At 65.2% G+C, this 55525-nt stretch carries 53 protein-coding genes (1 of these 53 only partly in view); 29 read left to right on the plus strand and 24 right to left on the minus strand.

The window, feature by feature from the left end; all coding sequences use genetic code 11:
• The first annotated feature begins 178 nt into the window (after positions 1 to 178).
• On the plus strand, positions 179 to 631 hold the full coding sequence (locus BGO20_RS03955) for a DpnI domain-containing protein (RefSeq protein WP_291662509.1): 453 nt from the start codon (positions 179 to 181) through the stop codon (positions 629 to 631).
• Here the strand turns inward: BGO20_RS03955 and BGO20_RS03960 are convergent.
• From BGO20_RS03960 to BGO20_RS03975, 4 genes are all read right to left on the minus strand, one after another.
• Positions 614 to 1429, minus strand: a complete 816-nt coding sequence (locus BGO20_RS03960) for a hypothetical protein (RefSeq protein ID WP_291662508.1) — start codon at positions 1427 to 1429, stop codon at positions 614 to 616. The genes BGO20_RS03955 and BGO20_RS03960 overlap by 18 nt on opposite strands.
• A gap of 264 nt (positions 1430 to 1693) precedes the next feature.
• On the minus strand, positions 1694 to 2158 hold the full coding sequence (locus BGO20_RS03965; RefSeq protein ID WP_291662506.1) for a hypothetical protein: 465 nt from the start codon (positions 2156 to 2158) through the stop codon (positions 1694 to 1696).
• Entirely contained in the window at positions 2155 to 2373 is a 219-nt protein-coding gene (locus tag BGO20_RS03970; RefSeq protein WP_291662504.1) for a hypothetical protein, read from the minus strand. Before BGO20_RS03970 ends, BGO20_RS03965 begins: the two co-directional genes overlap by 4 nt.
• A gap of 81 nt (positions 2374 to 2454) precedes the next feature.
• Entirely contained in the window at positions 2455 to 2700 is a 246-nt protein-coding gene (locus tag BGO20_RS03975; RefSeq protein WP_291662503.1) for a hypothetical protein, read from the minus strand.
• 176 nt (positions 2701 to 2876) lie between these two features.
• Here BGO20_RS03975 and BGO20_RS03980 point away from each other — a divergent pair, with 176 nt between their 5' ends.
• The 6 genes from BGO20_RS03980 to BGO20_RS04005 all read left to right on the plus strand — a co-directional run bounded on the left by BGO20_RS03980 (position 2877) and on the right by BGO20_RS04005 (position 7906).
• Positions 2877 to 3293, plus strand: coding sequence for a DUF6984 family protein (locus BGO20_RS03980; RefSeq protein ID WP_291662502.1), 417 nt, complete (start codon positions 2877 to 2879; stop codon positions 3291 to 3293).
• A 184-nt stretch (positions 3294 to 3477) separates the two neighbouring features.
• Positions 3478 to 3822: a hypothetical protein gene (locus BGO20_RS03985; RefSeq protein ID WP_291662501.1), complete on the plus strand. Its 345-nt coding sequence runs from the start codon at positions 3478 to 3480 to the stop codon at positions 3820 to 3822.
• Positions 3819 to 5012, plus strand: coding sequence for an HlyD family secretion protein (locus BGO20_RS03990; protein ID WP_291662500.1), 1194 nt, complete (start codon positions 3819 to 3821; stop codon positions 5010 to 5012). The genes BGO20_RS03985 and BGO20_RS03990 overlap by 4 nt, the downstream gene beginning before the upstream one ends.
• Before the next feature lie 1068 nt (positions 5013 to 6080).
• Positions 6081 to 6599: a hypothetical protein gene (locus BGO20_RS03995; RefSeq protein ID WP_291662498.1), complete on the plus strand. Its 519-nt coding sequence runs from the start codon at positions 6081 to 6083 to the stop codon at positions 6597 to 6599.
• 229 nt (positions 6600 to 6828) lie between these two features.
• Positions 6829 to 7311, plus strand: a complete 483-nt coding sequence (locus BGO20_RS04000; protein WP_291662497.1) for a hypothetical protein — start codon at positions 6829 to 6831, stop codon at positions 7309 to 7311.
• Positions 7312 to 7318: 7 nt separating this feature from the next.
• The gene (locus BGO20_RS04005; protein WP_291662496.1) at positions 7319 to 7906 is read left to right on the plus strand and encodes a hypothetical protein; all 588 of its coding nucleotides are present in this window, start codon (positions 7319 to 7321) and stop codon (positions 7904 to 7906) included.
• A 58-nt stretch (positions 7907 to 7964) separates the two neighbouring features.
• Here the strand turns inward: BGO20_RS04005 and BGO20_RS04010 are convergent, their stop codons facing one another.
• The 7 genes from BGO20_RS04010 to BGO20_RS04035 form a co-directional block, all read right to left on the minus strand.
• A complete protein-coding gene (locus BGO20_RS04010) occupies positions 7965 to 8276 on the minus strand; it encodes a hypothetical protein (RefSeq protein WP_291662495.1) in 312 nt (103 codons plus the stop codon).
• 597 nt (positions 8277 to 8873) lie between these two features.
• On the minus strand, positions 8874 to 9374 hold the full coding sequence (locus tag BGO20_RS04015; RefSeq protein WP_291662493.1) for a hypothetical protein: 501 nt from the start codon (positions 9372 to 9374) through the stop codon (positions 8874 to 8876).
• Positions 9371 to 9619, minus strand: coding sequence for a DUF6074 family protein (locus tag BGO20_RS23605; protein ID WP_362888860.1), 249 nt, complete (start codon positions 9617 to 9619; stop codon positions 9371 to 9373). The genes BGO20_RS04015 and BGO20_RS23605 overlap by 4 nt, the downstream gene beginning before the upstream one ends.
• A 12-nt stretch (positions 9620 to 9631) precedes the next feature.
• Positions 9632 to 9973 (minus strand): hypothetical protein, encoded by a 342-nt coding sequence (locus BGO20_RS04020; RefSeq protein WP_291662492.1) that lies wholly within the window; start codon positions 9971 to 9973, stop codon positions 9632 to 9634.
• A 3-nt stretch (positions 9974 to 9976) separates the two neighbouring features.
• Positions 9977 to 10198, minus strand: coding sequence for a helix-turn-helix transcriptional regulator (locus tag BGO20_RS04025; RefSeq protein ID WP_291662490.1), 222 nt, complete (start codon positions 10196 to 10198; stop codon positions 9977 to 9979).
• Positions 10199 to 10251: 53 nt separating this feature from the next.
• The gene (locus tag BGO20_RS04030; RefSeq protein WP_291662489.1) at positions 10252 to 10971 is read right to left on the minus strand and encodes a hypothetical protein; all 720 of its coding nucleotides are present in this window, start codon (positions 10969 to 10971) and stop codon (positions 10252 to 10254) included.
• Positions 10968 to 12242, minus strand: a complete 1275-nt coding sequence (locus BGO20_RS04035) for a tyrosine-type recombinase/integrase (protein ID WP_291662488.1) — start codon at positions 12240 to 12242, stop codon at positions 10968 to 10970. Before BGO20_RS04035 ends, BGO20_RS04030 begins: the two co-directional genes overlap by 4 nt.
• A 490-nt stretch (positions 12243 to 12732) precedes the next feature.
• Between BGO20_RS04035 and BGO20_RS04040 the strand changes: the two genes are divergently transcribed.
• The 3 genes from BGO20_RS04040 to BGO20_RS04050 all read left to right on the plus strand — a co-directional run bounded on the left by BGO20_RS04040 (position 12733) and on the right by BGO20_RS04050 (position 15760).
• Positions 12733 to 13371 (plus strand): protein-L-isoaspartate O-methyltransferase family protein, encoded by a 639-nt coding sequence (locus BGO20_RS04040; protein WP_299856705.1) that lies wholly within the window; start codon positions 12733 to 12735, stop codon positions 13369 to 13371.
• Between the two features lie 161 nt (positions 13372 to 13532).
• Positions 13533 to 14951, plus strand: a complete 1419-nt coding sequence (locus BGO20_RS04045) for a TolC family outer membrane protein (protein ID WP_291662486.1) — start codon at positions 13533 to 13535, stop codon at positions 14949 to 14951.
• 218 nt (positions 14952 to 15169) lie between these two features.
• Positions 15170 to 15760, plus strand: coding sequence for a PopZ family protein (locus tag BGO20_RS04050; protein ID WP_465246002.1), 591 nt, complete (start codon positions 15170 to 15172; stop codon positions 15758 to 15760).
• On the opposite strand, the gene BGO20_RS04055 is transcribed toward BGO20_RS04050, so the two are convergent.
• Together BGO20_RS04055 and BGO20_RS04060 are read right to left on the minus strand one after the other, a co-directional pair.
• A complete protein-coding gene (locus BGO20_RS04055) occupies positions 15757 to 15999 on the minus strand; it encodes a hypothetical protein (protein ID WP_291662482.1) in 243 nt (80 codons plus the stop codon). The genes BGO20_RS04050 and BGO20_RS04055 overlap by 4 nt on opposite strands.
• A 10-nt stretch (positions 16000 to 16009) precedes the next feature.
• Positions 16010 to 16492 carry a pyridoxamine 5'-phosphate oxidase family protein gene (locus BGO20_RS04060; RefSeq protein ID WP_291662480.1) on the minus strand — a complete coding sequence of 161 codons (483 nt, stop codon included), beginning with the start codon at positions 16490 to 16492 and terminating at the stop codon, positions 16010 to 16012.
• A 172-nt stretch (positions 16493 to 16664) separates the two neighbouring features.
• On the opposite strand from BGO20_RS04060, the gene dps reads away from it, so the two are divergent.
• The 5 genes from dps (at position 16665) to BGO20_RS04085 (ending at position 22413) form a co-directional block, all read left to right on the plus strand.
• Positions 16665 to 17180, plus strand: coding sequence for a DNA starvation/stationary phase protection protein Dps (gene dps, locus BGO20_RS04065; protein WP_291662478.1), 516 nt, complete (start codon positions 16665 to 16667; stop codon positions 17178 to 17180).
• Positions 17181 to 17313: 133 nt separating this feature from the next.
• Positions 17314 to 20133 (plus strand): valine--tRNA ligase, encoded by a 2820-nt coding sequence (locus BGO20_RS04070; protein WP_291662476.1) that lies wholly within the window; start codon positions 17314 to 17316, stop codon positions 20131 to 20133.
• Between the two features lie 153 nt (positions 20134 to 20286).
• Positions 20287 to 20868 (plus strand): YqaA family protein, encoded by a 582-nt coding sequence (locus BGO20_RS04075; protein ID WP_291662473.1) that lies wholly within the window; start codon positions 20287 to 20289, stop codon positions 20866 to 20868.
• Between the two features lie 293 nt (positions 20869 to 21161).
• Positions 21162 to 21464: a hypothetical protein gene (locus BGO20_RS04080; RefSeq protein WP_299856712.1), complete on the plus strand. Its 303-nt coding sequence runs from the start codon at positions 21162 to 21164 to the stop codon at positions 21462 to 21464.
• Positions 21465 to 21480: 16 nt separating this feature from the next.
• Positions 21481 to 22413, plus strand: coding sequence for a tetratricopeptide repeat protein (locus BGO20_RS04085; protein WP_291662471.1), 933 nt, complete (start codon positions 21481 to 21483; stop codon positions 22411 to 22413).
• Between the two features lie 34 nt (positions 22414 to 22447).
• Here the strand turns inward: BGO20_RS04085 and xth are convergent, their stop codons facing one another.
• Positions 22448 to 23227, minus strand: a complete 780-nt coding sequence (xth, locus tag BGO20_RS04090) for an exodeoxyribonuclease III (protein WP_291662470.1) — start codon at positions 23225 to 23227, stop codon at positions 22448 to 22450.
• A gap of 136 nt (positions 23228 to 23363) precedes the next feature.
• The gene (locus tag BGO20_RS04095; RefSeq protein WP_299856717.1) at positions 23364 to 23825 is read right to left on the minus strand and encodes a BA14K family protein; all 462 of its coding nucleotides are present in this window, start codon (positions 23823 to 23825) and stop codon (positions 23364 to 23366) included.
• A gap of 247 nt (positions 23826 to 24072) precedes the next feature.
• Here BGO20_RS04095 and BGO20_RS04100 point away from each other — a divergent pair, with 247 nt between their 5' ends.
• Positions 24073 to 24648, plus strand: coding sequence for a TIGR00645 family protein (locus tag BGO20_RS04100; RefSeq protein WP_291662466.1), 576 nt, complete (start codon positions 24073 to 24075; stop codon positions 24646 to 24648).
• Between the two features lie 61 nt (positions 24649 to 24709).
• Here the strand turns inward: BGO20_RS04100 and trpE are convergent, their stop codons facing one another.
• Positions 24710 to 26224 carry an anthranilate synthase component I gene (gene trpE / locus BGO20_RS04105; protein ID WP_291662609.1) on the minus strand — a complete coding sequence of 505 codons (1515 nt, stop codon included), beginning with the start codon at positions 26222 to 26224 and terminating at the stop codon, positions 24710 to 24712.
• A gap of 2 nt (positions 26225 to 26226) precedes the next feature.
• Positions 26227 to 28140, minus strand: a complete 1914-nt coding sequence (locus BGO20_RS04110; RefSeq protein WP_291662465.1) for a peptidylprolyl isomerase — start codon at positions 28138 to 28140, stop codon at positions 26227 to 26229.
• A 190-nt stretch (positions 28141 to 28330) separates the two neighbouring features.
• Here BGO20_RS04110 and tpiA point away from each other — a divergent pair, with 190 nt between their 5' ends.
• The 3 genes from tpiA (at position 28331) to BGO20_RS04125 (ending at position 31461) form a co-directional block, all read left to right on the plus strand.
• On the plus strand, positions 28331 to 29095 hold the full coding sequence (tpiA, locus tag BGO20_RS04115; protein WP_291662464.1) for a triose-phosphate isomerase: 765 nt from the start codon (positions 28331 to 28333) through the stop codon (positions 29093 to 29095).
• 141 nt (positions 29096 to 29236) lie between these two features.
• On the plus strand, positions 29237 to 29677 hold the full coding sequence (gene secG, locus BGO20_RS04120) for a preprotein translocase subunit SecG (protein ID WP_291662462.1): 441 nt from the start codon (positions 29237 to 29239) through the stop codon (positions 29675 to 29677).
• 155 nt (positions 29678 to 29832) lie between these two features.
• Complete coding sequence (locus BGO20_RS04125) at positions 29833 to 31461, plus strand: CTP synthase (RefSeq protein ID WP_291662460.1); 1629 nt, start codon at positions 29833 to 29835, stop codon at positions 31459 to 31461.
• A 7-nt stretch (positions 31462 to 31468) separates the two neighbouring features.
• Here BGO20_RS04125 and BGO20_RS04130 read toward each other — a convergent pair whose 3' ends face one another.
• Positions 31469 to 31861, minus strand: a complete 393-nt coding sequence (locus BGO20_RS04130) for a GFA family protein (protein ID WP_465245993.1) — start codon at positions 31859 to 31861, stop codon at positions 31469 to 31471.
• Between the two features lie 45 nt (positions 31862 to 31906).
• Here BGO20_RS04130 and BGO20_RS04135 point away from each other — a divergent pair, with 45 nt between their 5' ends.
• The 4 genes from BGO20_RS04135 (at position 31907) to BGO20_RS04150 (ending at position 35117) form a co-directional block, all read left to right on the plus strand.
• Complete coding sequence (locus tag BGO20_RS04135; RefSeq protein ID WP_291662457.1) at positions 31907 to 32368, plus strand: DUF350 domain-containing protein; 462 nt, start codon at positions 31907 to 31909, stop codon at positions 32366 to 32368.
• A 9-nt stretch (positions 32369 to 32377) separates the two neighbouring features.
• The gene (locus tag BGO20_RS04140; protein ID WP_291662455.1) at positions 32378 to 32989 is read left to right on the plus strand and encodes a DUF1190 domain-containing protein; all 612 of its coding nucleotides are present in this window, start codon (positions 32378 to 32380) and stop codon (positions 32987 to 32989) included.
• 1 nt (position 32990) lies between these two features.
• Positions 32991 to 34160 (plus strand): glutathionylspermidine synthase family protein, encoded by a 1170-nt coding sequence (locus tag BGO20_RS04145; protein WP_291662453.1) that lies wholly within the window; start codon positions 32991 to 32993, stop codon positions 34158 to 34160.
• 75 nt (positions 34161 to 34235) lie between these two features.
• Positions 34236 to 35117, plus strand: coding sequence for a VOC family protein (locus BGO20_RS04150; protein ID WP_291662452.1), 882 nt, complete (start codon positions 34236 to 34238; stop codon positions 35115 to 35117).
• A gap of 22 nt (positions 35118 to 35139) precedes the next feature.
• Here BGO20_RS04150 and mdoH read toward each other — a convergent pair whose 3' ends face one another.
• Both mdoH and BGO20_RS04160 read right to left on the minus strand, forming a co-directional pair.
• Positions 35140 to 37281 (minus strand): glucans biosynthesis glucosyltransferase MdoH, encoded by a 2142-nt coding sequence (mdoH, locus tag BGO20_RS04155; protein ID WP_291662608.1) that lies wholly within the window; start codon positions 37279 to 37281, stop codon positions 35140 to 35142.
• 32 nt (positions 37282 to 37313) lie between these two features.
• On the minus strand, positions 37314 to 38873 hold the full coding sequence (locus BGO20_RS04160) for an OpgD/OpgG family glucan biosynthesis protein (RefSeq protein ID WP_291662450.1): 1560 nt from the start codon (positions 38871 to 38873) through the stop codon (positions 37314 to 37316).
• Positions 38874 to 39169: 296 nt separating this feature from the next.
• On the opposite strand from BGO20_RS04160, the gene glmU reads away from it, so the two are divergent.
• From glmU to BGO20_RS04180, 4 genes are all read left to right on the plus strand, one after another.
• Positions 39170 to 40537, plus strand: coding sequence for a bifunctional UDP-N-acetylglucosamine diphosphorylase/glucosamine-1-phosphate N-acetyltransferase GlmU (gene glmU, locus BGO20_RS04165; RefSeq protein ID WP_291662607.1), 1368 nt, complete (start codon positions 39170 to 39172; stop codon positions 40535 to 40537).
• A gap of 120 nt (positions 40538 to 40657) precedes the next feature.
• On the plus strand, positions 40658 to 42484 hold the full coding sequence (gene glmS, locus BGO20_RS04170) for a glutamine--fructose-6-phosphate transaminase (isomerizing) (protein WP_291662448.1): 1827 nt from the start codon (positions 40658 to 40660) through the stop codon (positions 42482 to 42484).
• A 140-nt stretch (positions 42485 to 42624) separates the two neighbouring features.
• Positions 42625 to 43782 (plus strand): hypothetical protein, encoded by a 1158-nt coding sequence (locus BGO20_RS04175; protein ID WP_291662447.1) that lies wholly within the window; start codon positions 42625 to 42627, stop codon positions 43780 to 43782.
• 118 nt (positions 43783 to 43900) lie between these two features.
• On the plus strand, positions 43901 to 44629 hold the full coding sequence (locus BGO20_RS04180) for a DUF502 domain-containing protein (protein WP_291662445.1): 729 nt from the start codon (positions 43901 to 43903) through the stop codon (positions 44627 to 44629).
• Here BGO20_RS04180 and BGO20_RS04185 read toward each other — a convergent pair.
• Positions 44619 to 45452, minus strand: coding sequence for an AraC family transcriptional regulator (locus BGO20_RS04185; RefSeq protein ID WP_291662444.1), 834 nt, complete (start codon positions 45450 to 45452; stop codon positions 44619 to 44621). The genes BGO20_RS04180 and BGO20_RS04185 overlap by 11 nt on opposite strands.
• A gap of 71 nt (positions 45453 to 45523) precedes the next feature.
• Positions 45524 to 47623 (minus strand): ATP-dependent DNA helicase RecG, encoded by a 2100-nt coding sequence (recG, locus tag BGO20_RS04190; RefSeq protein ID WP_291662443.1) that lies wholly within the window; start codon positions 47621 to 47623, stop codon positions 45524 to 45526.
• 156 nt (positions 47624 to 47779) lie between these two features.
• Here recG and BGO20_RS04195 point away from each other — a divergent pair, with 156 nt between their 5' ends.
• Both BGO20_RS04195 and mfd read left to right on the plus strand, forming a co-directional pair.
• Complete coding sequence (locus BGO20_RS04195; RefSeq protein WP_291662442.1) at positions 47780 to 48076, plus strand: FAD assembly factor SdhE; 297 nt, start codon at positions 47780 to 47782, stop codon at positions 48074 to 48076.
• Positions 48077 to 48162: 86 nt separating this feature from the next.
• Positions 48163 to 51711, plus strand: coding sequence for a transcription-repair coupling factor (gene mfd, locus BGO20_RS04200; protein WP_291662441.1), 3549 nt, complete (start codon positions 48163 to 48165; stop codon positions 51709 to 51711).
• A 33-nt stretch (positions 51712 to 51744) separates the two neighbouring features.
• Here mfd and BGO20_RS04205 read toward each other — a convergent pair whose 3' ends face one another.
• Together BGO20_RS04205 and rbbA are read right to left on the minus strand one after the other, a co-directional pair.
• Positions 51745 to 52878 carry an ABC transporter permease gene (locus tag BGO20_RS04205; protein WP_291662439.1) on the minus strand — a complete coding sequence of 378 codons (1134 nt, stop codon included), beginning with the start codon at positions 52876 to 52878 and terminating at the stop codon, positions 51745 to 51747.
• Between the two features lies 1 nt (position 52879).
• Positions 52880 to 55525, minus strand: partial view of a ribosome-associated ATPase/putative transporter RbbA gene (gene rbbA, locus BGO20_RS04210; protein WP_291662438.1) — the 3' portion only. 87 nt of this gene lie beyond the right edge of the window; only the last 2646 of its 2733 coding nucleotides appear in the window; its start codon lies off the right edge, out of view; its stop codon occupies positions 52880 to 52882.

The following is a 55525-nucleotide window of genomic DNA, read 5'->3' on the forward strand; positions in this document are numbered from 1 at the left end:
ACGAATACGGAGATCGATGGATTGAGGCGGAACAACGTCGAAGTAATTTCGATGGATGCACGCCGAAGCTCGTACCCGGCAGAACCCGGAAACGTTCGCATCTTGGCCGATTTTTTTTATTTCCCGTAGTGCGCTAGTGCCGGTGCAGGCGAATTCGCAAGCGATATGAGAGGGAGAATTGGCGACCGCTCGGCAAGTTCTAGGCAAATTCGGCGAGGATCAGGTCGTGCGGCAGTGTGCCTGTCCTCGATGCAAGCGGCCGCCCAAGACGCTCGTTCGTTTGCCGGCGAACTTCAAATGCGCGGACGTAATCTGCGACTTTTGTGGTTATCTGGGTCAGATTAAGGCGTCGGTAGTCAGCGACATCAATGCGCCGCCTAAGAGCATTCTAGGTGCCGCGTGGGAGCCGCAGAAGCAACGGATGGACGCGGGGATCTACTTCCCGCTTTTCCTTGTTCTGGCCGACAAGGGAATGGTTTCACACGCGATCTATTATCTAGCTGCCGACTTGCAGCGCCCAGACATGTTTCTGCCGAGGAAGCCGCTCTCTGAGAATGCGCGAAGGGCTGGCTGGCAGGGCTTCATTTACGACTTGAGCGCGGTCGGGACCGGCTTAGTTCGACTGCGTTGAAGCCGAGCCAACTTCGCTCCCGGGCTCCGTCATCCGAGGCATCTTTGCGACTAAGTCGTCCGCGATCAAGCAAGTCGCCATCGCTATTTCAATGAACTCGGCGGAGGAGAGAATGAGGTGCTCGCCAAGGGCGAACCGTCGCTCGTACGTGTCGCGCTTGATGAAGATTTGGACCTCGACGCGATCATCGCCGGTGTCGACTACGGCGCCCGGACCTACCTCAATTTCTTGCCCGGCCCGCTCGTAGAAGACCTTGAGCCGAGGATATCTCAGCAAAAGCTCTCCGTTCTTTTCTGTGGCGTCGGCGAAAGAAACGGTCCCGTTGCGATGTTCAAGGCGGTTTCGCGCTTTCTGCATGGACAGCAGCTCGTGTCGATAGGCCAGTGGTGCCGTCAGATGCTTGCTGACCTCGTCCACAAGCGCAACGAACGACATGCCTCCAGCTTTCTTTTGGGTTGCCGCGACGAATGGCCGGAACTGATCTCCTTGAATGCGCCTTTTCTGGAACAGGGCGACATAGAGATATGCTTCCTCGAACGAGGTCCGGAGCCCCTTGAGGATGTTGTGGAAGCCCTTCGATAGGAGCCATGTGCGGTACATATCAGCCCGATCGGCAGGGCTGATTGACGGCATGCCGAGTTGGACGAGGAACGTCTGCCCCGCCAGCGGCTTGGGGGTGTCGAGCTCGCGACCTTCCATCATCTCAAAGCAGCCCGCGATGACGTCAGCGGCAATAGTGGCGGCGGCTTTTGCAGGAAGCGCCGCATTCGCTCCGTTGATCAAAACCTGAGTGTCCATCGGCTCCCCCGTTCAAGTCAGCAGATTGTGGATCATCCTCGGTGGACGGCAAGCGTCGTTGACATTATTCCTAAGTGGGCTTGTTCTCCTCTGGTTCTCGAAACACAGCTTGGACAACGTGCGGGAGGCGATTGCCGGTCAGCGCGACAGGAGCTTCGTTGTCCAGAAGGTGAGATGGGCGATGCAGAGAAGCACGAGCCAGCCGGCGATCCGCCAAGTGGCGCCGCCCACCAAGCCGCGGAGCCTATCAGGTTCCGCGGGATGCTACCGGGTGATGCACGAACTGACGAACACCGACGCCCGGTCTGCCAATCCATAAACCTGCTTGCTCGCCGTCCAAGCCAGCACAGAGCGTCCCTTGTCCGGCTTGGAAAATAGAAACGTCTCGATCGTCATCGAGGGATACACGACCAAAACCTGAATAACGCCGTCCTGAGCCCGGCCGATGACACTAGCTCCGTCTTCGCGGGCAGAAAACGATGATCCGCTGGCGTCGGCGACTCTGATATCGAAATCGTCGCCACGACGCTTCAGCACGATCACGCCAGATGAAATGCCGTCGTCCTGCCAGCCTTGGCCATTCAGAAAGAAAGATTGTCCCTTCGAGGCTCCACAAGAATAGACGTCTCTCCAGCCGCCTTGAGCGTAGGCCCCGGAAGCCAGTGCTAGCGCGATGCCGCATCCCCCTGCCCAGGTCAGTCGTATTCTCATATGCGCCGCTGCCTTCATTGGATCGGGGAAAGCTGGGCCCGCGCTTCATTCGCCTTCGCCAGCATTGCCTCAAGCTTCGCGAACGTCTCAGGTGAATACACAAGATTCATGACCTGACCGCTTGCCATCTCGAAATAGATCGCCGTCCCGCCCTCCGGATCAGTCGTCAGCGCGATCCGCTTCACATCGGCCGCGTCGACATCAATCTCGGGCAGCTTGGCGGGCTCGGACATCGCGCCCCCGCCATACGCCTATGCGGCTGCGGGGAGCTGTAACAAAGCGGGCTTAGGATAAGGGCATGGAGGGCAGACAGCCTAGCGTTGCCCAGCCGATGGTCCATCGAGATGGCGACTGGAAAGGAAAACGGCGAATGCTCGGGGTATGTCAATATAGCCGAGCGCTTCCTGCCGGATATCGAAGTCGGCGATGGCCTCAATGAGCTGCTCAAATTCCCGCTCGCCATCTGCGCCGGGCGAGGGCAACAGGAGCTGAGCGGCCCGTAAGACCGCAGCCTTGCGCTGCGGATACGATCTGACAATCAAGGCGTCGGCGTTCGGCATGACAACACCTCACAACGCAACCTAACGTCCTGGGTTTATCACCGAACCGCTGCGATGCGAATTCAATGATCTGAGAAGAAGGTTAGAGGTCGGCTAAACTCCGATGCGCCAATGAGCGAAATGAAGTTGCGCCGCGCTTTCGTCCGATCTCGATCCATGGTGGACCTAGCGTGATAATGGTCATCATAGCCGACATGGCGCTCGATCCAAGTATCACGACAAGCGGACCCTGGCGTGCGTTAGAGCCGGGAGAGGCAGCGGTCCTCGATCATCTTCTTGCAACAGACTTTCCCGGGCGCGCTGAGCTTCAAGCGCAGGCCCGGTCAGCTTTGGTGTGCCGTATCGACCGTGAGGGCAGTTTGCGCTTTCAAACAGAGGAGCCACGAGCGCAGGTCCGGGGACGAGTTCCAGTTGAGGGGCGTTATCACGATGACCGGACTAGCGCCGAGCCTCACAGGCCTGCGGTCAACTTGCTGCTGCATGTGATCGAAGGCCGACTGCACGAGCTTGAGGTCTACAAGGACGATGGAAGCGATATCCTGATCGGTCCCTATGAAGTTCCGCTCGCAGAGATCGAAGTTTCTGCCAACTAAAGACCGCTGACGACCCATAGCGGACTTTGTCTGCTGCGATGACCCTGGATTTTGCAGTTTGTATACGAACGGTTGGTAGGTTGCCGCGCGCTCCTTCGAAAGGTATTGTGTGGTGTCGACAGGTCTAGGGCACGCAAGCCCATCGTGGTTCACCTCTCCTGGTGATACAGACACACTAGCTTGGGTGGCGCTGGCGCTCATCTGCCTCGCGCTCTACGGCATCGTAACGCTGTATGCGGCTTTCGACCGTTGGGCCGAACGCCGATCGCATGGCACCCCGCTGGCCAAGACGATCCCGACGCTGCTTTTGATAGCGCTGCTCTACGAAATATTTCCCCTTGAGCATTTCCACTTCTTGCTTCCGCTGAGCGCAGTCCTTCTCGCCCTGATGGCGGACTGGTCCCGGTACCATATCGCGAGAATTGGCGAAGTCGAACCGGAAGCTGCTGCCTCACCAGCGGCGGTTGGACCAGTATCGCCGGACGTTGCAGTCGTGGCTCACCCCCAGACAGAAGGGGCTGCCAAGTGATCGAAATCCTCTTAACGTCCTTTCCAGCTGTATTCCGCTACTACCAGCTCAAGCGCCGTGGCGAGGCCATGACCGTCTGGAACATGCGCACGGCGGTGTTCCTCTGGGCTTTGCTGGCCTTCTTCATGTTCGTGGCGATCTTCTACTTCCATCCAAAGTCATATTCGGGGCTGCTGCCGTACCGCACTGTGTCGGTTGTGGCGCAGACGGCCGGCCCGGTGACCGAGGTCGCCGTGAAGAACATGCAAAAGGTCGCCACCGGTGATTTGCTATTCCGGATCGAGAACAGCACCCAGAAAGCGGCGCTGAAGCAAGCCGAGGCCGAGTTCGACAAGATCAAGGCGGCCGAGGCCAAAGCCTCCGACGCTCTGAAAGTCGCACAGGCTGCCGTTATCGTTTCGACCTCATCGCTGGATAAGTTGAGGGGTGACCTGGAGAACGCACAGGCCTTGGTTGCTAAGAACTCCGGAACCAGGGAGGCGGTGCGCCTCGCCGAGTCCTCCGTCGCGATCGGCGAGGCGAACCTCGCGTCGGCGCAGGCTCAACAAAGCTTGGCTCAGGTGGAAATCTCGCAAACTCTCCCCGCACAGCATAAGGCGGCAGAGGCTGCGATGGAGAGCGCCAAGGTCGCGCTGGGAATGACCGAGGTGCGCTCGTTCACAGATGGCGTCGTGACACAGCTGGCCATGAGTGCGGGAAGCCCGGCGTCCACGCTAATCTTGAGCCCCGCCATGGTGATCATTCCCGATCGCCCGAATGATATCCCGCTTCGGATTACCGCTGGTTTCTCGCAAGTCTCGCGCACTACGCTTTACGAAGGGATGCCTGCGGAAATTGCCTGTGACACCAATATCGGTTTGACCTTCAGCAACACAGTGCTGCCGGCGCGGGTCCGCAGCGTCCAACCGGCGATATCATCGGGCCAGATCGTGCCGGGTGGGCGGCTGCTTGAACTGAGCGAGCGGATGCCGCGCGGCTCACTTCTAGTGTATCTCGAACTAGAGCACAAAGAGCAGGAGAAGATCATGCTCGATGGCACCGGCTGCATCGTTCAGACCTACACGAACAACCTTCCTGGTTTCACCGGTCACCTCATCGCCGCCACCGGGGTGGTTAAGGCCGTAGGCTTGCGTCTGAAAGTATGGGGCTCTTTGATCGCTGGGATCGGCCTCGCCGGGGGTGGTCCCTAGTCAAAGGACGTTTCGCTAGGATGAAGTGTTGGTCGGGGGCGTTATCATGTTGGCCGCAATGTCCGCTTCCGACACGTTGCGAGCATACCCCAGTCGTCAATGCACCTCACCAATAGCCGCGCGACCGCCTTACCTCGTCACGCCTCGCGCCGCGTCCTCTGATCCACCGCCCGCCGCTCCAATCGCGAGGATCGAAATCCTCGCCTCTTATCGCATCGCGGAACTGGTCGGCCTGAGTTCGGTCGGCGAAACAGAAAACCTCGTAGCTGCCGGAATCATCGCCGACGTGATGGCGTCGCCAACACAATGACGAAAAGGGCCCGGATTGGTTCAGGTGACCGACATTCTGACCAGTGATGCATTTCACCGCGACCTGGAACGGATACGCCCGATCCACTCCGCCCGCGGAGAGTTCGCCCCTGCGCCTCATGAATATCGTCCTTGTTGATAGGAAATCTATCAGCAAGACAAGGAGAAGCCGTCAAGAACCGGGATTGGTTGCCGACGCGCCGGCTGGGGGGAGACACGTCGGCAACCGGGCGCCCGTCGATGGGAACGAGCCCCGTTGTTGCAGCAGAATCTGGTCAGTCACCACGTCCTTCAAATGAAGGGTTAAGATCACCCGCTTTGCGCAAAGGCTGCGCTCACCGCCTAAACACGCGCTCTGGCTGAAGATTTGCGGTGGTCCACCTCGCTATGACTATCCCGGACCATTTCGAAACAGATTGCGCCGTGTGGGGTCAGCCGTGTCAGTTGAGTTTGTGTCAGATAGGTCCAACTCGAATTACGATGAATGCGCCGCGCATCTTCTGAGCGCGTTTTTCAACTTGCCGGGTCAGTCGAAAGACGATGAGCGATTGCGGCGTCGAATCGAGGATGCGTTGACTGACCTCGCCGATGTTCAACGCAGACGCGCGATCGGAAAAGCGCAACACAGCGCCAAGGTGTTTGAATTGAAGCGCCGCTAGATCCCGGCTTTCAGTTCGAACCGGGGCACGGCGCTCGTCGGGGTTACTCCGGATTTGGCCAAATTCGTGCCCAGCCGACTAATTGACTGGGGATCGCTCCGTGCGTTCGATGGCTCGCCCCGCACCGATCATTGCCCTCACCCACAGGGACGGGGACAGCCGGCGCCGTCGATCTCCACCTCGGCGGCGCCGGATTGTTGATCGGATTCTCGTTCCGCACGATCTGATCGCTGCCGCTCACCGTGCGCAGGCCCATGCCATAGAAATCGAGGCGCAGGCTAAGCGGCGGTTGGCGGATGAATACGACGCGGCGCAAAAACTTGGTGAAGTCGGGCAGCGCACCGGTCGCCCGAAAGTCGTTCCGGAGCAGAACGACTTAACTCCGCCTTCGGCTGCGGAGGTCGGGTTTACTCGCAAGCAGATCCATGAGGCGAGGCAGATACGTGACGCGGAGGCAGCCTTGCCCGGCATCGTCCGCCGCATCCTCGACGAGAAGCTCGCTGGCGCCATTCAATCAGGTGCCTTGCACGACTCCCGCGCTCGTGGTGGTCTTCCCGCCTCTAGGTGGAGGACTTTCCGTGGCTGTTTTGGCGGACGACTGCGAACTCTGGGCGAATGAACGTTGGAACGTCCTCTCCATCGACGAGGCGTTGAAGTACCCGCGCGGGCGGCTGATGCGTTGCCGTGAGTGCCTAGGCGTGGTGCGCGCTCATGCTGCCGGAAAGGATGGCCAAGGTGCTCATTTCGAGCATGAAAACCGGCACGAGGGCTGCTCGCGAAGCGATGCCTTCAATGGGACAAGGTCGCCTCATCCAACCCCGGCGCGCATGAAGCGCTAGGATCCGGCCATGACGAACCTGATTTCGGCGTTGGCGCTCGTCGTATCGGCACTTTCTCTCGTTGTCTCCTGGCGTGTTGGGCGAGCCAACGCGCGCCATCATGAACCGCTGATTTGGCTGTCGTTCCAGGGTTTCGAACAACAACCGGAATGGTGGTATGCCACGCTCCACATTCGGAACCGGAGTGCCGCCGGTATCCAGATCGACAAGGTCATCGCCAAGGGAAAAACACGCCTGAGCTCCTACCGAGGCCCCATTATCGGCGGCAAGAGATGGCAGTTCGATGATGCAGTCCGAGATGCGCCCCTTGTTAAAGAGCTGCCCTTGGGCGATCAGCGCGTCTGGGCGTTTCCCGGAGAAGACGGCGCCTCGGGCATAATCCTGAGGTCCTCAAGCTCCGATGTCGTGTTGAAGCTCGTTGGAAGGACCATCGAGGCGGTCCCGAAGAGTATTCGTTTTCGTGTCAAAGCTCAGTTGCACGAAGGGGAATGAGGGCTCGATGGCGGTGATCAATTTCGATTTCGCAGGCTGGCAGTACGAGCAAGCGATTGAAACCCTTCGCATCGGGTTCGTCGAGGCGATTAGTACCCTCGAACGCCAGATCGCAGGGAAGCGCGACGAGATCATGCATTATGAGGAGAGCGTGAAAAACGGTGGCGACCCCATCGGCGAATGGGACGAAGACGGCGCCATGCTCTGGGATCAGAGCCAGCTTTTGGAATTCGAGGCAACTACACTTGAGTCGGCATGTATGTCCTTGCGGAAAGCCATGGTGATCCAGCTCTATCATCTGTGGGAGCGAGCGGTTCGAGTGGCCGTGAAAGGCAAATCTAGCGACGACCACAAGGCGCTCGTCGCTAAGCTGGCTGAGGCTGGCTGTATCGTCCACAGTCAGCTCGACGCCGTCCAGCACTTAGTCAATACGCTCAAGCACGGAAGCGGCAGATCAGGCAATAAGCTACTGTCGTCGTGGCCTGAACTTGTGATCACGACCATTCGCTTTTCAGATTGGTACGAGCGGATTGCCCTGTCGGACGACCATGTCGGGAAGGTCGCGGAGATCGTAGCCGCTTCATACCCGCGCTGAGATGTCTCCGCGACGCGAGACATGCCGGCTAAGGCAAAACCATCCCGGCTTCTGCCGGTCAGGCCTCGTCATCCTTGTCATCTGGCAGCGCCGCGAGCAGCACCGCTCCCAACAGATCGAGGACGGAATCGAAGGCTCGCCGCCAAGCATCTCGATAGGCCTCGATCCGGGTTGCCGATATGCCACGAGCCGCCAGCTCAGAGACACCGCGGTCCAATTCGTCGAGCCGCCTTTTGACCTCGGCCGGAAACCTGCCGCCGCCCGTGGCTTCAGCCAGCACCCGGACCGCGGCACGGGCGGCGGCTTCGCCATCTCGGCGGCCTAGGTCGCGATATTGGTCGGCATCGAGCATGACCTTGCGCGTGCTCATCGCGCAGCTCCCTCTGTTCGTCCGTCGCTCCACGTTCGGCCGTCAGGGTCGATCCGGGCGAGCGCTGCCAACGAAGCCGCCAAGCTGAACAATGGAGGGCTACCGGGTTCACGCTTGAGCCAGCCGGCTTGCTCGAGCTGCGATATGGCAAGGTCGACTGCGTTGGCAGCGACGCCCAATGCGCGCGCGATCTCCCGGCAGGGTCCGACGGTGCAAGCGCCGGCGCGATACTCGACACGCATCGCTAGCTCGGCGGCGACGAGCCGGACGAATGGCGGAAGCTCGCGGTCATGCCGCGTCCAGCTCGACCAGGTCAGCCGCGCCCTGCGAAGGGCTTTCGCCGAGCTTACTTCCTACTGGCGGGTGTCTGGAGGCGACGGCACGGCAGTTCGTTCGGCGCGCTCGGCGCCGGTGGTTTCGTTGTTCATGGCCATCTCTCAGAAGCGAAAATTCAGAAAGCCAGGGGTCTGGAGGGAACAGACTAAGTTCCCTACCGGCCCCTACAGCGTTCGGGCGAGCCAGGGGGCCAGAGGGAACTACTGTCCTAGTTCCCCTTTGACCCCTGCTATCTACATCTCCGGGAAGGGCTGCCGCAGTTCATGCCGCCCGCTTGGCGCGGGCAAGTCCAGCCCGTCGCACATGCGCGGTGGACTTCCTCTCCTCAGCGCTGGCAAGTGCAGCTGCGGCCTGCTCGTCGGTCTCAATCCGCTTCCATTCGTCAGTTCGCTGGGGCAGCGGTGTGCCATCGACGAGTTTCTCGCGACCGTAAACGTACGTCAGCCGGTAACGGCTTGGATTGCGGTACTGGCTGATCGAAGGCGTGCCTTGGTGTGTGATCTCAAGAAAGCCGAGACCGACACACTGTCTGATCGCCAGCGCGATCGCTTTGTATGGAATGCCCGACGCCTCGAAATCACGGTAGGGGCAGGCAAGGCGGCCGTTCAGACTTCCAGCGTGTCCCATGTGTTCCTCCTCAAGGCGAAAAAGAACGCGACGCCCATGATCGGGCAGAGCGCGCCATGCTGCTGATTGACGCATTTCCAAGCGGTGGACGACGAAGCTGTCCTTCGGCTTGTCCCTCTTTTTGCGGTTGCTCACGCGCTGCCTCCGCCTAAAAGCACGCAATTCCACAGTGCAGATCGCACCGCGCTTTCGATTGCCTGAAGTTCAGCGGCGACGACCTCGTCGTCGATGCCTCTCTTACGCATTGTGGCAGCCGCGGCTGCGAGGACACGCTCAAGATGTGCTTCAGCCTTTTCTGGCCTGAAGCCGGCCATCAACCGAGCGTGGCGATAAACAAAAGGCTCATCCCGGGTTCGCGGGAACTGGACAACTCGACCCATAGCGAGGCCTCCTCAAAACGGGACGTCGGCGTCGAGGTGGCTGGAAGACGAGCGTCCTCCGTCGCCTGACATCGCCGGCTGGCGCGATCCGCCAGAGGCAGGGCGATTGGCTGCCTCCTCCATCTCGCGCGCCGCGACCAGGTCGGCGAAGCGCTCCGCCAGCGGCGCGAGGAACCGCGCCTCGATTAGCCGGTCGGCTTCGCATTCGGCGGCCCAGAGGATCGGCTCGGGGCAGCCGGGAAACCGCTCCAGCGCGGCCGCGTGGCGGGCGCCTGAATCCTGACCGATCGCGACCATGATCTGGGCGATGTCGGCGACGACGACGGCGCGGAGGTGGTGGTTGTCGGGGGCCATCGCTCAGCCCTCCGGCGGGGTGCGGGGCTTGGGCTGAAAGTAGCGGTTCACGTCCGAGCGCCAAGTCCGGACCAAGCGGCCGACACGGACCGGTGCGGGGAAGGCGCCAGCCTTGCGCTGACGGCTGATCGTGGCCTTAGAAATCGGCCAACCTTTTTCGATCTGAGCGTCGGAAAGGAGATCGACGAGCGGGTCTTCGTCGCGACGTTCGGTAACGGTTGTCATCCGGAGCACTCCTTCGGTTGCGGAATGCCTCGGAAACTGTCGCTCAAATGCGCTCAGGTCTGCCCGGTGACAAAAGCCCGTTTCTCGTTGTCACCTCTCTCACCGAACAGCCGAAGAGCAGCGTCGCCGACCTTGGCCTCGGTCCCTCGACGCATTGCCTGCGGAAGTAATATTTCCGCTGCGTGAGCCAGTCGGACGAGCGGCCCGGATCCTCGACCGCCTGTCATGCTCAAACCCTTTTCAGAGTTCGCGCCGGCCTGCCAAACGCTCTTGCAGGCATGCAGATAGATCGAGTAGCCAGTGACCTCGCGGCCTTTGCCCTTCCCGCCCTTCCGGATCTCCGCTGAGGCGCCCCGCATGGCAGTTTCTACGACGCTCGCGAAAGACAGAGCCGCTCGCAAGGCTTCGAGCTGCTCCATCTCAATCCCGTTGGCAGCGAGGGCAGCTTGTAACGGCGCGTAGATCTCCTCCTCGGCGTCGGTGAGGTCGGGTGTAGCGTTTCCCCTCTCTGCATTTATGACAGCAGCTAGCGCGATGCGGAACCGGCTGGCCGCCACGCTCAGCTCCTCGATGCGCTTGCGACTGGCAGGATCGTGCGGGCGATTGAACAGAAAACTGCGGCTGGCACGATCTGCGCCACGCGCCAGTGACTCCCACTGCGAATCCGTAAGCGCGATCTCACTTGTCTCCTCAACATGTCGCTTCAAGTCAGGGCGCTCCCATGCCGAGCTGGCGCCGAGCGAGACTTCATAGGGCTGGAGTAGTACAGTCATGCCGCAGACTTCCGGCGCTGAAGGCCATAGCGGCGACGTGCTTTGCTCATCGGCACGATTTCGGCTGTGTCGGCCTCGGCGATAATCCCGGCCAGCCGCTCCGACCAGAGATTGAGTGCGGCCTCTTTCTCCTTCAAGTAATCGTGTCGCACGTAAACTTGTGTCGTCACGGTCGACTTGGTTGTGCTGGCGTGATTCAGGACTAGACCGACGTCGAAAGCCGATATTCCGAGCTGCGCCATATGCGTTGCGCAAGTTCGACGAAGGTCATGAGCGGTCCATTTATCAAGGCCGATCGCTTCTTGAGATCTTTGAACCGCTCGGGCGATCGCTGTGTTTGCCATCGGGAGGCCCTTAGGCCCCGGAAACACTGCCGGAAGCTCGTGCGCTTCCAAAACGGGGGTCAGGATATCGATCGCGAGTGGGGGTAGGGGGAGATCGTGCGCCCTACCGTTTTTTGATCTCGTCGCGGGGATGCGCAGGAGACGCCTTTCAAGATCGACCTCACCTCGTAGAAGTCCGGCGAGTTCGCCTTGCCTCGTACCCAGCACGAGGCAGAGCCGAAGAAGCTCGACCGTCCAGCGCCCCAACTTGCCCGCTTCAAGGCCATGCCAGAATCTGCGGATCTCGCCATCGCTGAAAGCGCGCTCGCGGGGAGGGGCCGTCTCGGCTGGCGGCTTCCATCGGTGGGACACGTCGACCTCAACGTGGCCCTGATCGGTTGCCCATCCGAGCAGCGCCTTGAGCAGCGCCGCGACTCGGTTCGCGTGTGTTGTGGCGCCTCGCGCTTTGATCTTGTCGGTCACGCGCGCAAGGTCGAGCCGCCGAAGCTTCTGGACGCCTATGGAGCCGATGACCGGATTCACGTCGGTCTGTAGTGCGCGTTCCATCTCATCGGAGGTCCGCCTTCCACGCTGGCGGCGATCGGCAATGAAGAGGTTGCCCAACTTCTCTACGGTCAACTCGCCGTCGGCTAGTCCCGACTTGATCTCGCGGACGGCGGCAGTTGCGTCTTTGCCGTTGAGCAGCCCTGATTTCAGCTCAATGGCTCGGCCGCGCGCGTCGGCCAGTTTCATCGCCGGATATGTCCCGAATGTCGTTCGCGCACGCTTCCCATCTGTGAGTCGGGTGAAGAGCAGACCCCACGCCTTTCGGTTGGGCGAAACACGCAGGAAGAGACCCGACGCAGCGCCCACATCGAAGTAGTCGATTTGCCCTGCCTCTGCCGTCACGCCGGCCACGAATCGGTCCGTAAGCTTCACCTTCGGCATGTCTGGCCCCGCCACATGGAAGATCGGTTTGACAGGCGAAATCCGTACCTATCCGTACCTGGCTAGGTACGCCTGCATGCGCTAGAGCGCAATCGAAAGAATGCGAGTGATATAAGGTGATCGCGTAAGATACTGATATAAGAGATCTTTTATCATCGTTGAAAATCAGTCGCTATCCGCCGCTATCAAAACGAAACCGACTGTTAATCGATTGGTCGCAGGTTCGAATCCTGCTCCGGGAGCCAGCGAATTCACGAGGCCTGGCCGAGAGATCGGTCGGGCCTTTTTCGTCTGCCGGGCAGGCGGCGCATTAAGGCTGTCCGTTCGTCATGCTGCACGAGGTCGCTTGCCTTTTGCGCTGCGCTCGAACAGAAAGCTGCGACGAACGGCGTGGCCGTACCGGGTTCACAGGCGGCGGTGCCGCACGGGTTTGAGGCGAGGGGCGCTTCGGGCCGATGATCGGGCGGCGTTGCGGACGGAGGCTTCAGGCATGGAAGGTTTCAGCGGGCTTCGCCGGAACATGGTGGATTGTCAGTTGCGGACCTACGACGTGACGGACCGCGCCGTGCTGGCTGCGGCGGACGAGGTTCCGCGCGAGCTGTTCGTGCCGGAAGGCCTCGCCTACCTGGCCTATCTCGATCAGGCGATCGAGCTTCCCGGCACCGGGCGCGCGCTGATGACGCCGATGGTCATCGCGCGCATGATTCAGGTGCTCGACCTCGAGCCGGGCGAGGATGCGCTCGAATATGGCGGCGGCACCGGCTATGGCGCCGCGCTGATGGACCGGATGGGCGTGAAGGCGACCCTCTGGGAGCCGGACGACAAGGCCCGTGCCCTGGCGATCACGGCGCTGGCGGCGGCTGGCTGCGGAGTGCTGGTCGCTGAAAAGGAGCCGGCGAAGGCGACGTTCGACGCGATTCTGGTCAGCGGCGCCTGCGAGACCGAGCCGAAGAGCCTTTTTTCGCTGCTGCGGAGTGAAGGGCGCCTGATCGTGGTGGAAGGAACCGGCCGTTCCGCACGCGTGAAACTCTATCAGAAGTCCGGCAACGTCGTTGCCGGAAGAACGGTTTTCGACGCTGCCGCGCCCGAGCTGGCCGAGTTCCGGCGTCCGGCGGAGTTCGTTTTTTAATGATCGAAAGTGTCGCATTTTTGCGGCACTTGCTCAGGGAAACCCGTTCGAGCGCCAGTACTGCTGTTGGCGGATGGCTCCGGGACGGGTATGAAATTATATCTTCTGCCGAGGCTGGGGCGATGCCTGGGCGCGACTTGAGTGCGCACGAGAGGCGTCCAGTGGAAAGACAAAACGTTAAGAAGGCTTTCGGATTCGGGGTCGGCACCGTCCTGGCAGCACTGCTGGGCGGCGGCTGGTCCGCGGCCGTGCAGGCGCAGACGATGGATGCCGCCCTCGCACGTGCCTATGCCGGGAATCCGACGCTGAATGCCCAGCGCGCTTCCGTGCGCGCCACCGATGAGAACGTTCCCCAGGCCCGGGCCGGATATCGGCCCAAGATCACCGCCTCCGCGGATATCGGTGCCAGCATCACGCAGTCGGAGGTCCCAGCCTTCGCCAGCACCTCGCCTTACCATGCCAGCGTCAATTCACGCCTCGCGCCACGCGGCGCCGGCGTCCAGGTGACGCAGAACATCTTCGATTCCGGCAAGACCCGCAGCGCCATCAGCCAGTCCGAATCGCAGGTGCTGGGCGCGCGCGAAACGCTCCGCAACACCGAGCAGAACGTGCTGCTCGATGCCGCGACCTCGTACATGAACGTGCTGCGCGATACCGCGATCCTCAACCTCAACCGCAACAACGTCGAGGTCCTCGAGGAACAGCTGCGCCAGACTCGCGACCGGTTTCAGGTCGGCGAAGTCACCCGTACCGACGTTGCCCAAGCCGAAGCGCGCCTGTCCTCGGCGCAGTCGCAGGCGATTCTCGCCGAATCGAACCTGAAAACCTCGGTGGCGCGCTATCGCCAGAACGTCGGCGCCGAGCCGCGCTCGCTGGCACCCGGCCGGCCGGTCGAGAATCTCCTGCCGCGCTCGCTGCCGGCCGCTCTCAACCAGGCGCTCGCCAACCATCCCGCCATCCTCGCGGCGCTGCACGGTGTCGATGCGGCGGAACTGCAGGTGAAGGTGACGGAAGCCGACCTTGGTCCGACCTTCGGCGTCACCGGCACGGTCCAGCGGCGCTACGACAGCCAGTATTTCGGCGACAACCGCCTCTCTGCCAGCATCGTCGGCTCGTTGACGATTCCGATCTACGAGGGCGGCCAGATCTATGCCCGCACCCGCCAGGCCAAGGAAACGGCCGGGCAGCGCCGGATCGAGGTCGACACGCAGCGTGACACGGTTCGCGCCGCCGTCATCTCGGCCTGGGGCGGCCTCGAGGCGGCCAAGGCGCAGATCGTTGCGGCCCAGGCGCAGGTCGAGGCGGCGTCGACCGCTCTCTCCGGCGTGCGCGAGGAAGCCAAGGTCGGCCAGCGCACGACACTCGACGTTCTCAACGCGCAGCAGGAGCTCGTCAGCGCCCGTTCCAGCCTGGTGACGGCGCAGCGGGATCGGGTCGTCGCCTCCTATTCCGTGCTGTCTGCGGTAGGGAAGCTCTCGGCACAGACCCTGAAGCTCAAGGCTGCCGCCTATGACGCGCGCCAGCATTACGAGCAGGTCAAGGACAAGCTCTGGGGCACACAGACACCGGACGGTCGCTGAGCCGCTCCCGGCCCGGTTCCGCTACGGTTGTCGCCGGGCAAGCTGGCGTTATCGCGCAACAGAGCCGATTTCTCCTGTGGGGAGAAGGCTTTGCGGCCTTGTCTGGGCGGAGTCTCGTGGAATACTGCGCCGTGGAGCGGCGTTGATTCCATCGGCGCGCGCAGTGCCTAACGGTCCGGACCGCCATGAACGCGCAAGCCAAGCCCAGCGAACCGTCGATGGAGGAGATTCTCGCCTCCATCCGGCGGATCATCTCGGACGACGAAGCCAAGCCGGCCGAGGCGGAAGCCGATTCCGCGCCGGCTCCTGCCGCCCCGGCTTCGGAGCCCGAGGAGGCCACCTTCGACGACGACGTGCTCGATCTCGGCACGGAGGCCGCCTTCGTCGCGCCGCCCCAGCCCGAGCCGACCCCGACCGCCGTCACGCCCGGCGAGGATGAAGCAGAGGCGGATATCGATTTTCGGGACGCGGACGAGTCTCCGTCCGCGGCGCTCGCCGTGCCCGTCGAAACGCCCGAGCCGGCGCCGCCGCCTCCTCCCGAACCCGAACATCAGCCCCAGCCTCAAGCGGCCCCGCAGGCCGTCGACATGGCGAGCCTGTTGTCGGATCAGGCGAGTTCTGCCGTCACCAGCGCCTTCGGCCAGCTTGCCAACACGGTCCTCAGCAACAACGCCCGTACGCTCGAGGATCTCGTCAAGGACATGCTCAAGCCGATGCTGAAGACCTGGCTCGACGACAATCTGCCGTCGATGGTCGAGCGGCTCGTCCGCGCCGAGATCGAGCGCGTGGCGCGAGGCGGCCGGAGCTAGTCCGGTTTGGCCAGGCGTCGGCCGCGGCCCGCGCCCTGCGACGGAGCTTTCCGCAGGCTGTCGAAGGCACCGGCCTCGTCGAGGCGCTTGAGGGCGAAACCGGCCACCGCGAGAGCTGCCGTCGGCGCGCCCAGGCGGGAGACCAGCATCGTCAATCCGATCGCGAGCGGGCGCGGGTAGCGTCCCGAGGCCGCCTCCACCGTGACCCAGGCGCCGATGGCGTGAACGAGAAGCTTCATGGCGCGGCCCTCAGAGCCTGACCTTGCGATGGTCGCCGAGTTGCGGCCGTGCACCCGTCAGTGCCGCCGCGGCCATCTTCACGCTGGTCACGAGTTTTCCGGGGCTGTCCCATAACTCGGCCGCGACGGGGCGCACGCGCAGGACGCGGATGTCCGGATCGTCGGCGCTGTCCCAGAACGCCTTGTAGGCACTCTCCCACAGCTCGCGAACCAGCGCCCGATCGTCCAGCACGCTCGCCACGCCGCTGACGGAAAGATAGCGATGGCCGTCCGGATCGGCGAAGGCCAGGCAGATGTTGTCGTTGATCTGAATCTCGTCGTCCTTGTGGTGGCGGCGGTCGGTCAGGAAGTAGACGGTATCCTCCTCGCGTCGCCCGTGCGCGTGCATCGGCCGGGCGCGCAACTCCTCGCCGTCGCCGTCATGCGTCACCAACATCGCAAACCTGATCGAGTCGATGAGTTCCCAAACGCGGTCCTGATCGTGGCGCGACATGCTCTGTCTCCCGGTTGCCGTGATGCCGTTGCAACCGCTTGCGCCGGGCGAGGTTCCCGTTCGTGAACAACGGCGCCTGCGGGAACAACCTTTTCGCTGATGCGTAAGAGGAGCTGTCGCGCCGCATTCGGCGTCGCTCACCACCATCATCCAGCTTCCGGGGGATTTGCACATGGCCAAGGCTGCAGCGAAGACATCCACTTCGGCGAAGATCGTGAAGTCGAGCAAGGTCGACCTTGCTTCCAACACCAAGACGAAGGTCGTGGGCCTCCTGAACGAGCGCCTCGCCGACGGCATCGATCTCGCCTTGCTGACCAAGCAGGCGCACTGGAATCTGAAGGGACCCGGCTTCATCGGCATCCACCTGATGCTGGACGGTTTCCGGGACGACCTCGATATCCATGTCGATACGGTTGCCGAGCGTGTCGCCCAGCTGGGAGGGATCGCACTCGGCACGACGCAGAGCACCGCCAGCGCGTCCTCGCTCAAGGCCTACCCGACCGACATCATCTCGGTTCAGGACCATCTGGCGGCGCTGGTCGAGCGTTATGCGGACGCCGGAAACAAGGTGCGCGAGGCGATCGACGCTTGCGACGAAGCCGGCGACGCCGATTCCGCCGACATTCTCACGGCCTATTCGCGCATGCTCGACAAGTCGCTCTGGTTCCTCCAGTCGAACCTCGCCTGAGCCGCACAGCCGCGCTCCGTCATTGAAAACGTTGACGGGCGGGCCGCGCATGCGCTCTTAGAACGCTCAAGCGCTTTTGGCCTTTTCTCATGGCCGGGGCAGGTCCCCGGCCTTTCTGCGTTCGAGCGATGTGATGATGGACAAGACATTCGAGCCGGCAGCCGTCGAGGCCCGGATCAGCAAGGCCTGGGATGAGGCGCAGGCCTTCAAGGCGGGTAGGGGGGCGGCGCCTGGCGCCGAGCCCTATTGCATCGTGATCCCGCCGCCGAACGTCACCGGCTCGCTGCATATGGGCCATGCGCTCAATAATACGCTGCAGGACGTGCTCTGCCGCTTCGAGCGCATGCGCGGGAAGGATGTGCTGTGGCAGCCCGGCACCGACCATGCCGGCATCGCGACCCAGATGGTCGTCGAGCGCAAGCTCGCTGCCGAGAACAAGACCGATCGCCGCTCCATGGGCCGCGAGGCCTTCCTCGCCGAGGTTTGGAAGTGGAAGGAGGAGTCGGGCGGCACGATCGTCAACCAGCTCCGGCGCCTCGGCGCCTCCTGCGACTGGTCGCGCGAGCGCTTCACCATGGATGAAGGGCTCTCCGCCGCTGTTCTCAAGGTCTTCGTCGGCCTGCACAAGCAGGGCCTGATCTACCGCGCCAAGCGGCTGGTGAACTGGGACCCCAAGTTCCAGACCGCGATCTCGGACCTGGAGGTGCTGCAGGTCGAGAAGACCGGCACGTTCAAATGGCAACGCGGCGGCGAAGAGGCCTTCGACGCGGCCAAGCTCGACAAGGCGCTGAACCGCGATCCGAACGGCCATCTCTATTATTTCAACTATCCGCTCGAAGGCGCGGCCTACGATCCGGACGACGCCTCGACCTTCATCACGGTCGCGACGACGCGCCCCGAGACGATGCTGGGCGACACTGGCGTCGCGGTCCATCCCGACAACGAGAAGATCGGCCATCTGATCGGCCGCAAGGCCGTGCTGCCCCTGGTCGGCCGCATCATCCCGATCTTCGGCGACGATTATGCCGATCCCGAAAAGGGCACCGGCGCGGTCAAGATCACCCCGGCGCATGACTTCAACGATTTCGAGGTCGGCAAGCGTCATCAGCTGGACATCGTCAACATTCTCGACGGCGAGGCGCGGATCACGCTCGCCGGCAACGAGGATTTCCTCGCCGGGGCGAAGCCGGAAGCCGAGACGATGGCGCTCGACGGGCTCGACCGCTTCGCCGCGCGCCGCCGCGTCGTCGCTCTGATGGCGGAGCGCGGGCTCCTCGCCAAAGTCGAGCCGAACACCCACACCGTCCCGCATGGCGACCGTTCCGACGTCGTGATCGAGCCCTGGCTCACCGACCAGTGGTATGTCGACGTCAAGCCGCTGGCGCAACGCGCGCTCAAGGCGGTGCAGGACGGCCGCACCAAATTCACGCCTGAGAACTGGACCAAGGTCTATTACGACTGGCTGGAGAACATCGAGCCCTGGTGTGTCTCGCGCCAGCTCTGGTGGGGCCACCAGATCCCGGCCTGGTACGGGCCGGACGGCGAGGTCTTCGTCGCCGAGTCCGAGGCCGGGGCGCAGGCGCTGGCGGTCGGCCATTACGGCGGACCGGTCGAGCTTCGGCGCGACGAGGACGTGCTCGACACCTGGTTCTCCTCGGCGCTCTGGCCGTTCTCGACCCTGGGCTGGCCCGACGAGACACCGGAACTGAAGCGCTACTACCCGACGGCGACGCTGGTCACCGCCTTCGACATCATCTTCTTCTGGGTTGCCCGGATGATGATGATGGGCCTCAATTTCATGGACGAGGTGCCGTTCCGCGACGTCTACATCCACGCCATCGTTCGCGACGAGAAGGGCGCGAAGATGTCGAAGTCGAAGGGCAACGTCATCGACCCGCTGACGCTGGTCGACCAGTACGGCGCCGATGCGCTGCGTTTCACGCTGGCGGCGATGGCAGCCCAGGGACGCGACATCAAGCTCGCCACGTCGCGCGTCGAGGGCTATCGCAACTTCGCGACCAAGATCTGGAACGCCGCGCGCTTTGCCGAACTCAACGGTTGCGCGCGGGCGGAAGGCTTCGATCCGGCTGGCGTCAAGCAGCCGCTCAACCGCTGGATCCTGAGCGAGGCCGCGCAGGCTGCCGAGGAGATCGCGGCCGGAATCCCGAGCTTCAAGTTCAACGAGGCGGCGGGCGCGGCCTATCGCTTCGTCTGGAACCAGTTCTGCGACTGGTATCTCGAGCTCGCCAAGCCGATCCTGCAGGGCGAGGGCGTCGACGCCGCCGAACGGGTGGAGACGCAGGCGACGGTGGCTTATGTCATCGACCTGATCGCCCAGTTGCTGCACCCGTTCATGCCGTTCCTCACCGAGGAGCTCTGGGCGCAGAAGGCGGGCGTCGGAGCGCCGCGCAAGTCCGGGCCCGGCGATGCCGCTCTGGTGTGCCTCACGCGATGGCCGGATCTCTCGGCGCTCAAGGATGCGGCGGCCGAGGCCGAGATCGGTTTCGTCGTCGATCTGATCTCGGACATCCGCTCGGTCCGCTCGGAAGTGAACGTTCCCGCCGGCACGCAGGCGCCCCTCGTCCTCGTCAACGCCTCGGCGGCGACCCGGGCGACGATCGAGAGCTGGCGGCCGATGATCGAGCGCCTGGCCCGCGTCTCGGAGATCGCCTTCGAGACCGCGGCGCCTGCGCAATCGGCGCAGATCATCGTGCGTGGCGAGGTGGCGGCACTGCCGCTCGCCGGGCTGATCGACCTCGACGCCGAGCGTGCCCGCCTGGCCAAGGAGCTCGCCAAGCTCGACCAGGACATCGCGGTCGTCGAGAAGAAGCTCGGCAACCCCGATTTCATGGCCCGCGCGCCGGAAGAGATCGTCGAGGAGAACCGGGAGCGCAAGGCGGCTGCGGAAGCGCGCAAGGCAAAGATCGCCGAGGCGCTTGCGCGGCTGGCCTGAGCCGGCCATCGCATTGCCGCCATCGCCATGTCGTCAAATTGACGCTGCCGGGAGAGAAGACTCGCGTTCTCCCCCGGAGATGGCTTAGATGCGCGCGGCGCAGTTCCGGCATGCGCAAGGCGGCGGCAGACAGGATCGGCAGAGCAAGAACCCATGCTCAAGCGAGCTTATGACTGGTGTGTTTCCTACGCCTCGCATCCGGCTGCACCCTGGCTGCTCTTCGCCCTGACCTTCGTCGAAAGTTCGATCAGCCCGCTGCCGCCGATCCCGCTGCTGCTGCCGATGTGCATCGCCCGGCCCGACCGCGCGCTGTTCTATGCCGGCGTCTGCTCGCTCGGCGCGGTGCTGGGCGGCTATGTCGGCTATGGCATCGGTTTCCTGCTCTACGACTCGCTCGGCGCTTGGCTGATCGGCATCTACGGACTGCAGGAGAAGGCTGCGAGCCTGATCGCGACCTCGCAGGATTACTGGTTCTGGGTGCTGGTCACCAAGGGCTTGACGCCGATTCCGTTCAAGATCGTGACCATCATGTCGGGCTTCCTGCATTTCGACCTGTGGAAGTTCACGGTTGGCATGGTCGTCTCGCGAGCAAGCTTCTTTCTGATGATCGCCATTGCTCTGCGCTTCTATGGCGACGACATCCGTATCTTCATCGAGAAGCATTTGCCTGTGGCGGCTCTGGCTCTGCTGCTGGTCGTGGTCGGCGGATTCTTCGTGCTGCCGCTGGTGCTCTGAGCCGCGCTTCGCCCAAGCGAGGCAGTACCCCCGTTTTCGTGACATCGCTGCAACAGTGCGGAATGGAACGCTCAGATCCATGGGCGCATGCAGGCGCTCGCCGCGAAGCCGCCACAAACAACGCCCAGCAAAAGAGCGCATTAAGCCTTTGAGATATAGACAAATTGAAACACCTGTTCGCGTTGCGGGCGTTGCCCGGCAGCCTGAACGGCGTTCCAGCGTCGAGATTGAGCGAGCCCGGCCCGCATGGCAGTTTCCGCCCATGCCGGTCTGGGGGGACAGGACGAGTGGCGATGAAGGCGCGTGTGTTCAGCGAGTGGGGGGCGGCAGATCGTTCGACGAGCGCGGGCTCGGCCGGCCTTTTTTTCTCGCTGCGTGACTGCACGGCACCGCGGAGCAAAACCATCACAGGAATGCTCTCAGTCCGCCTTTCTGATGCCGAACTTGAAGAGCGTTATGGCTCCCGAACGCCGGAGCGGGCCGACCGCAGGTCCGGAACGTCGCGGAAAGGAGCGGCGATCGTCGGCCCTGCCGAAGGCGGTGCCCTGACTCACCCAGGAAGGGCGGGCGAAACCGATTGCCATGCGCATTTCTGAACTCACCATAGCATGCATGCTGCTGTTGCTTGGCGCGCCGCAGGCCGCCGGGGCGCAGGACTTTGCCAATGGGCAGCCGCCGCTGCCGCCGCGGCCGATTCCCGGGATCGCCCTGCCGGAGCCGGACGCCGCGCCGGCCGCTGGTTCCGACGATGCGGTCATCGCGCCCTCGCCGAAGACGCCCACCGCGCACAGCGCGCTGCCCTTCGCGCCGTTCAGCAGCGCCCGCGATGCACTACGGGCCTGGATGCGCGATTCCTCGGCCGGCGATCAGGTCGGCGCCGTCCGGGCGCTTGAATACGCCGCGTCGCAGGGGCACCTGACCGCGCAGTACAAGCTCGGCCGGATGTATGCCGGTGGTGATGGCGTTCCTGCCAATGATCTCAAGGCGTTCGAATATTTTTCGAAGATCGCGGACGAAAATGCCGACGCCATGCCCGGCACGGCTGCGGGCCGGATGGTCGGCAGTGCCTTTGTCGCGCTCGGAAGCTATTTCGTCGACGGGATCAAGGGCAGCTACGTGAAGCCCAATCCCGACCGGGCCTTTGACATGTTCCATTATGCGGCGTCCTATTTCGGGGACCCGGACGGGCAGTACAACCTCGCGCGGCTTTACATGAAGGGGCAGGGCACGGCCCGCGATCCCAGGCAGGCGGCGCGCTGGATGAAACTGGCGGCAGAGAAGGGCCATGCTCCGGCGCGGGCCGCTTTCGGCGAGATGCTGCTGCGCGGCGGGGAAGGCGTGCCGCGCCATCCGATCCTGGGCTTGATGTGGCTCGCCATGGCGCGGGAGGCCGCTGACCCGGTTCGGGAAGCCTGGATCATCGAGCGGCACGATGCGGCCTTCGCGGCGGCTTCCGCGGCCGACCGCTCCGCCGCGATGGCGCTGGTCGAGCGCCAGCAGCTTGCAACGGCCTCCTCGCCCGGCCGCGCCGATTCCCAGCGCTGACGGCTCTGGCGCCTTCGGCGTCCCTGGCGCAGCCCTAGGTTAGCTCGATCATCACCGGAACGTGGTCGGACGGCTTGTCCCAGCCGCGGACATGTTTGGCGATCTGCACGCCGGCAAGGCGGTCGGCAGCTTGCGGCGACAGCAGCAGGTGATCGATGCGGATGCCGTTGTTCCGTTGCCAGGCGCCGGCCTGGTAATCCCAGAAGGTATAGAGCCCGCCCGCATCGGTCGTGCTGCGCAGCGCATCGGTGAGCCCGAGATCGAGGAGCGCCCGGAAGGCCGCGCGCGTCTGGGGCAGGAACAAGGCGTCGCTGACCCAAGCACCGGGATCGCGCGCGTCGCGCGGCTCGGGGATGACGTTGTAGTCGCCCGCCAGCACGAGCGGCTCCTCCTGCTTCAGCAGCATATCCGCATGGGCAGTGAGCCGCGCCATCCAGCCGAGCTTGTACGGGTATTTTTCTGTGTTGGGCGGATTGCCGTTGGGCAGGTAGATCGACGCCAGCCGGACGATTCCCGGCCCGAGCGGCAAGACACCCTCCAGATAGCGCGCCTGGGCGTCAGCCTCGTCTCCCGGCAGCCCGCGGCGCACGTCCTCGAGCTTGCTGCGGCTGAGGATCGCGACGCCGTTGAAGGTCTTCTGGCCATGCGTCTCGACCTGCCACCCCGCAGCCTCGATCTCGGCACGGGGGAAATCGGTATCGAGGCACTTGATCTCCTGCAGGCAGAGCGCGTCCGGCTCGGCCTCTCTCAGGAAGTCGAGCAGGTGGCCGAGCCGCTGGCGGACCGAGTTGACGTTCCAGGTGGCGATGCGCACGAGAGGCTCCGATATCAGGCGGCGGCAGGATAAGCTGGATCGCTGCAGCCGTGGCAAGCCGCTTCCTGCCGCAAACGAAAAACTCCCCACATCGCTGTGGGGAGTCGATGATTCCCGATGGGATGGTCGGGCGCTGTCAGGGGCAGGCGCGAACCACGCCACCGGCCGCGATATAAGTCCCGGTCTCGGGGTTGTAGCTGCGGAACCGGCGCGAGCAATAGGCCACGGCATCGGTGTCCGCGAGGCTGTAGCCATAGGCGCGCGGCACGGGCGGAGCATAGACCACCGGCGGCGCGACATAGACCGGCGCCGGCTCATAATAGACCGGCGGGGGCGGGGGGGCTGCCAAGGCAACGGCGGCCAGGGCACCGCCGATGATGCCGGCGGCGATGCCGGCTCCGACCGCCGGGCCGCGGCGGTAGCCGTAATAGCGCGGGCCGTAGCCATAGCGGCGCCATTGCACCGTCTGCGTCATATCGCTGCCGGCATGCGACATCGCCTGGACTGCGCCTGCGGCGTTGAGCGGCGCCGCCGATGCAGGCGCTGCCAGCACCGCTCCGCCGGCCAGCGCTGCCGCCACGACGAGAGACTTGATCATGACGAAACTCCCTTGCTCTCCACCGGGTGCGGACCTGCGCCTCGTCCCCGATTGGACCTGAACTTACCGATCCGTCGGCCCTGATGGAAGACTAGCTCGCAATATCGGCGTAATTTAGTCGTCGCGTGATTGTCGCCGGGCCGTCGCCAGCCATCGGCAAACGGGTTGCGCATCGGCGATTCTGTCGCCATCTAGCGCTGCACTGCACCTTATCCGCATCCTGCATTCGAAGGACGAAGAAACCATCATGGCGCATCCTGGCGGCCGTTCCCATGACACCGTGGCCTACGACCCGATGAAGCCCCTGCCGCTCATCATCTTCAGCTCGCGCTGGCTGCAATTGCCGCTCTATCTCGGGCTGATCGTGGCGCAGTGCGTCTATGTATTCCTGTTTCTGAAGGAGCTCTGGCATCTGATCAGCCACGCCTCGTCGTTCAGCGAGCAGCAGATCATGCTGGTCGTGCTCGGCCTCATCGACGTGGTGATGATCTCGAACCTGCTGATCATGGTGATCGTCGGCGGATACGAAACCTTCGTCTCGCGGCTGCGTCTCGAAGGCCATCCCGACCAGCCGGAATGGCTGAGCCACGTCAATGCCAGCATTCTCAAGATCAAGCTCGCCATGGCGATCATCGGCATCTCGTCGATCCATCTGCTGAGGACCTTCATCGAGGCCGGCAATATCGGGATCGAGGGCAGGACCGCGAACTATACCGAGGTCGGTGTCCTGCTTCAGACGCTGATCCACGTCGTGTTTATCTTCTCCGCGATCGGCATTGCCTGGGTCGACCGGATGACGCTGACGAGCGCCAAGGGTCACTGAACCCCGTTGGCTTCGCGGCAATGCAGGGCGTGGGCTGGGCCGGCGAGCGTGACCGCCCCGGCTATTGCCCGCGCCCGCTGCGGGCGGCGAAGCGGATCGCTTCCTCGGCCGCGCGGAACAGCGCCTTGGCCTTGTTGATGCACTCCTCCTGCTCGGAGGCCGGGTTCGAATCGTAGACGATGCCGGCTCCGGCCTGGACATGCATCCGCCCGTCCTTGACCACGGCCGTGCGCAGCACGATGCAGGTATCCATCTCGCCATTGGCGCCGAAATAACCGATGCAGCCGGCATAAGCGCCGCGCGCGTCGCGCTCCAGCTCGTCGATGATCTCCATGGCCCGGACCTTGGGCGCACCCGAAACCGTCCCGGCCGGGAAGCCGGCGATGAGGGCGGCGAGCGAATCGTGCTTCGGGTCGATCCTGCCTTCCACGTTCGAGACGATGTGCATCACCTGGCTGTAGCGCTCGATGAAGAATGAATCCGTGACCTTGACCGTGCCGATCTCGGCGACGCGGCCGACATCGTTGCGCCCGAGATCGAGCAGCATCAGGTGTTCGGCCCGCTCCTTCGGATCCGCCAGGAGTTCCTTGGCCAGGGCCTCGTCCTCGGCAGGGGTCGCGCCGCGCCGGCGCGTGCCGGCGATCGGACGGATCGTGACCGTGTCGTCCCGGCGCCGGACCAGGATTTCCGGGCTGGAGCAGACGATCTGGAAATCGGCGAAATCCAGATAGCAGAGGAAGGGCGCCGGATTGACCCGCCGCAACGCCCGGTAGAGCGCGAAGGGCGGCAGCGCGAAGGGCGCCTCGAAGCGCTGCGAGAGCACCACCTGGAAGATGTCGCCGGCCTGGATGTACTCCTTCGCCCTGGCAACCATCTCGAGATACTCGGCCTCGCTCGTATTCGAGGTGGTGACCGGTTCAGGCAGGTTGGCGATGTCGATCTCCGCCTCGGCGGGGAGGGCGCCTTCGAGCGCCCGGACGATCCCGTCCAGCCGCTCCTGCGCGCGCTCATAGGCGTGGCGTGCCGCGATGCCGGGCTGCTGACGGACCGGCGTGACGATATGGATCTCGTCACGCACCGCGTCGAAGACGACCATCAGCGTCGGTCGGGTCAGGATCGCGTCCGGCACGCCGGTTCCGGTCTCCTTCGGCTCGGGCAGGCGCTCCATCAGTCGCACCATGTCGTAGCCGAGATAGCCGAAGACACCGGCCGCCATCGGGGGCAGCCCCTCGGCCTCGGGAATGGCGCTCTCGGCCAGCAGCGCGCGCAGGCTCTCGAACGCAGGCCGGGGATCGTCCAGGAAAGCCTCGCCCAGCGCCGGCCTGCACAACGAGGCCTGGCCGCGATGGCAGCGCCAGATCAGGTCCGGCTCCAGCCCGATCATCGAATAGCGGCCGCGGACGGCACCGCCTTCGACCGATTCCAGCAGGAAGGCCGGCCCGGAGGTGGCATGACGGAGCTTGAGGAAGGCAGCGACCGGCGTTTCGCAATCGCCGACCAGCACCTGGCGCAGGAGCTGCGGGGCTCCCGTCTCGTAGACCTGCGCGAAACGCTCGAACTCGTCGCGGGGTTGCATCGTCAATTCTGCGCTCCGCCCGTGGCGTTGCGGAAGGCTGCTTCGTTGATGCTCACCCCGAGCTTGGCCTGCCGCTCGACGACGTATTGCATCAGCAGCCCCTCGCTCAGATTGGACGTCAGCAGCCGAACGAAATTCTCCGCCTCCTGCGCGGTCCGGACGTAAGGAGGCACGGTCGCGGAATCGACCTTGAACAGGATGCGGCTACCATCGGCGGCGGCCGCCGAATTGGCCTTCCCCGCGACCGTGCCGAACACCTGCGTCACGACATTTGCCGGCAGCTCGGCCCGCTGCTCCTGCCGCGTGAGGCCGGTCGCGGTTTCGACCGTCAGGCCTGCAGCGGAGGCGACCGCCTGGAAAGCCTCGCCCTTGTCGAGTTTCTGGACCAGCTCGCGGGCCTTGGCCGAAAGCTTCGTCGCCGTTTCCTCGGCGCGCCACTGGGTTTCGACCTCGCCCTTGACCTCGTCGAAGCTGCGGTCGCGCGAGGGATCGATCTTGGTGACGTCGAACCAGACGTAGCCTGCGTTCTGCGGCAGCCGGATCGCTTCGTTGTCGACACCGATATCGGAGGCGAAGATCGCGCGCAGCGTCGCGTCGCCGCCCGGCAAAGCAGCCTCCCGCGAGCCGTCCGGCTTGGTATTGGCCTGGCTGACCGGCCCTGCGTTGCGAAGCTGCAGGTTGAACTGCTTGGCGATCTCGGCGAGCGGCTTGGCAGAGGCGCGTTCGTCCTCGATCTTGTCGTGCAGCTCGGTGATCCGGCTCGTGGCGTGGCCCTTGGCGATCTCCTGCTTCACCTCCGCTGCGACCTCCTCATAGGGTCGCACATGCTGGGGATCGATCTTGGTGACGCGCAGCAGCACGGTGCCGAAGGCGCTCTGGACCGGCGCGCTGACCCCACCCTGTTCGAGGGCGAACGCCGCATCCCGCACGGCCGGATCGAAGATCTGGTCGCGTGTGAACGTGCCCAGGACCAGGTCCTTGAAGGCGACGTTCCGTTGGGTCGCGAGCTCGTCGAAGCTTTCGCCGCCGTCGATCTTCGCCTTGGCGGCCTCGGCCTCCTCGGCATTGGGGAAGGAAATCTGCTCGACCGTGCGCGTCTCGGCGGTGGTGAAGCGCTGTGCCTTCAGCGCTTCGTAGCGTGCCTTGGCCTCGTCGTCGGTGACCTTGGACGGGTCGGCGACGGCATCGGCGGTGATCGCGAGCACGGCCGCACTCCGGAACTCCGGGGCGCGGAAGGCGATCTTGCGGTCGTTGTAGAACGTCTTGAGCTGCTCGTCCGTCGGCGCGGCGATCTCGCCGGCGGCGCTCGCCGGCATGCGGGCGAAGGTGATCGCGCGCTTCTCGTTGCGGAGGCGATTGCCGATCTCCTGCAGGGCTACGGGGATCGTGAAGCCGCCGGAAATCATCTCCGCCACCTGCTGGCGCAGGACGGTCGCGCGCTGGAGCGCGACATAGCTCTGCTCGCTGTAGCCGTTCGAGCGCAGCAATTCGTTGAAGCGCGCCGCCGAGAACTGGCCGGCGGCATCGCGGAACACCGGATCGTCGAAGATCAGGTTGCGGATCGTCTCGTCCGAGACGGCGAGCCCCATGTCCCGCGCCGTCTGGTCGAGCGTCGCCTCGCTCACCAGCCTGGAGAGCACCTGCCGGTCTAGGCCGAGCGCGCGCGCCATTTCCGGCGAGATCTGCCGGCGTTGCTGGCGGATCAGGTTCTGAATCTCGTTCTGATAGGCGGTGCGCACCTGTTCGACGCCGATCTCGGTCTTGCCGACCTTGGCGACCTCGTTGCGGCCATAGCCGCGGAAGATGTCGCCGACGCCCCAGATCGCGAAGGCGAGGATCAGGACGCCGAACATGACGCTGACGACGAGCTTGCCGAGAAAACCCTGACTCGCCTTGCGGATGCCCTGCATCATCATGGAAACTGTCTTTCCCTGAACCTGTTCGTGGCGCGAACCGGGCCGCGCGCGATTTTGTCGGCGCTGCTTATAGGAACCGGCGGCGAAAGCCGCAATCGCCGCCATGAATTCCCTTGCCGGTTCACATGAGATTGCGGCGCCAGCCGGGCGTTGATAGAGCCGGCCCGATCAAATCCGGAGGAAGTCAGACGTGACGCGCAGCATCAGGCCGCTGGTGGCCGGCAACTGGAAGATGAACGGCCTCAAGGCCGAGCTCGGCATCGCAACCGAGGTGGCCCGCGGCTACGACGCTGCGCTCAAGGCTGCAGTTGACCTCGCGATCTGCCCGCCCTCGACGCTGCTTTTCACCGCCACCGCCGCGCTGATCGGCTCGCGCATCGCGACCGGCGGGCAGGATTGCAGCGTGCAGCCGGCCGGCGCCTTCACCGGCGAGGTCTCTGCCGCCATGCTGGCGGATGCCGGCGCGGCCTTCTGCATCGTCGGCCATTCCGAGCGCAGGACGCTTCACGGCGAGAGCAATGTGACGGTTCGCGCCAAGGCCGAAGCTGCGCGCAAGGCGCTGCTGGTCCCGATCGTCTGCGTCGGCGAGACGCGCGAGGAGCGCGAAGCCGGCAAGGCGCTTGCCGTCGTGCGCAGGCAGCTCAAGGGCTCGGTACCGGAAGGGCTCGACGCCGCGAGCCTCATCGTCGCGTATGAGCCGGTCTGGGCCATCGGCACCGGCCTGACGCCGACAGCGGCCGATGTCGCCGAGATGCATGAGGCGATCCGCGGGGATCTCGGCCGGATCATCGGCAAGGCTGCGGCCTCCGGCGTGCGCCTGCTCTATGGCGGCTCGGTGAAGCCCTCGAATGCCGCCGAGCTGATGAACGTCGCCAACGTCGATGGCGCGCTGGTCGGCGGCGCAAGCCTGAAGCCCGAGGAGTTCCTGGCGATCGCCCGGGCCTGCGCCGGCTGAGCTCGGGACAATTCGACTGTCATCGAGGGGTGGCGCCGCCGGAAACCCCGTGCTATGTGCGCCGCCGAATTCGCCTCGACCTTTCGAGGAGGAGCGGGTGGCCCTTGGCGGCGGCCCGCGCCATGCCCATTTCGTGAGATCATGCAGAACGTTCTCATCGTCATCCATCTGATCATCGTCGTCGCGCTCGTCGGCGTCGTGCTGCTCCAGCGCTCCGAAGGCGGCGGGCTCGGCATGGGCTCCGGCGGCGGTGGCGTCGGCGGCTTCATGACCGGTCGCGGCCAGGCGAATGCGCTGACGCGGGCGACGGCGATCCTCGCGGGCCTGTTCTTCCTGACCTCGATCGTGCTGGCCGTGATGGCCAATCGCGGCCGCGTTCAGCGCTCGATCATCGACGGCGCGCCGGCCACGACCGCTCCGGCCAGTCCCGGCCAGCCGGCGGCGCCGAATGCGCCGAGCGCTCCCAACGCCGGTGGCGTGCTCGACCAGCTCCGCCAGCTCCAGAACCAGACGCAGGGCGGCGCTCAACCGCCGACACCGGCCGCACCCGCGGCCCCGGCTGCTCCGCAGCCGCAGCAGTAGGACAGGGCAGGGGCCGGGCGACCGGCCCTTCTCTTTTGATGTGGGAGCGGGCCGGGCGACCGGCCCTCTCTTTTGTGGACAAGCGCGCAGGGCAAGGCGGGACTGCACTGCGAGCGCTTAGCGAATCGAACCCGTGGCGATAGAGGTGAACTCCCATGACGCGGTATGTTTTCATCACCGGCGGCGTGGTGTCCTCGCTTGGCAAAGGCCTGGCGGCGGCGGCTCTCGCGGCCCTTCTCCAGGCGCGCGGCTACAAGGTCCGCCTGCGCAAGCTCGACCCCTATCTCAACGTCGATCCGGGCACGATGAGCCCGTATCAGCACGGCGAGGTCTTCGTTACCGACGACGGCGCCGAGACCGATCTCGATCTCGGGCACTATGAGCGCTTCACCGGCCGGCCCTGCAACAAGGGCGACAACATCACCACCGGCCGCATCTACATGGACATCCTGACCAAGGAGCGGCGCGGCGACTATCTCGGCGCCACCATCCAGGTCGTCCCGCATGTCACCAACGCGATCAAGGAATTCGTCCTCTCCGGCAACGAGGGCTATGATTTCACGCTGGTCGAGATCGGCGGCACGGTCGGCGACATCGAGAGCCTGCCCTTCCTCGAATCGATCCGCCAGATCAGCCAGCAGTTGCCGCGCGGCCAGTGCATCTTCACCCATCTGACGCTGCTGCCGTATATCCCGACCGCCGGCGAATTGAAGACCAAGCCGACCCAGCATTCGGTCGCCGAGCTGCGCTCGATCGGCATCCAGCCCGACATCCTGCTCTGCCGCACCGACCGCGAGATCCCGCGCGAGGAGCGCCGCAAGCTCGCTCTGTTCTGCAATGTAAGGGAGACGGCCGTCATCGAGGCCCGCGACGTCGCCTCGATCTACGACGTGCCGCTCTCCTACCATGCCGAGGGGCTGGACAACGAGGTTCTGGCTGCCTTCGGCCTGGATGCCTCGGTTGAGCCCGACGTTTCGAACTGGAAGCGCATCTCCGATCGGGTGAAGAACCCGGAGGGCGAGGTCACCATCGCCGTCGTCGGCAAGTACACCGGCATGAAGGACGCCTATAAGTCCCTCATCGAGGCGCTGACCCATGGCGGCATCGCCAACAACGTCAAGGTCAATCTCGACTGGATCGAGTCGGAGGTCTTCGAGAAGGAGGACCCGGCGCCCTTCCTGGAGCATGTCCACGGCATCCTCGTGCCCGGTGGTTTCGGGCTTCGCGGGGCCGAGGGCAAGATCAAGGCTGCGACCTTCGCCCGGCAGCGCAAGGTGCCCTATTTCGGTATCTGCTTCGGCATGCAGATGGCGGTGATCGAGGCGGCCCGCTCGCTCGCCGGCATCAAGGAAGCGAGCTCGACCGAGTTTGGCGAGACGAAGGAGCCGGTCGTGGGCCTGATGACGGAATGGCTGCGCGGCAACGAGCTTGAGCAGCGCGCCGCCGGCGGCGACCTCGGCGGCACGATGCGGCTCGGTGCCTATGCCTCGCAGCTCCTGCCGGGCACCAAGATCGCGCAGATCTACGGCTCGACCGAGATCTCGGAGCGCCATCGCCATCGCTACGAGGTCAACATGAACTATCGCGAGCGGCTGGAGGCGCAGGGCCTGCGCTTCAGCGGCGTCTCGCCGGACGGTCTGCTGCCGGAGACGGTGGAGTATCCTGCGCATCCCTGGTTCATCGGCGTCCAGTATCACCCCGAGCTCAAGTCGCGCCCGTTCGAGCCGCACCCGCTGTTCGCGAGCTTCATCGAGGCCGCAGTCGTCCAGAGCCGGCTGGTCTGAGCGCGGACTACGGATCGAGGGTCACGGTGGCCCAGGGCTGGCGTCGTTCCGCGAAGACGGCTTTTTGCGGAGCCGGAAACTGCGGGTCTGCGAAGGCTCCCACCGCCACCGCAACCATCTCCGGCTTGCGGGAGGGCTCCCAGAAGACCGTGCTTCCGCAACTCTGGCAGAAATGGTGCAGGACACGGTAGCCGCTGTCCGCAGGCCGGTCGTAATCGGCATAGCTGCCGGAAACGAGGACGGTTTCTCGCGCGAAGAACGCTGCCACGCCGAAGGCGCTGCCGGTTCGCTTCTGGCAGGCGCTGCAATGGCAGAGGGCCACGAGGGCTGGTTCTCCCCGGCAGGTGACACGCAGCTGGCCACAGCTGCAGCTGGCTTCTCGGCTCTTCATGTCGCGCATCCTAGCTTTGGATGATGGCTGGCGCAGCCTTTTCGATTAGCCACGATGGCGCGCGGCGATCTCCGGCATATAGTGGGGCCGGCGGCATCGAAATGGGGGGCGGGCATGGCTGTGTCGATGGCGGGTCTGCCCGCGTTCCTGCTGTACTTCGTCGTCGGATCGGCGCTGATCGCAGCTTTCGCCGCAGCCTATCTGCGAATGACGCCCCATGACGAGATCGCTCTGATCCGCGCCGGGAACCTCTCGGCAGCGATCGCGTTCGGCGGCAATCTCGTAGGCTTTGCCGTCCCACTCGAAAAGGCGATCGCCCAGGCCAGCAGCATTCCGGACTGCGTGCTGTGGGCTGTCGCGGCGATGTTGGTACAGTTCGCGGCTTACGGGCTGGCGCGGATCGTCATCCCGGACCTCTCGCGGAAGATCGAAGAGGATCGATTGCCGTCGGCGGCGATGCTGGCCGTGCTTGCGATCATTTCGGGCACGCTGGCCGGCGCCAGCATGACGATCTGAGGTGATGCCGTGAAGCGCTCGACGCAGATCGGACTGGCCGCCGTCGGCGTCGTACTCGTCGCGTCGATCTGGTCCCGTCCCGATGAGGAAACTCAGGACAGCCTAGTCTACAACAGCTTGAGCGACTGCCGTGCCGGCGGACAGCTCAGTGCGCAGCAATGCGAGACGGCTTTCTCCGAAGCGGCCGCGGCGCGGCTCAAGGATGCGCCGAAATTCAATAGCCAGAACGAATGCGAGGCGCAGTACGGCGCGAATGGCTGCTCAAGCGCCAGCATCGGCGGGGCGCAATATTTCATCCCGGCTCTCGCAGGCTTCATGCTGGCCCGGGGCCTGGCCGGCGCGCAGGCGCAACCGCTCCTGCCGCCGACGGCTGCGACGTGCCCGCCAGGCTCGCCCCAGCCGGAATGCCAGCAGCCGCGCGCCAGCTCGTCCTCGTCGTCATCGTCCTATGGAGGCAGCTCTTCGGGAGGGGGGCGTGCACGCGCCTACTCGACCACGACGGGCCGCGGCTTCACCGTCTCGCCGAGCGCTACGCGTGGAGTCAGTTCGACCACCAGGGTCTCGTCGCGGGGCGGTTTCGGCTCCATCGCCCGCTCCTTCTCCTCCCATTCCTCGTCCTGAGATGCGGCGCCTCGCTCTTCCGCCGCGCCCCGATTGGACCGCACAGGTCGAGCGGCTTGGCTTCGCCTTCCACACCATCGAAGGTGAAACCTATTGGGACGAGAGCGCTGCCTACGCCTTCACACTGGATCAGATCGAGCGCGACATCGAGGCGCCGACGGAAACGATCGAGGAGCTGTGCTTCGCCTTCATCGAGAAGGCGTTGGGCGATGAGGAGATACTGACCAGGCTGGCGATCCCGGCTGCATATTGGGATTACATCCGCGGCAGCTGGCAGCGTGGGGAGCGCAATCTCTACGGGCGGCTCGATCTCGCCTATGACGGGAACGGGCCGGCCAAGCTGCTCGAATACAACGCCGACACGCCGACCGCCCTGTTCGAATCGAGCGTGGTCCAGTGGGACTGGCTCGAGCAGGCGATGGCGCGCGGCGCAATTCCGGCCGGCAGCGATCAGTTCAACTCCTTGCACGAGCGGCTGATCGCAGCCTTCGGCGGCCTGCGCACGCCGTCGCCCTACCGCCTGCATCTCACCTGCGTCGCCGGCAGCGCCGAGGACAAGGGAACGGTCGACTACCTGATGGATTGCGCCGTGCAGGCCGGCCTCGACGCACGGTTCACCTATGTCGAGGAGATCGGCCTGCTGACCGACGGCCGCTTCTGCGACGGTGCCAACCAGCCGATCGAGACCCTCTTCAAGCTCTATCCCTGGGAATGGCTGTTTCGCGAGCGCTATGGGGCGGCGCTCGCCGGCTCGCGCTGCCAGTTCATCGAGCCGCCCTGGAAGGCGCTGCTGTCGAACAAGGGCCTGCTCGCCTGCCTCTGGGAGATGGAGCCCGGCCACCCGAACCTGCTGCCGGCCTTCTTCGAGGGCGATCCGCGCTGTGCGACGCTCTCGGCCCGCCGCGTCCGCAAGCCGCTCTATTCGCGCGAGGGCGCCAATGTCACGCTGATGGAGCGCGATCGCGTCCTCGACAGCGACGACGGGCCCTATGGTGCGGAAGGGTACGTCGTGCAGGATGCAGCCACCAATCTGTTCTCGGCGGCCGGCAATTATGCTGTCCTCGGATCCTGGCTCGTAGCCTCGCAGCCCTGCGGGCTTTGCGTCCGCGAGGATGTCTCCCCGATCACCAAGAACAGCTCGCGCTTCGTGCCGCACTTCATCATGCCGTGAGCGCGTCTGCGACATGACCGCGCCGTCAAGACTTGCTAGCCTTCCGGCCCGACAAGCCTGCCGAAAGAACCTGCCATGTCTGCTACCGCTTCCGCGCCCCGAGGCCTCGACCATCTCGTCATCGGCGTCCGCGATCTCGACGCGGCGGGAAACCTCTATGAAAGGCTCGGCTTCAGGGTCGGCGCGCGCAATCGCCATCCATGGGGCACCGAGAACCGGATCGTCCAGTTCCCCGGCTCCTTCCTCGAACTGGTGACGGTCGCCGATGCAGGCGCCATTCCCGCCGCTGGCGAGAGGACCTTTTCCTTCGGCGCCTTCGTCCGCGACGCGTTGGCGGAGCAGGGCGAAGGCTTGTCCATGCTGGTGCTCGAAAGCCGGGACGCCAAGGCCGATGCCGCCGCGTTCAAGGTCGCAGGGATCGGCGACTACGAGCCCTTCTTTTTCGAGCGGCAGGCGAAGCGACCCGACGGGTCGACCGTGCGGGTCGCCTTCGAGCTGGCTTTCGCGGCCGACCCCAAGGCGCCGGAATGCGGTTTCTTCGTCTGCCAGCAGCACGAACCGCAGAATTTCTGGAATCCGGAATTCCAGCGGCATCCGAACGGCGCCACGGCGCTGGCCTCGGCGGTGATGCTGGCCGATGATCCGGCTGCGCACCGCGCCTTCCTCACGGCGTTCAGCGGCGGGGCCGAAGTGCTGGAGGGCAACGAGGATTATGTCCTCGCTTTGCCGCGTGGCCGCCTCGACGTGCTCGATCCCGAGACGGCGCAGGGCGCCTATCAGGTCGAGCCCGATACGACCCCAGCGCGCTTCCTCGGCTTCTGCGTCTCTGTGCCCGACCTCGAGGCCGTGGCGGAGCGGTTGAGTGCCGCGGGAGTTCCCTTCATCCAGAACGACGAACGCGTCTTCGTTCAGGCCGAGGATGCGCTCGGCTGCATGGTGGCGTTCGAGCCCGTTTGACTGCGGCGACGAGTGCGCGGCGTCAGGCCGCGCTCTCGGCCTGCGCGACCGACAGCGTCGACAGAAGCCCGATGAGCGCGCGGTCGTGAAGCACGACCATGCGTTCCTTGGGCTTCAGCCAGATCGCGGCGTCGTCGATCGTCGTCGCGTCGACGAGCTTGGCCTGTGCCACGGCGCGCTCGGGGTCGATCTCGCCGCGGCGGCGCGGCTGGGCATCCGGCAGCATCAACTCATGTGCGTGCCGAAGCGCAGGATCGGCATGGATCGCCTTCAGCCCGTCGGCATCGTCGAAGCCGGCCTTGGCGAACTCGGTCTGCAACTCGTTGGCCCTGACGGCGACCGCCGGCGGCGCACCTTCCTCTGGCGTCAGCAGCAGCCCGCGTCGCTTGAGCCAGAGCCCGATCGCCAGTTGTCCGGAGGCCCATGACAGCGGGATCGCGAGCACGAGGCCGACGATGGTCGGCGACATCCAGGCGAACAGCGACGTCGCGATCATGAAGGCCGACAGGCCGGTCACCACGCCGAGCACGGTATGGGTCCGGTGCCGGCGGATGATGTCGTTGAGCGGGATCGAGCCGTCGTCGCGTCGCTGCGGGTTCCAGCCGGTGTCGCGCCCGAGGAGGATCTGGAAGACGGAGCCCGATTGGATCAGCATCATGATCGGCGCGAAGAAGGCCGAGAACAGCACCTCGATCAGCGATGACAGGATCAGCCTGATCGCGCCGCCGCCGGCCCGCCTGAGCTTGTTGTTGAACAGGGTCAGCAACAGGCCGAACAGCTTCGGCGCCAGCAGGATCGCCATGGTGATGGCGAACAGCCGCAAGGCGCGCTCGGGGTCGAACCGCGGCCAGACGGGAAAGAGCGTGAATTCCTGGGTGAAGTATTCGGGCCGCGCGTAATTGACCTGCAGCACGATGAGGATACCGACGACCAGTTGCATCAGCCAGAAGGGCGAGGCGAGGTAGCCCATGATTCCGGTGGCGAAATGCTGCCGCGTAGGCCAGACGAAACCCTTTGCGCCGATGATGCGCGAATGCTGGAGATTGCCCTGGCACCATCGCCGGTCGCGCACCGAGATGTCGATCAGCGAAGGAGGGCTCTCCTCATAGGACCCGGTCAGGTCCGGCAGCATGTAGACGGACCAGCCGGCCCGGCGGATCAGCGCCGCCTCGACGAAGTCATGGCTGAGTACATGGCCGCCGAAGGGCGGCTTGCCCTTCAGGTCGGGCAGGCCGCAATGCTCGGCGAAGGCGCGCGTACGGATGATCGCGTTATGGCCCCAATAGTTTCCGTCGCGCCCCGACCACATGGCGAGTCCGGTCGCGATGACCGGGCCGTAGACCCGGGCCGCGAACTGCTGCAGCCTCGCGAAAAAGGTATTGCGGTTGATGATCAGCGGCAGCGACTGGATGATGCCGGCATCGGGGTCGGCCTCCATCGCGGCGGCGAGGCGCACGATGCAGCTTCCGGTCATGAGGCTGTCGGCATCGAGCACGATCATGCTCTCGTAATGACCGCCCCAGCGTGTCACGAAATCCGCGATGTTGCCGGCCTTGCGATGATGGTTTTTCGGCCGATGCCGATAGTAGACCCGCGCATCGGGACCCAGCCGCTCGCGCAAGGCGAGGAAGGCGCGCTCCTCCGAGATCCATATGTCGGGGTTGGTGGTATCGGAGACGATGAAATAGTCGAAGTGATCGCCAAGGCCCGTCGCCTCGACCGATTCCCGGATGGCGGCAACCGCGGCGAAGGTGCGCGACGAGGACTCGTTGTAGATCGGCATCACCACGACGGTGCGATGCTGAAGACTTTCGGCCCGCTGCGCCCGCCCGACGCCGAAGAGCACGCCGAAAAAGCCCAGGATCGCGCTGGTGAAGGCCAACGCGATCCAGGAGAAGTTGATGGTGAACAGCGCGAGCAATACGTACTGCAGCGAGGTCGTGCGGCTGACCGACACGACATGGTACATTTCCCAGGCGCCATAGGCCGTCAGCGCCAGGCCGCCGCCGAAGACGAAGAGGCGCTGCAGCCAGGGCGTCTTCCAGCTCCGCGGCGCGGCGGGCCGGCGGCGATCCGAGGCGCTCCAGCGCCGGAACGACTGCACCGGCATGACCAGCCGGTTCTCAGGCGGTGTCGCGGGTTCGCGCGAGACGATCATGCGCATGTCCGGGGCGGCCATGCTCGGGCGGGGCGCGGTTACCACGTCCATCGGTTCAACCAGGTTTCCGAGACGGGCTGGCCGCCTGCTTGCAGCACGAGCCGAAGCTCGCAAAGGCTGTCATTGCCGGGATCGACCTCGAAGCCGACGCGCATCAGCTTGCGCTCGGGATAGGGCCAGAGGCGGATATTCTGGATCGTGCCCGGCTGGCTGGAGATCGTGGCGCGCGTCGCGGCCACCACGCCGGCGTCGGCGAGCCTGTCGCCGGTAAATTCGACCAGGAAACGGCGCCGCCGGCCCTGCGAGCCCTTGCCTTGCCGCACGCGGGTCGCGATCGCGAGTTCCGGCCGATCCGGCGGCTGCCAGCACCAGGCCTGGCGATAGCTCATCGTGGCCTCGGCGCCCGCGGCGAGCGCCTGCTTCGGCCGCCAGTACATGATGATGTTGCGGTTCGGCTCCGAGTCGCTGGGAATCTCGATCAGCTGCACCGAGCCGGCGCCCCAATCGCCGAGTGGTTCCATCCAGACGCTGGGCCTGAGCTCGAAACGCTGGTCGTCGTCCTGGAAAGCTGCGGCGTCGCGCTCGCGCTGCACCAACCCGAAACCCTTGGGGTTCTGGTCGACGAATGAGGAAACCTGGAGATTGGCCGGGTTGTTGACCGGCCGGTAGATCCATTCGCCGGCGCCCGACAGCATCTGAACACCCGAGACCTCGTAGACGGCCGGCCGGATATCGTCGAAGGTTCGCCGGCTCTGCGGGCCGGACAGAAAGGTGCCGGTCGCGCAGCCGAAGCCGACATGGTCGAGCGCCTGCCGCGGAAACAGGGTCGTCTCGACGTCCATATAGGTCACATCACCCGGCCGTAGCGTCATCCGCACGGCTCCGGCGACGCTCTCCGAATCGAGCAGGCCGTGAATCACCAGCGCGGCGGTGGCGGGGTTCGGCCGCTCGATCCAGAAGGCGCGGAAGAACGGAATCTCCTCGCCGCGCTGCTCGCCGGGGCGCAGGATCAGCGCGCGCGCCATGGCTCCGAAGTTCTGGCCACGCGCGATGGCGCGAAAGAAGGTCGCGCCCTGGAAGCTTGCGACCTCGAAGGGCCGTTCGAGCCCGGCCGAGATGCGCATGCCCGAAAATTGCAGGTCGGCACCGTCCGGCGGCGGGGGAACCCGGCCATAGTCGAACTTGCTGCGGTCGAACGGCACGCGCCGGATGGTGCCATCCTCGACCGTGAACAGGCTGACGGGGTTCGAGAAGACATAGCCCCGGTGCAGCGGCTCGACGGTGAAGCCACGATTCTCACCCGCCCAGATCGTGGCCCCGGGCTGCATCCGGATGCTCGAATACTGATCGAAGGGCAGGGTGGCGTAGCCTTCCGGCAGGTCGGTCGCCACCAAGGGTAGCAGGGGCTTCTGCGCCAGCATCCGCGCCGCATCGACGACGGCGGCGGGGTCGAATCGTTGCCCGTCGTTCAGAGTATGGATGTTGAAAGCGGCCGCGCCGGTAGGCGTCTGGGCCGATGCCGGAGCCGAAAGCGAGGCCAGCGCCGCCCCGCTGGCCGCGGCTCCGAGAAACTGTCTGCGATTCAAAGACTTCGCCATGTGGTCCAAGCTGCACGGACGACGCCCTCGTCCTCCGCGCTTCTAGAGCATTTCCAATACGGGTGAAAAGCGGTGGCGAGCGGAAAACTCACCGGATCTGATTTCGATCCATTCGGCCGTCGCTTATCCGGCCGGCGCTGCGTCGGTCTTCACGGTCACGTCCCCTTCGGTCATGCGATAGACTTTGGCAAATGCCGCGCGGATCGGCTATCCACGCCGCCTGCAACGCCATCATGCGCAGGATCGGCCGCGGCTCGCGCGGCCGATCGGCAAGGGAACCGAAAAAGATGACCGAAATGCAGCCTGCCCGGTCGTGCCTCGCCATCGTTCTGGCGGCCGGCGAGGGCACCCGCATGAAATCGCAGCGCCCCAAGGTCCTCCACGAGGTCGGCGGGCTCTCCTTGCTCGGCCATGCCTTGTCGGCTGTGGCGGCGGCGGGAGCCGAAGCGGCGACGGTGGTGATCGGACCGGACCGGCCGGATGTGGCGCGCGAGGCGGCGAGCCGTTTTCCCTCGGCCGAGCTCGCGATCCAGCAGGAACGGCGCGGCACGGCCCATGCGGTTCTGGCGGCGCGCGAGAGCCTGCGGCGCGGCTACGACGACGTGATCGTGGCTTTCGCCGATACCCCGCTCGTCAGGCCTGAGACCTTCGCGGCGCTGCGGGCCGGGCTCGCCGCGGGCGCGGCAGTCGTCGTGCTCGGCTTCGAGGCCGGGGACCCGACCGGCTATGGCCGGCTCGTCGAGCGCGACGGCGAGCTGGAAGAGATTGTCGAACACAAGGACGCGACGGCGGCCCAGCGCGCCATCAAGCTCTGCAATGCCGGGCTGATGGCCCTGGCGGGCGAGTACGCGCTGGATATCCTCGAGGCGATCGGGGATCACAACGCCCAGCGCGAGTTCTACCTGACGGACGTCGTCGCAATCGCGCGCGCCCGAGGGCTGCATGCCAAGGTGCTGCGCGCTCCCGAAAGCGAAGTTCATGGCGTCAATGACCGTGTGCAGCTCGCCGCGGCCGAAGCCGAGTTTCAGTGCCGCAAGCGGCTTGCCGTGATGAAGGGAGGGGCGACCTTGATCGCCCCCGAGACCGTCTTCTTCAGTTTCGACACACAGGTTGGCAGCGATGTCCTGATCGAGCCGAACTGCGTGTTCGGTCTCGGCGTCAGCATCGCGGATGGTGCGCTGATCCACGCCTTTTCGCATTTCGAAGGCGCGGAGGTTGGCCCGGGCGCCATGGTCGGTCCCTTTGCCCGCCTGCGCCCCGGGGCGAAACTTGCGGAGCGGGCCAAGGCTGGCAATTTCGTGGAGATCAAGGCGGCGGAAATCGGCGTTGGCGCCAAGGTCAATCACCTGACCTATATCGGCGACGCCTCGGTCGGTGCTTCCGCAAATATCGGCGCCGGCACGATCACCTGCAACTATGACGGCTTCGTCAAGGCGCGCACCACGATCGGCGCCGGTGCTTTCGTCGGCTCCAATTCCTCGCTGGTCGCCCCGGTTACGATCGGCGAAAACGCCTATGTCGGCTCCGGCTCCGTCATCACCCGGGACGTCAGCCCGGATGCGCTTGCTTTGGCGCGGGGCCAGCAGGTTGAGAAGGAGGGTTGGGCCAGGACCTTCCGCGAAGCAGCGAAGGCTCGCAAGAACGCGAAAAAAGCGGCAGAATAGGGCGAAAACGCGCCGAGTTTGCAGGTTCGCATTCACAGTTCGTCACGCATAGTGATTGGGCAGGCGCTGATTTCATGGCTATGCGCTTGGGCGGATAGCAACGGCTGGAAAGGTTCGCCCATGTGCGGCATCGTCGGGATTCTGGGCAAGGAAGCAGTCGCGATGCAGGTCGTCGAGGCTCTGCGGCGGCTCGAATATCGCGGCTATGATTCCGCCGGCGTCGCGACGCTGGAAGCCGGCCAGCTCGCCCGCCGCCGTGCAGAGGGCAAGCTCAAGAACCTCGAGATCCGCCTGTCGAACGAACCGCTCGAAGGCTTGGTCGGCATCGGTCACACCCGCTGGGCGACCCATGGCAAGCCCAACGAGACCAATGCCCATCCGCATGCGACCCCGAAGCTTGCGGTCGTCCACAACGGCATCATCGAGAATTTCCGCGATCTGCGCGCCGAGCTCCAGGCCGACGGCTACGTCTTCGAGACGGAGACCGATACCGAGATCGTCGCCCATCTCGTTACCCGCGAGCTCGATCGCGGCAAGAGCCCGACAGATGCGGTCGCTGCCAGCCTGCCGCGCCTGCACGGCGCCTTCGCGCTCGCCTTCCTGTTCCAGGGCGAGGAAGACCTGCTGATCGGTGCCCGCAAGGGCTCACCGCTGGCGGTCGGCATCGGCGAGGGCGAGATGTATCTCGGCTCGGACGCGCTGGCGCTTGCGCCCTTCACAAATCTCATCGCCTATTTGGAAGAGGGCGACTGGGTCGTGCTGCATCGCCGCGGCGCGACCTTCTACGACAAGACCAACACGCAGGTGGAGCGCCGCGCGCAGCGCGTCGCCGCTGGCGCCTTCCTGGTCGAGAAGGGCAATCACCGCCACTTCATGGCCAAGGAGATCTACGAGCAGCCCGAGGTCGTCGGCCATACGCTGACGCAGTATCTCGACATGGCCAACGGCAAGGTGCGCCTGCCCTTTGGCGACCAGATCGACTGGAAGGGCCTGTCGCGCCTGACGATCAGCGCCTGCGGAACCTCCTATTATGCCGGCCTGATCGCGAAATACTGGTTCGAGAAGCTGGCGCGCCTGCCGGTCGAGATCGATGTCGCGTCCGAGTTCCGCTATCGCGAGGCGCCTCTGCCCGACCAGGGACTGGCGCTCTTCATCTCGCAATCCGGCGAAACCGCCGACACGCTGGCCGGCTTGCGCTACGCCCGCCAGAACGGGCAGGCGATCCTCTCGGTCGTCAATGTGCCGACCTCGACGATCGCCCGTGAGAGCGATGCGGTGGCGCAGACGCTTGCCGGTCCCGAGATCGGCGTCGCCTCGACCAAGGCCTTCGTCTGCCAGCTTGCGGTTTTCGCGTCGCTCGCGCTCGCCGCAGCCCGGGCCCGTGGCACGCTCTCGGCCGAGGACGAGGCGAGCCATGTGCAGCACCTGATCTCGCTGCCGGGGCTGATGGCACGGGCGCTGGAGCTGGAACCTGAGATCGAAAAGCTCGCGCGCGAGCTTTCCAAAGCCAAGGACGTGCTCTATCTCGGCCGCGGCACCAGCTTCCCGCTGGCATTGGAAGGCGCGCTGAAGCTCAAGGAAATCAGCTACATCCACGCGGAAGGTTATGCGGCAGGAGAGCTGAAGCACGGTCCCATCGCGCTGATCGACGAGGACATGCCGGTCATCGTGGTCGCTCCCCACGACGCACTGTTCGAGAAGACTGCCTCGAACATGCAGGAGGTCGCGGCGCGTGGCGGACGCATCATCCTGATCACGGACGCGCGGGGCGCGGCCGAATGCGGCATCGAGCCCGAGGCGACCATCGTCATGCCGGACATGGACCCGACCTTTGCGCCGATCGTCTACGCTCTTCCGATCCAGATGATCGCCTATCAAACGGCCGTCTTCATGGGCAAGGACGTCGATCAGCCGCGCAATCTGGCCAAGTCCGTCACGGTCGAGTGAAGATTGCCGTCAGGGTTGTGAATTAACCAACGGACCAACCAAGAGTTACCGGATTCCTCGGGAACCGATTATGACTGGTGGCGGACAATATCCCGGTCCGCCATCGCATCGGAGACGAGGCTATCGACGCGCCAGCGACCATGACCGAGACCGCCCCGGCGGCTCCCGCGCGGATCGGGCCGGATCGCGTCAGGCCGGTGGAGCGCGGCGACCTCGAGCGCGTGGCGCGCCTCTTCCTGAATGTCTTTCGCGGCGATGCCGAGGGAGGCAATGCCGTCGAGGACGCAGCAGCCTATATGGAGCGGCTGTATCTGGAAGGGCCCTACTGCGAGCAGGGCCCCAACGGCTTCGTTCAGATCGACGGGCATGGCGATATCGGTGGCTTTCTCGGCATCTTGAAGACCCGCTACAGGATCGGAGGCGACGTCCTGAGCGCCGGCATCCTCAGTACCCTGATGGCGGCGCGCGGGGCTAACCACGGCACAGCCGCGCCGCGTCTGCTGCGGGCGCTGAACGCTGCCGGTTTCGACCTGCAGCTGACCGACTCGGCCAACCGCGCCTCGCTGGCTTTCGCGCGGCCGATGAAATACGAGCTGCTCGCTGAAGAGAGCTTGCGTTGGGAGCTCGCTTTCCGGCCGGCGACGATCCTGCTCGACAAGGCGCGCCGGAAATGGCCGCGTCGACCGCTGGGGCTGCTGACCCCCTTCGCTGGCCTGAGCGATGCCTTGATCGGGCGTTTGCTGAGGCGGCCGCAGCGCTCCAAGGCTGCGCTTTGCGAGGTCCGGACCTTGGACGCCCAGGCCTTTGCCGAGCTGCTGCCGCGCTTCCTGACCGGCTTTCGCCTGCATCCGCTCTGGCCGAGGGAGGAACTGCTCTGGCTTCTCGACCAGGCGGCGCAAAAGCGCGCAAACGGCCCTCTTTCCTTCGTCGCCCTGTGCAAGCCGCAGGGCATGCCCATCGGCTGCTATGCCCTGCATGGCGAGGCCGGTCGCGTGGCCTCCGTGCTGCATGTCTTTGCAGAGCGTGGGCACGGCGAGACCGTGCTCGACCACCTGATAGCCTCGGCGGAAGAAATGGGCTGCACCGGTGTGGAAGGCCAGGCGTGCAAGGCCTTGATGCCACATCTCTATCGCTATCCCGGTCTGATCTTCCGCTATGGCGGGGCCGCGATGGTCCGCTCCGGCCGGGAAGACGTCATGGCGGCGCTGCGGGCGGGCGACATCTTGATCGGCGGGCTGGCCGGCGACCGCTGGACGCGTCTCAGCGCCGATCCGTTCGGAGTTCCACGAGCGCGGTGAGCCACAGGGCTTTTCGAGCGGTGCGGCATCGGCATTCTTGAAATGCGCGGCATAGATTGGCACGTCTGTCGCTTGCCAGTCGCCGGAAGGCTGGAAGCCTCTCGACCGGAACCGCTGCATGACCTCAAGCTCGCCCGATCCTCGTCTCGTGATCCAGCCCGATTTGCTCAGGCCGTCCTTCGGCACGCGGCTGCGGCGCTATTTCTTCACCGGGCTCGTGCTTGCGGCGCCGCTTGCCATCACCGCATCGGTGACTTGGTGGTTCGTCAACCTGATCGACGGTTGGGTCAAGCCGCTGATTCCCAGCGCATATCTGCCCGACGCCTATCTGCCGTTCCCGCTGCCGGGGCTCGGCCTGATCATCGGCCTGATCGGTTTGACGCTGCTCGGCTTCCTGACGGCCAATCTCGTCGGCCGTTCGCTGATCGGGGCCGGCGAGGCGATTCTCGACCGGATGCCGGTCGTCCGCAGTGTCTACAAGGGCGTAAAGCAGGTTTTCGAAACGATTTTTTCGCAGTCCGGCACCTCGTTCCGCAAGGTCGGCATGGTGCAGTTCCCGCAGCCGGGCATGTGGTCGATCGTCTTCATCGCGCAGGAGGCGGCGCCCGAAATCGCCGGGCGCCTGCCGGATGGACAAGACCCGGGCGACAAGCAGATCGGCGTTTTCCTGCCCTGCACGCCGAACCCGACGACCGGATTCTTCTTCTACCTGCCGCGGCGCGAGGTCGTCGAACTCTCGATATCCGTCGAGGACGGCGCCAAGCTGATCATGTCGGCCGGGCTGATCCAGCCCGGCGAGCAGAACGGCAAGCCGAAGCTTGAAACGAAACCGCCGGTCAGCGCCTGAGCGGCACCCAGATCTCGACGACACCGTTGCCGGTTGCGCCGTCGAAGCGCTCGTCCATGCGCTCCAGCGTGACGCCCATCTCGGGCTTGCGCCCCGATTTCGGGAACCAGCCCTGCCAGATCGCCTTGTAGGTCTGGGCGATGCCGGTGATGTGGCCGCTATGCTCGAACACGGCGCAGAGCTGCTCCGGCACGCTCAGCCGCGCGAACTCGTCGGTGACATCGCCGAAGGACGAGACCTCGGCCCCGGCGATATAGTCGAAGGCGCCGTTGTCGTCGTAATTATAACTCGCGCCATAGGCGACATAGCTGCGCTGGCCGGGGATATGGCCGAAATGCGGGGCGATCTTCTGCCAGAGCAGCGGGATGCCCTGGGTGTTGTCCATCGAGAAATGGCCGCTGAAGCCGGCGATTAGCATGGGCTTGCCGGTGACGATGCGCGGCTCGGCGATGGGGGCGGGCGTGATGTCGTGCATGGAAAGAGGCTCCACGAGAGCGAGCGATGAGAGGTCGCGCCGGGCGCGCAATTCTTCCGGTGTGAGGCCGAATTGCTCGCGAAAGGCGCGGGTGAAGGCTTCGTGGGAGCCATAACCCCAGTCGAGCGCGACCGAGAGGATGTCGGGCGCACCGTCGGCGAGCTGGCGCGCCGCCTCCGACAGCCGTCGCTCGCGCACATAGCGCATCACCGAGCGGCCGGTCGCCACGCCGAAGGCGCGGCTGAGATGGAAGCGCGAGACGCCGCTGACCTCCGCGATCTCGTCGAGCGTGAGCTCGGCGGTGAAGCGGCTCTCGATGCACCAGATTGCTGCCTTGACCGGGTCCATGTTCTCTCCACGAAGCGCCGGCACCCTGGCGCCGGCAAGACCGCCGCGCTTGATCAGGATTGCTGTATATCCTAACCCGCCCGCAGCAGCCGGATCGCGACATCCCGCTCGAACAGATAGAGCAGCACCCGGATCGCCTGGCCGCGCGGCGTTTCCAGATGCGGGTCGCGCTCGATCAGCAATCGCGCGTCATCGCGCGCCGCTGCCAGCAGATCGCCGTCGATCTCCGGCCGGGCGATGCGCCAGTCGGGCGAGCCCGACTGCTTGGTGCCGAGGACCTCGCCTTCGCCACGCAGGCGCAGGTCCTCCTCGGCGATGCGGAAGCCGTCCTCCGTCTCGCGCATGATCGTGAGCCGCGCCTCGGCGATCGGCCCGAGCGGCCCCTTGTAGAGCAGCAGGCAGGTCGAGGCGGCCGAGCCACGTCCGATGCGGCCGCGCAACTGATGAAGCTGGGCGAGGCCGAAGCGCTCGGCATGCTCGATCACCATGACGCTGGCATTGGGGACGTCGACGCCGACCTCGATCACGGTGGTCGAGACGAGGATGCGGGTCTCGCCGGCGACGAAGGCGGCCATGGCGGCGTCCTTCTCGCGGCCGGGCATCTGGCCATGCAGCAAGCCGACTTTGTCGCCGAAGATTTCGCGTAGCGCCTCGTAACGCTCCTGTGCGGCGGCGACGTCGAGCGTGTCGGATTCCTGCACGAGCGGGCAGACCCAATAGGCCTGCGCGCCAGCCTCGACCGCCCGGCCGATGGCGCCGACGACTTCGTCATAACGCTCGGAGGAGACGGCGCGGGTGACGATCGGCTTCCGCCCCGCCGGCTTCTCCGAAAGGATCGAGATATCCATGTCGCCGAACCAGGTCAGCGAGAGCGTGCGCGGGATCGGCGTCGCGGTCATCACCAGCACGTCCACCGCTTCGCCCTTGGAGCCGAGCAGCAGGCGCTGATGCACGCCGAAGCGGTGCTGCTCGTCGACGACGGCAAGCGCGAGGTCATGGAAGGCGACGCCTTCCTGAAACAGCGCATGAGTGCCGACCGCGATGTCGATGGAGCCATCGGCCAGACCGGCGAGCACCTGCTTGCGGCCCGCGCCCTTCTCGCGCCCGGTCAGCAGGGCGAGCTTCAGGCCGGCCTTCTCTGCCAGCGGCGCCAGCCTCTCGGCATGCTGGCGGGCGAGGATTTCGGTCGGCGCCATCAGGACCGATTGCCGGCCGGCTTCTGCGGCGGCGGCCATCGCCATCAGCGCGACCACGGTCTTGCCGGAGCCGACATCGCCCTGGAGCAAGCGCAGCATCTTCTCCGGCTTGGCCATGTCGGAATGGATATCGGCGATGGCCTTGCGCTGGCCCTCGGTCAGCTCGAAGGGCAGGGCGGACTGGATGCGGAAGCGCACGCCCCCGTCGCCGGTGGTGGCGCGCCCCGCGACCTTCTTCTGCTGGCGGCGGACCAGCGCGAGCGCGATCTGGCTCGCCAGCAATTCGTCATAGCCGATGCGGCGCCGCGCGACCGTGTCGCCTTCGGCTGCCTTGCGATCGACCGGATGATGCAGGGCTTCGATTGCAGCGTGGAACGACGGGAAATCGCTCCTGGCGAGGAAGGTCGGGTCCTGCCATTCCGGCATCTCCGGGCAGCGCTCGGCCGCCGCCTGCACGGTCCGCATCATCATGCGCTGGCCGATGCCCTCGGTCAGCGGATAGACCGGCTCGAAGGCCGGCAGCGTCGCCGCGAGCTTCGGATCGAGGATGCGCTCGGGATGCACCATCTGGCGCATGCCCTCCCAGAGTTCGAGCTTGCCCGAGATCAGGCGATAGGCGCCGATCGGCAGGGTCTGCGCCAGATGCCGGGAATCGGCATGGAAGAAGACGAGCGTGACGTCGCCGGTCTCGTCCTCGACGATGATGCGATAGGGCGCCTTCTTGCCGGCAGGCGCCGCGCGATGCTCGCTGACGCGGGCCGTGAAGGTCGCGACGTCGCCGATCGGCGTATCGGCGATAGAGGGGCTCGGCCGCCGGTCGACGGCGCCGGTGGGCAATTGGAACATCAGGTCGACGACGCGGGCGGGGTGCGCCTCGTCGCCGAGGAAACGGTCCAGCACCTTGCCGAGCTTGGGCCCGACGCCGGAAAGCGTCGTGACGGGGGCGAAGAGCGGATCGAGGATCGAGGGGCGCAAGACGTCTCGGCACTTGTCAGGAGCGCGAAGATCGCAGCCGCTTCGCCGCTGACTTCGCCAGGTTGCGTCGCTATATAGCCTGCTCAGGCAGGCTCCGCGACGGGGCCGGCCCAATCATCATTGCGCCGTCCCCCAAGGTTTTTGCCCGAGGTTCCCATGTCCGGCTCGACCCGCTCCAGCGCCGATCTCGACCCGCGCCGCCGCAAGATCCTGTTCCGCGCCTGGCATCGCGGCATGCGCGAGATGGATCTCATCATGGGCCGCTTCGCCGACGACGCCATCGCCGGTTTCAGCGATGCCGAGCTCGACGAGTTCGAGCGCCTGATCGAGGTCTTGGACCGCGATCTGCTGAGCTGGGTGACCGGGGAGGCGCCCGTGCCGGAGAACTACGACACGGAACTGTTCCGCAAGCTCAAGGCTTTCCACACCCACGACAAGCCGATTCATGTGTAGCACTGGTGAAGTGCGCGCTGTCGTCCCGGGCGTAGCGAAGCGCCGATCCGGGATGACCTCGGACACTTGAGAAAACGACGATTTCGATGAGCATTCCTCCCCCAAGCCAGATCGCCAAGCCGCAGCTCGACCGCCTGCTCGATGCGCTGAACCGTGGCGACAAGCCGACGCTCGCCGGCGTGCCGGATGGCTTCGACGCCGTCGTCCTCGCCGACCTGACCCGCGCCCGCGCCAAGAAGGGTGAGGGACCGGCGCTGCTCGTCTTCATCGCACGTGATGGCCAGCGCCTGCAGGTGCTTGAGAACGCGCTGCAATTCGTCGCGCCGGACCTGGAGGTAATGAGCTTCCCGGCCTGGGACTGCCAGCCCTATGACCGCGTCTCGCCCGCGCCCGCCATCGTCGCGCACCGGATGACGACGCTGTCGCGCCTCGCCAAGACCAAATCGGGCGAGCGGCCGCGCCTGCTGCTAACCACCGTCAACGCCGCGCTCCAGCGCGTTCCGGCCTTCGGCAAGGTGGCGTCGGAGAGCTTCTCGGCGGCGCCCGGCAACATGGTCGATATCGAGGAGCTGGCGCGCTGGCTCGACATCAACGGCTATCTGCGGACCTCGACCGTGCGCGAGACCGGCGAATTCGCCGTGCGCGGCGGCATCGTCGACCTGTTCCCGCCGGGCATGCCGGCGCCGATCCGGCTCGACTTCTTCGGCGACACGCTCGAATCGATCCGCACCTTCGATCCGGAGACGCAGCGTACCACCGGGCAATTGCGCGGGCTCGACCTCGTGCCGATGTCCGAGGCGCAGATGACGAGCGAGAGCATCCGCCGCTTCCGCCAGTCCTATATCTCGACCTTCGGCACGCCCGGCCGCGACGACACCCTCTATGAAGCCGTCAGCGAAGGCCGCCGCCCCGCCGGGCTGGAGCACTGGCTGCCGCTGCTGGCGGAAAAGCTCGACACGCTCTTCACCTATCTGCCCGACGTGCCCCTGGTGCTCGACCATCAAGCCGAGGACGCGGTCGGTGAGCGCATCAGCCTGATCAAGGACTATTACGACGCCCGCAAGGCTGCGCTGGAGCAGGGCGGGGGCGGCGGCATTCCCTACAAGCCGTTGCCGCCGGACGCGCTCTATCTCTCGCCGGGCGACTGGCGCGCGGTGATCGATGGTTCCGGCGTCGCGACGCTCACGCCGTTCCATCTGCCCGACAGCGAAGGCAAGCTCATCCTCGATCTCGGCGGCAAGCAGGGCCGCAGCTTCGCGGCCGAGCGCGCGGGCGAGTCCGGCAGCGTCTTCGAGGCCGCCGTCGCCCATGTGAGGGCCCTGGAGGCCGACGGCAGGCGCGTCATCCTCGCCGCGTGGTCGGAAGGCTCGCGCGAGCGGCTCGCGCATGTGCTCGAAGACCACGGGCTGAAGAGCGTCCAGATGACCGGCTCGCTGCGCGCGGCCTTCGATCTCAAGCCCGGCACGGTCGCGCTCGCGGTCTGGGGTTTCGAGACCGGCTTCGAGGCCGGACGCCTTGCTGTGATCGGCGAGCAGGACATCCTGGGCGATCGCCTCGTCCGTCCGCGCCGCAAGACCAGGCGCCCGCAGGACTTCATCGCGGAGCTCTCGTCGCTCGCGCCGGGCGATCTCGTCGTCCATGTCGACCACGGCATCGGCCGCTTCATCGGCCTGCAGTCGATCACGGCGGCCGGCGCGCCGCATGACTGCCTCGAAATCCATTATGCCGGCGATTCCAAGCTGTTCCTGCCGGTCGAGAACATCGAACTGCTATCCCGCTACGGCTCGGAGGACACGGAGGTCCAGCTCGACCGTCTGGGTGGTGGCGGCTGGCAGGCGCGCAAGGCCAAGCTCAAGCAGCGCATCCGCGAGATGGCCGGCAAGCTCATCCAGATCGCGGCGGCGCGCGCGCTCAAGGAGGCACCGCGCCTCGTGCCGCCGGCCGGCGTCTATGACGAGTTCATCGCCCGCTTCCCCTATGAGGAGACCGAAGACCAGCAGAACACCATCGATGCGGTCCTGGACGATCTCGCGGCCGGGCGCCCGATGGACCGCCTCGTCTGCGGCGATGTCGGCTTCGGCAAGACCGAGGTCGCGCTGCGCGCCGCTTTCGCTACTGCACTCAACGGCAAGCAGGTCGCGGTTGTCGTGCCGACGACGCTGCTCGCGCGCCAGCATTACAGGAACTTCGCGGATCGATTTGCCGGCTTGCCGGTCAATGTCGGGCAGGCCTCGCGCTTCGTCGGTTCGGCCGATCTCAAGGCGGTGAAGCAGGGCGCCAGGGACGGCACGATGGATATCGTGGTCGGCACGCACGCGCTGCTCGGCAAGGGCGTCGACTTCAAGGATCTCGGCCTCGTCATCGTCGACGAAGAGCAGCATTTCGGCGTCGCCCATAAGGAGAAGCTGAAGGAAATGCGCGCCGAGGTTCACATGCTGACGCTGACCGCGACGCCGATCCCGCGCACGCTCCAGCTCGCCATGACCGGTGTACGCGAGCTCTCGATCATCGCGACGCCGCCGGTCGATCGCCTCGCGGTGCGCACCTTCGTCACGCCGTTCGACCCGCTGATCGTGCGCGAGGCGCTATTGCGCGAGCGCTATCGCGGCGGGCGCAGCTTCTATGTCGTGCCGCGCATCGAGGATATCGCCGACGTCAAGGACTTCCTCGACAAGCAGGTGCCGGAATGCAAGGTCGGCATCGCCCATGGCCAGATGGCGGCGGGCACGCTGGAAGACGTGATGACGGCCTTCTACGAGGGCCAGTACGATATCCTGCTCTCGACCACGATCGTCGAGTCGGGCCTCGATATCCCGACCGCCAACACGCTGATCGTCCATCGCGCCGACATGTTCGGCCTCGCCCAGCTCTATCAGCTCCGCGGCCGTGTCGGCCGCTCGAAGACGCGCGCCTATGCGCTCTTCACCGTGCCGGCCAACCGCAAGCTGACCGAGCAGGCCGACAAGCGCCTCAAGGTCCTGCAATCGCTCGATACGCTGGGCGCGGGTTTCCAGCTCGCCAGCCACGATCTCGACATCCGCGGCGCCGGCAACCTGCTCGGCGACGAGCAGTCCGGCCATATCAAGGAGGTCGGCTACGAGCTCTACCAGCAGATGCTGGAGGAGGCGGTGGCGGCGCTCAAGGCCGGCATCGAGTTCGAGACCGAGACACAATGGTCGCCGGCGATCCAGGTCGGCGCGCCCGTCATGATCCCCGAGCACTATGTCGCCGACCTGACGTTGAGGCTGACGCTCTACAAGCGCCTCTCGACCATGGACGACGATGGCGAATTGCAATCCTTCGGCGCCGAATTGGTCGATCGCTTCGGCCCGCTGCCGGAGGAGGTCAACCAGTTGCTGGAGATCGTCGCGATCAAGGCGCTTTGCAAGCGCGCCAATGTCGAGAAGGTCGAGGCCGGGCCGAAGGGCATCATCGTCGCCTTCCGCAACAACGAATTCGCCAATCCGGAAGGGCTGGTCGGCTTCGTCGCCAAGCAGGGCACGCTGGCCAAGGTTCGCCCCGACATGCGCGTCGTCTTCATCGACGATTTCGACACGGTCGAGCAGCGCCTGAAGGCCACGCGCCGGCTGCTGACCGATCTCGCGCGGATCGCCGAAAGGAAGAAGGCCGCCTAGGGCGCCGGTTGGAACGAGATCCCGAGCGCGCCTTCAGGCGAAGATGACCTTGCGGAATCGGGCGAGGGCGAAGCCGAAATAGGCGGCACCGATCGTGATGATCTTGGCGATCTCGGGCCAGACAACGTCGAGACCGGCGCCGCGATACAGAACGCCCTGCGAGAAGGTGACGAAATGCGGCGTCGGGGAGAGCGTCCGCATGGTCCATTGCAGCCAGGTCGGCATGCTTTCCATCGGTGTCGTCGCACCCGACAGCAACTGGGTGACAACGAAGACAGGGATGGCGAGCAGGCCGAACTGGCCCATGGTCGTGGCGAGCGTGCCGAGCAGTATCCCGAGCGCAGCCACCGTGAAGGCATAGATCGCGCTGCCGAGGACGAACAGCAACAGCGATCCGGCGATCGGTACGCCCAGTGCCCATTCGACCACGACGACAAGCGAGGCGACCGCCGCCAGCAGGATGACGAGCGCGTTCGCGACGATTTTCGCCAGCATGATCTCGATCGGCGTGACCGGCATCACCAGCAGGTGCTCGACCGTGCCCTGCTCGCGCTCGCGGATCAGGGCCGCGCCGGTCAGCACGATCGTCAGCAGCGTGATGTTGTTGAGGATCTGCATCACCGAGCTGAACCAGCCCGAGTCGAGATTGGGGTTGAAGCGGGCGCGCACGACCAGATTGATCGGCAGAGAGGTGACGGTCTCTCGCCCGGCCTTCCTGTTGGCAATCTCCTGCGCGATGATCTGCTGGATATAGACGGCGCCGTTGCCGGCTTGCGTCATCGCCGTGGCGTCGATGTTGAGCTGCACCGAGGTCTGCCGTCCGGCCAGCAGATCGGCCTGGAAGTTCGGCGGTATTTCCAGCACGAAGACCAGGCGGCCGGAATTCATCTCGCTGTCGATCTCGCTGGCACCGATCTGCCGGGAGATCTTGAACAGCGGCGGGCCGAAGGCCCCCAGCAGCGTCCGCGACAGCTCCGAGCGATCCTCGTCGACAATGCCGATCGTCAGATCACGGGCTTCGAGCTTGACGCTTGTCGCCACAGTGTAGACCGCAATGCTGAAGGTGTAGGCGACCAGGATCAGCATCACCGGATCGGCCCTGATGCTGCGCAATTCCTTCACCACGAGGCGCAGGATGTTCTGAACGTGCGTCGCGATGCCGGCCATCTCAGGCTTCCTGCTTGCGCAGCCCGAGCTGCGCGACGACGAGGAAAAGCAGGAAGAAGCCGGCAAGGACGAGGAGATTGGGCCAGAGTTCGGCGGCCCCGAGGCCCTTGGTGAAGACACCGACGCTGACGGGCTGGTACCACGCCGGGGGCAGGCTCGTGCCGATCAGGCGGCCGCCGCCCGAAAGCGAGGCGACCGGCACCATCAGCCCGGAGAAATTGACGGCCGGGATGATCGACAGGATCGCCGTAGCGAAGACGGCCGAGACCTGCGTGCGCGTGAAGCTGGAGATCAACTGACCGAAGCCGGTCGTCGCGGAGACATAGAGCAGGGTCGCCAACAGCAATGTCCACGCCGAGCCTTTGATCGGCACAGCGAAGACCGTCAGGGCGATCACCACGAGCATCAGGAAGCTGCCCATCGCCACGCCGATATAGGGCAGCTGCTTGCCGAAGAGGAACTCGAAGCGGCTGATCGGCGTCGAGCGGAAATTCGCGATCGAGCCGGTCTCCTTCTCGCGTACGACGCCGATGGCCGACATGATCGCCGGAATGACGATCAGCATCAGCATGATCACGCTCGGCACCATCGCATTGGCGCTCTTGAAGTCTTGATTGTAGCGGAAGCGGGTCTCGATCGTCACCGGCTCCGGCGCATGGCTTGACGCAGCGTGACCGGCCGCGAAGCCCTGCGCATATTGCGTGGCGAGGCCCGTCACGTAGCCCCGCGTCGTCTCGGCCCGGAACGGCATGGCACCGTCGAGCCAGACGGACAGCTCCGGAACACGTCCGCTCATCAGGTCGCGGCCGAAGGAGGGCGGAATCTCGATCGCCAGCTGCAACTCGCCGCTCCTGAGCCGCCGGTCGAGCTCGTCTGCGGAGGCGATCGGTGGCCGCTCGTCGAAATACCGCGAGCTGGAGAAGGCCTCGACCAGTTGCCGGCTCTCCATCGACTTGTCCTGGTCGAACGTCGCGAACTTCAGATTCTCGACGTCGAAGGAAATCCCGAATCCGAACGCCAGCATCAGGAGCAACGGGCCGAGGAAGGCGAAGCTCAGCCGGATCGGGTCGCGCAGCAGCTCCATCGTCTCGCGGCGGGTGCAGGCCCAGAGCCGGCGCGGGTCGAAGCGGCGGGCCGGCGGAAGCGGCCGTGCCGCGGCGGCAGGAGGCGCAGCCGGCACGTCCGATGAATCCGCGATGCCGGCAGCCTCCTTGAGATAGGCGATGAAGGCCTCTTCCAGGGTCCCTGCGCCGCGGCTTCGAACCAGCTCCTGCGGCGTGCCGACTGCCAGTACCTTGCCGGCATGCATGAAGGAGATGCGGTCGCAGCGTTCCGCCTCGTTCATGAAGTGCGTCGACAGGAAGATGGTGACGCCGTCGTCGCGGGAAAGATCGATCAGCGTGCGCCAGAATGCGTCGCGCGCGATCGGATCGACGCCCGATGTCGGTTCGTCGAGGATGAGCATGGCCGGCCGGTGCAGCACCGCGACTGCGAGCTGAAGGCGCTGGCGGATGCCGAGCGGCAGGCTGTCGGGCCGCTCGCCCGCGACGCCTTCGAGATCGAAGCGGGCCAGAAGCTCGGCGATCCGGCCGGGGATCTCGGCGGGCGGCAGATGGTAGAGCTCGGCGTGCAGCACCAGGTTCTGCCGGACCGTCAGTTCCGTGTAGAGCGAAAAGGCCTGCGACATGTAGCCGACGTTGCGCCGCGTCTCCATGTCGTCGGCCGCGAGCGGCTGGCCAAACAGCTTCGCCGTGCCCTCGCTCGCCGGCAGCAGGCCGGTCAGCATCTTCATCGTGGTCGACTTGCCGCAGCCGTTCGAGCCGAGGAAACCGAAGATTTCGCCGCGTCCGATGCGAAAGCTGACGTGATCGACCGCGACGAAGTCGCCGAAGCGCCGCGTCAGGCCTTCCGCCTCGATCGCGGGCGTCGCATCGTCGCTCGTCACCCGCGGCCGCAGTTCGACCTCACGATGCTGGGCGCGCTTGGCTTCCGGCAGCAGCGCGACGAAGGCGGCGTCCAGGGTCGGTTGCCCGGCCTGCTCCCGGAGCTCGGCCGGGGTGCCGGTCGCGATCGCGCGCCCATCGTCCATGGCGACCAGCCAGTCGAAGCGCTCCGCCTCTTCCATATAGGCGGTGGCGACAACGACGCTCATTCCGGGCCGGCGGGCACGGATCGTGTCGATCAGATCCCAGAATTGCCCGCGCGACAGCGGATCGACGCCGGTGGTCGGTTCGTCGAGCACCAGCAGGTCGGGATCGTGAATCAGGGCGCAGCATAGCGAGAGCTTCTGCTTCATACCGCCCGAGAGCTTGGCGGCCGGCCGGCTCTCGAAGGGGTCGAGCCCCGTTGCCCGCAACAGCTCGTCGATGCGGCTGCGGCGTTCGGCTCCGCCTTGTCCGAACAGCCGCGCGTGAAAGTCGATGTTCTCGAAAACCGAGAGTGTCGGATAGAGATTCCGTCCAAGCCCCTGGGGCATGTAGGCGATGCGTCCGCGCCGCGCCTCCCGCTCGGCCGTGACGGCGAGGTCGCCGCCGAGCGCGTGAACGCTGCCCTGCTGGATCGCCCGTACGCCGGCGATGAGCGCGAGGAGCGTCGACTTGCCGACGCCGTCGGGTCCGATCACACCGATCATGCGCCCCGCAGGGAG

This window comes from Allobosea sp. 67-29 (genome assembly GCF_001898115.1).
Taxonomy (GTDB): domain Bacteria; phylum Pseudomonadota; class Alphaproteobacteria; order Rhizobiales; family Beijerinckiaceae; genus Allobosea.

Excerpts from the sequence above, each read along its gene's own strand:
- BGO20_RS04030 (WP_291662489.1), bottom strand. The coding sequence starts at position 10,971 with ATGACTGTACTACTCCAGCCCTATGAAGTCTCGCTCGGCGCCAGCTCG.
- dps (WP_291662478.1), top strand. The coding sequence starts at position 16,665 with ATGGCCAAGGCTGCAGCGAAGACATCCACTTCGGCGAAGATCGTGAAG.
- BGO20_RS04180 (WP_291662445.1), top strand. The coding sequence starts at position 43,901 with ATGACCTCAAGCTCGCCCGATCCTCGTCTCGTGATCCAGCCCGATTTG.
- BGO20_RS04135 (WP_291662457.1), top strand. The coding sequence starts at position 31,907 with ATGGCGCGCGGCGATCTCCGGCATATAGTGGGGCCGGCGGCATCGAAA.
- BGO20_RS03960 (WP_291662508.1), bottom strand. The coding sequence starts at position 1,429 with ATGGACACTCAGGTTTTGATCAACGGAGCGAATGCGGCGCTTCCTGCA.
- BGO20_RS04145 (WP_291662453.1), top strand. The coding sequence starts at position 32,991 with ATGCGGCGCCTCGCTCTTCCGCCGCGCCCCGATTGGACCGCACAGGTC.
- BGO20_RS04205 (WP_291662439.1), bottom strand. The coding sequence starts at position 52,878 with ATGGCCGGCATCGCGACGCACGTTCAGAACATCCTGCGCCTCGTGGTG.
- glmS (WP_291662448.1), top strand. The coding sequence starts at position 40,658 with ATGTGCGGCATCGTCGGGATTCTGGGCAAGGAAGCAGTCGCGATGCAG.
- mdoH (WP_291662608.1), bottom strand. The coding sequence starts at position 37,281 with ATGCGCATGATCGTCTCGCGCGAACCCGCGACACCGCCTGAGAACCGG.
- BGO20_RS04040 (WP_299856705.1), top strand. The coding sequence starts at position 12,733 with ATGGAAGGTTTCAGCGGGCTTCGCCGGAACATGGTGGATTGTCAGTTG.
- BGO20_RS04010 (WP_291662495.1), bottom strand. The coding sequence starts at position 8,276 with ATGAGCACGCGCAAGGTCATGCTCGATGCCGACCAATATCGCGACCTA.
- BGO20_RS23605 (WP_362888860.1), bottom strand. The coding sequence starts at position 9,619 with ATGGGTCGAGTTGTCCAGTTCCCGCGAACCCGGGATGAGCCTTTTGTT.
- BGO20_RS04080 (WP_299856712.1), top strand. The coding sequence starts at position 21,162 with ATGAAGGCGCGTGTGTTCAGCGAGTGGGGGGCGGCAGATCGTTCGACG.
- BGO20_RS04100 (WP_291662466.1), top strand. The coding sequence starts at position 24,073 with ATGGCGCATCCTGGCGGCCGTTCCCATGACACCGTGGCCTACGACCCG.
- BGO20_RS04070 (WP_291662476.1), top strand. The coding sequence starts at position 17,314 with ATGATGGACAAGACATTCGAGCCGGCAGCCGTCGAGGCCCGGATCAGC.
- BGO20_RS04060 (WP_291662480.1), bottom strand. The coding sequence starts at position 16,492 with ATGTCGCGCCACGATCAGGACCGCGTTTGGGAACTCATCGACTCGATC.
- BGO20_RS03965 (WP_291662506.1), bottom strand. The coding sequence starts at position 2,158 with ATGAAGGCAGCGGCGCATATGAGAATACGACTGACCTGGGCAGGGGGA.
- BGO20_RS04110 (WP_291662465.1), bottom strand. The coding sequence starts at position 28,140 with ATGATGATGCAGGGCATCCGCAAGGCGAGTCAGGGTTTTCTCGGCAAG.
- BGO20_RS04130 (WP_465245993.1), bottom strand. The coding sequence starts at position 31,861 with ATGCGCGACATGAAGAGCCGAGAAGCCAGCTGCAGCTGTGGCCAGCTG.
- BGO20_RS04075 (WP_291662473.1), top strand. The coding sequence starts at position 20,287 with ATGCTCAAGCGAGCTTATGACTGGTGTGTTTCCTACGCCTCGCATCCG.
- BGO20_RS04095 (WP_299856717.1), bottom strand. The coding sequence starts at position 23,825 with ATGATCAAGTCTCTCGTCGTGGCGGCAGCGCTGGCCGGCGGAGCGGTG.
- BGO20_RS04025 (WP_291662490.1), bottom strand. The coding sequence starts at position 10,198 with ATGACAACCGTTACCGAACGTCGCGACGAAGACCCGCTCGTCGATCTC.
- glmU (WP_291662607.1), top strand. The coding sequence starts at position 39,170 with ATGCAGCCTGCCCGGTCGTGCCTCGCCATCGTTCTGGCGGCCGGCGAG.
- mfd (WP_291662441.1), top strand. The coding sequence starts at position 48,163 with ATGAGCATTCCTCCCCCAAGCCAGATCGCCAAGCCGCAGCTCGACCGC.
- BGO20_RS04050 (WP_465246002.1), top strand. The coding sequence starts at position 15,170 with ATGGAGGAGATTCTCGCCTCCATCCGGCGGATCATCTCGGACGACGAA.
- BGO20_RS03975 (WP_291662503.1), bottom strand. The coding sequence starts at position 2,700 with ATGCCGAACGCCGACGCCTTGATTGTCAGATCGTATCCGCAGCGCAAG.
- secG (WP_291662462.1), top strand. The coding sequence starts at position 29,237 with ATGCAGAACGTTCTCATCGTCATCCATCTGATCATCGTCGTCGCGCTC.
- BGO20_RS04020 (WP_291662492.1), bottom strand. The coding sequence starts at position 9,973 with ATGGCCCCCGACAACCACCACCTCCGCGCCGTCGTCGTCGCCGACATC.
- BGO20_RS04160 (WP_291662450.1), bottom strand. The coding sequence starts at position 38,873 with ATGGCGAAGTCTTTGAATCGCAGACAGTTTCTCGGAGCCGCGGCCAGC.
- BGO20_RS04185 (WP_291662444.1), bottom strand. The coding sequence starts at position 45,452 with ATGGACCCGGTCAAGGCAGCAATCTGGTGCATCGAGAGCCGCTTCACC.
- BGO20_RS04055 (WP_291662482.1), bottom strand. The coding sequence starts at position 15,999 with ATGAAGCTTCTCGTTCACGCCATCGGCGCCTGGGTCACGGTGGAGGCG.
- BGO20_RS03970 (WP_291662504.1), bottom strand. The coding sequence starts at position 2,373 with ATGTCCGAGCCCGCCAAGCTGCCCGAGATTGATGTCGACGCGGCCGAT.
- BGO20_RS04035 (WP_291662488.1), bottom strand. The coding sequence starts at position 12,242 with ATGCCGAAGGTGAAGCTTACGGACCGATTCGTGGCCGGCGTGACGGCA.
- BGO20_RS04000 (WP_291662497.1), top strand. The coding sequence starts at position 6,829 with ATGACGAACCTGATTTCGGCGTTGGCGCTCGTCGTATCGGCACTTTCT.
- trpE (WP_291662609.1), bottom strand. The coding sequence starts at position 26,224 with ATGCAACCCCGCGACGAGTTCGAGCGTTTCGCGCAGGTCTACGAGACG.
- BGO20_RS04125 (WP_291662460.1), top strand. The coding sequence starts at position 29,833 with ATGACGCGGTATGTTTTCATCACCGGCGGCGTGGTGTCCTCGCTTGGC.
- BGO20_RS04195 (WP_291662442.1), top strand. The coding sequence starts at position 47,780 with ATGTCCGGCTCGACCCGCTCCAGCGCCGATCTCGACCCGCGCCGCCGC.
- BGO20_RS04175 (WP_291662447.1), top strand. The coding sequence starts at position 42,625 with ATGACCGAGACCGCCCCGGCGGCTCCCGCGCGGATCGGGCCGGATCGC.
- BGO20_RS04005 (WP_291662496.1), top strand. The coding sequence starts at position 7,319 with ATGGCGGTGATCAATTTCGATTTCGCAGGCTGGCAGTACGAGCAAGCG.
- BGO20_RS03980 (WP_291662502.1), top strand. The coding sequence starts at position 2,877 with ATGGTCATCATAGCCGACATGGCGCTCGATCCAAGTATCACGACAAGC.
- BGO20_RS04150 (WP_291662452.1), top strand. The coding sequence starts at position 34,236 with ATGTCTGCTACCGCTTCCGCGCCCCGAGGCCTCGACCATCTCGTCATC.
- BGO20_RS04085 (WP_291662471.1), top strand. The coding sequence starts at position 21,481 with ATGCTGCTGTTGCTTGGCGCGCCGCAGGCCGCCGGGGCGCAGGACTTT.